Source organism: Archangium violaceum (assembly GCF_016887565.1).
Classification (GTDB): Bacteria; Myxococcota; Myxococcia; order Myxococcales; family Myxococcaceae; genus Archangium; species Archangium violaceum_B.
Map to the genome: position 1 here is coordinate 7,987,643 of NZ_CP069396.1, position 57,671 is coordinate 8,045,313.

General features: G+C 69.3%; 45 protein-coding genes (2 of these 45 running past the window's edge). 14 read left to right on the top strand and 31 right to left on the bottom strand.

Going from position 1 to position 57,671, the window contains the following annotated elements:
• Together JRI60_RS31795 and JRI60_RS31800 are read right to left on the bottom strand one after the other, a co-directional pair.
• On the bottom strand, positions 1-67 hold the 5' end (the start) of the coding sequence (locus JRI60_RS31795; protein WP_204219693.1) for an ABC transporter permease subunit. Its footprint begins 653 nt before the window's first position; 67 of the gene's 720 nt are visible here — the first part of the coding sequence; its start codon is at positions 65-67; its stop codon lies off the left edge, out of view.
• Between the two features lie 36 nt (positions 68-103).
• Positions 104-1,093, bottom strand: a complete 990-nt coding sequence (locus JRI60_RS31800) for an ATP-binding cassette domain-containing protein (protein WP_204219694.1) — start codon at positions 1,091-1,093, stop codon at positions 104-106.
• 135 nt (positions 1,094-1,228) lie between these two features.
• Between JRI60_RS31800 and JRI60_RS31805 the strand changes: the two genes are divergently transcribed.
• Both JRI60_RS31805 and JRI60_RS31810 read left to right on the top strand, forming a co-directional pair.
• Complete coding sequence (locus JRI60_RS31805) at positions 1,229-2,845, top strand: Tox-REase-5 domain-containing protein (protein WP_204219695.1); 1,617 nt, start codon at positions 1,229-1,231, stop codon at positions 2,843-2,845.
• Positions 2,846-2,859: 14 nt separating this feature from the next.
• Positions 2,860-3,603 carry an Imm52 family immunity protein gene (locus tag JRI60_RS31810; RefSeq protein WP_204219696.1) on the top strand — a complete coding sequence of 248 codons (744 nt, stop codon included), beginning with the start codon at positions 2,860-2,862 and terminating at the stop codon, positions 3,601-3,603.
• A 5-nt stretch (positions 3,604-3,608) separates the two neighbouring features.
• On the opposite strand, the gene JRI60_RS31815 is transcribed toward JRI60_RS31810, so the two are convergent.
• Entirely contained in the window at positions 3,609-4,157 is a 549-nt protein-coding gene (locus JRI60_RS31815; RefSeq protein ID WP_204219697.1) for a DUF1801 domain-containing protein, read from the bottom strand.
• Positions 4,158-4,370: 213 nt separating this feature from the next.
• Here JRI60_RS31815 and JRI60_RS31820 point away from each other — a divergent pair, with 213 nt between their 5' ends.
• Positions 4,371-5,939: a protein adenylyltransferase SelO gene (locus JRI60_RS31820; RefSeq protein WP_204219698.1), complete on the top strand. Its 1,569-nt coding sequence runs from the start codon at positions 4,371-4,373 to the stop codon at positions 5,937-5,939.
• 166 nt (positions 5,940-6,105) lie between these two features.
• Complete coding sequence (locus tag JRI60_RS31825) at positions 6,106-6,441, top strand: YciI family protein (RefSeq protein ID WP_239470862.1); 336 nt, start codon at positions 6,106-6,108, stop codon at positions 6,439-6,441.
• Positions 6,442-6,451: 10 nt separating this feature from the next.
• On the opposite strand, the gene JRI60_RS31830 is transcribed toward JRI60_RS31825, so the two are convergent.
• Genes JRI60_RS31830 through JRI60_RS31845 form a run of 4 tightly spaced genes read right to left on the bottom strand, consistent with a single transcriptional unit; the run spans position 6,452 to position 10,840 of the window.
• Positions 6,452-6,709 carry a hypothetical protein gene (locus JRI60_RS31830; protein WP_204219700.1) on the bottom strand — a complete coding sequence of 86 codons (258 nt, stop codon included), beginning with the start codon at positions 6,707-6,709 and terminating at the stop codon, positions 6,452-6,454.
• A gap of 8 nt (positions 6,710-6,717) precedes the next feature.
• Positions 6,718-7,707, bottom strand: coding sequence for an FAD binding domain-containing protein (locus tag JRI60_RS31835; protein WP_204219701.1), 990 nt, complete (start codon positions 7,705-7,707; stop codon positions 6,718-6,720).
• Positions 7,708-7,724: 17 nt separating this feature from the next.
• Positions 7,725-10,205 carry a xanthine dehydrogenase family protein molybdopterin-binding subunit gene (locus JRI60_RS31840; RefSeq protein ID WP_239469823.1) on the bottom strand — a complete coding sequence of 827 codons (2,481 nt, stop codon included), beginning with the start codon at positions 10,203-10,205 and terminating at the stop codon, positions 7,725-7,727.
• Positions 10,205-10,840, bottom strand: a complete 636-nt coding sequence (locus JRI60_RS31845) for a (2Fe-2S)-binding protein (RefSeq protein WP_204219702.1) — start codon at positions 10,838-10,840, stop codon at positions 10,205-10,207. The genes JRI60_RS31840 and JRI60_RS31845 overlap by 1 nt, the downstream gene beginning before the upstream one ends.
• A gap of 199 nt (positions 10,841-11,039) precedes the next feature.
• On the opposite strand from JRI60_RS31845, the gene JRI60_RS31850 reads away from it, so the two are divergent.
• The 5 genes from JRI60_RS31850 to JRI60_RS31870 all read left to right on the top strand — a co-directional run bounded on the left by JRI60_RS31850 (position 11,040) and on the right by JRI60_RS31870 (position 25,770).
• Positions 11,040-12,842, top strand: a complete 1,803-nt coding sequence (locus JRI60_RS31850; protein WP_204219703.1) for an FG-GAP-like repeat-containing protein — start codon at positions 11,040-11,042, stop codon at positions 12,840-12,842.
• 68 nt (positions 12,843-12,910) lie between these two features.
• Entirely contained in the window at positions 12,911-22,690 is a 9,780-nt protein-coding gene (locus JRI60_RS31855; protein ID WP_204219704.1) for a non-ribosomal peptide synthetase, read from the top strand.
• 27 nt (positions 22,691-22,717) lie between these two features.
• A complete protein-coding gene (locus JRI60_RS31860) occupies positions 22,718-23,887 on the top strand; it encodes a sensor histidine kinase (RefSeq protein WP_204219705.1) in 1,170 nt (389 codons plus the stop codon).
• Positions 23,888-23,983: 96 nt separating this feature from the next.
• On the top strand, positions 23,984-24,982 hold the full coding sequence (locus JRI60_RS31865; RefSeq protein WP_204219706.1) for an RNA ligase family protein: 999 nt from the start codon (positions 23,984-23,986) through the stop codon (positions 24,980-24,982).
• Between the two features lie 14 nt (positions 24,983-24,996).
• Positions 24,997-25,770 carry a spermidine synthase gene (locus JRI60_RS31870; RefSeq protein WP_204219707.1) on the top strand — a complete coding sequence of 258 codons (774 nt, stop codon included), beginning with the start codon at positions 24,997-24,999 and terminating at the stop codon, positions 25,768-25,770.
• A 17-nt stretch (positions 25,771-25,787) separates the two neighbouring features.
• Here JRI60_RS31870 and JRI60_RS31875 read toward each other — a convergent pair whose 3' ends face one another.
• Complete coding sequence (locus JRI60_RS31875) at positions 25,788-26,174, bottom strand: hypothetical protein (protein WP_204219708.1); 387 nt, start codon at positions 26,172-26,174, stop codon at positions 25,788-25,790.
• Positions 26,175-26,305: 131 nt separating this feature from the next.
• Positions 26,306-26,824, bottom strand: a complete 519-nt coding sequence (locus JRI60_RS31880) for a J domain-containing protein (protein WP_204219709.1) — start codon at positions 26,822-26,824, stop codon at positions 26,306-26,308.
• 160 nt (positions 26,825-26,984) lie between these two features.
• Here JRI60_RS31880 and proC point away from each other — a divergent pair, with 160 nt between their 5' ends.
• The 5 genes from proC (at position 26,985) to JRI60_RS31905 (ending at position 30,631) form a co-directional block, all read left to right on the top strand.
• Positions 26,985-27,812, top strand: a complete 828-nt coding sequence (proC, locus tag JRI60_RS31885) for a pyrroline-5-carboxylate reductase (protein WP_204219710.1) — start codon at positions 26,985-26,987, stop codon at positions 27,810-27,812.
• 22 nt (positions 27,813-27,834) lie between these two features.
• On the top strand, positions 27,835-28,362 hold the full coding sequence (locus JRI60_RS31890; protein WP_204219711.1) for a DivIVA domain-containing protein: 528 nt from the start codon (positions 27,835-27,837) through the stop codon (positions 28,360-28,362).
• Between the two features lie 3 nt (positions 28,363-28,365).
• Positions 28,366-28,665, top strand: coding sequence for a DUF167 domain-containing protein (locus tag JRI60_RS31895; RefSeq protein WP_204219712.1), 300 nt, complete (start codon positions 28,366-28,368; stop codon positions 28,663-28,665).
• 7 nt (positions 28,666-28,672) lie between these two features.
• Entirely contained in the window at positions 28,673-29,860 is a 1,188-nt protein-coding gene (locus tag JRI60_RS31900) for a peptidase MA family metallohydrolase (RefSeq protein WP_204219713.1), read from the top strand.
• A 249-nt stretch (positions 29,861-30,109) separates the two neighbouring features.
• Positions 30,110-30,631 (top strand): hypothetical protein, encoded by a 522-nt coding sequence (locus tag JRI60_RS31905; RefSeq protein ID WP_204219714.1) that lies wholly within the window; start codon positions 30,110-30,112, stop codon positions 30,629-30,631.
• A 269-nt stretch (positions 30,632-30,900) separates the two neighbouring features.
• Here JRI60_RS31905 and JRI60_RS31910 read toward each other — a convergent pair whose 3' ends face one another.
• The 22 genes from JRI60_RS31910 to rpoC form a co-directional block, all read right to left on the bottom strand.
• Complete coding sequence (locus tag JRI60_RS31910; protein ID WP_239469824.1) at positions 30,901-31,419, bottom strand: imm11 family protein; 519 nt, start codon at positions 31,417-31,419, stop codon at positions 30,901-30,903.
• Between the two features lie 56 nt (positions 31,420-31,475).
• Positions 31,476-32,828: an AHH domain-containing protein gene (locus tag JRI60_RS54675; RefSeq protein WP_204219715.1), complete on the bottom strand. Its 1,353-nt coding sequence runs from the start codon at positions 32,826-32,828 to the stop codon at positions 31,476-31,478.
• Positions 32,828-35,515 (bottom strand): DNA polymerase I, encoded by a 2,688-nt coding sequence (gene polA, locus JRI60_RS31920; RefSeq protein ID WP_204219716.1) that lies wholly within the window; start codon positions 35,513-35,515, stop codon positions 32,828-32,830. The genes JRI60_RS54675 and polA overlap by 1 nt, the downstream gene beginning before the upstream one ends.
• 92 nt (positions 35,516-35,607) lie before the next feature.
• The gene (locus tag JRI60_RS31925; RefSeq protein ID WP_204219717.1) at positions 35,608-37,857 is read right to left on the bottom strand and encodes an FHA domain-containing protein; all 2,250 of its coding nucleotides are present in this window, start codon (positions 37,855-37,857) and stop codon (positions 35,608-35,610) included.
• Positions 37,858-37,864: 7 nt separating this feature from the next.
• On the bottom strand, positions 37,865-39,640 hold the full coding sequence (locus JRI60_RS31930) for an ATPase, T2SS/T4P/T4SS family (protein ID WP_204219718.1): 1,776 nt from the start codon (positions 39,638-39,640) through the stop codon (positions 37,865-37,867).
• Positions 39,641-39,781: 141 nt separating this feature from the next.
• Positions 39,782-41,230 carry a pilus assembly protein N-terminal domain-containing protein gene (locus JRI60_RS31935; protein ID WP_204219719.1) on the bottom strand — a complete coding sequence of 483 codons (1,449 nt, stop codon included), beginning with the start codon at positions 41,228-41,230 and terminating at the stop codon, positions 39,782-39,784.
• A gap of 32 nt (positions 41,231-41,262) precedes the next feature.
• Entirely contained in the window at positions 41,263-41,799 is a 537-nt protein-coding gene (locus JRI60_RS31940) for an A24 family peptidase (protein WP_204219720.1), read from the bottom strand.
• A 109-nt stretch (positions 41,800-41,908) separates the two neighbouring features.
• Positions 41,909-42,844 carry an FHA domain-containing protein gene (locus JRI60_RS31945; RefSeq protein WP_204219721.1) on the bottom strand — a complete coding sequence of 312 codons (936 nt, stop codon included), beginning with the start codon at positions 42,842-42,844 and terminating at the stop codon, positions 41,909-41,911.
• A gap of 61 nt (positions 42,845-42,905) precedes the next feature.
• Positions 42,906-44,876, bottom strand: a complete 1,971-nt coding sequence (locus JRI60_RS31950) for a hypothetical protein (protein WP_204219722.1) — start codon at positions 44,874-44,876, stop codon at positions 42,906-42,908.
• Entirely contained in the window at positions 44,873-46,255 is a 1,383-nt protein-coding gene (locus JRI60_RS31955; RefSeq protein WP_204219723.1) for a YncE family protein, read from the bottom strand. The genes JRI60_RS31950 and JRI60_RS31955 overlap by 4 nt, the downstream gene beginning before the upstream one ends.
• Before the next feature lie 117 nt (positions 46,256-46,372).
• Positions 46,373-48,472 carry a glycine--tRNA ligase subunit beta gene (glyS, locus tag JRI60_RS31960; protein ID WP_204219724.1) on the bottom strand — a complete coding sequence of 700 codons (2,100 nt, stop codon included), beginning with the start codon at positions 48,470-48,472 and terminating at the stop codon, positions 46,373-46,375.
• Positions 48,462-49,442: a glycine--tRNA ligase subunit alpha gene (gene glyQ / locus JRI60_RS31965; RefSeq protein WP_204219725.1), complete on the bottom strand. Its 981-nt coding sequence runs from the start codon at positions 49,440-49,442 to the stop codon at positions 48,462-48,464. Before glyQ ends, glyS begins: the two co-directional genes overlap by 11 nt.
• 48 nt (positions 49,443-49,490) lie before the next feature.
• Positions 49,491-51,617 (bottom strand): serine/threonine protein kinase, encoded by a 2,127-nt coding sequence (locus tag JRI60_RS31970; protein WP_204219726.1) that lies wholly within the window; start codon positions 51,615-51,617, stop codon positions 49,491-49,493.
• Between the two features lie 48 nt (positions 51,618-51,665).
• Positions 51,666-52,685 carry a carbohydrate kinase family protein gene (locus JRI60_RS31975; RefSeq protein ID WP_204219727.1) on the bottom strand — a complete coding sequence of 340 codons (1,020 nt, stop codon included), beginning with the start codon at positions 52,683-52,685 and terminating at the stop codon, positions 51,666-51,668.
• Between the two features lie 25 nt (positions 52,686-52,710).
• A complete protein-coding gene (recO, locus tag JRI60_RS31980; protein WP_204219728.1) occupies positions 52,711-53,445 on the bottom strand; it encodes a DNA repair protein RecO in 735 nt (244 codons plus the stop codon).
• Positions 53,446-53,453: 8 nt separating this feature from the next.
• Positions 53,454-53,840, bottom strand: coding sequence for a helix-turn-helix domain-containing protein (locus JRI60_RS31985; RefSeq protein ID WP_204219729.1), 387 nt, complete (start codon positions 53,838-53,840; stop codon positions 53,454-53,456).
• A gap of 20 nt (positions 53,841-53,860) precedes the next feature.
• Positions 53,861-54,610: a social motility TPR repeat lipoprotein Tgl gene (tgl, locus tag JRI60_RS31990; RefSeq protein WP_204219730.1), complete on the bottom strand. Its 750-nt coding sequence runs from the start codon at positions 54,608-54,610 to the stop codon at positions 53,861-53,863.
• A gap of 26 nt (positions 54,611-54,636) precedes the next feature.
• On the bottom strand, positions 54,637-55,104 hold the full coding sequence (locus JRI60_RS31995) for a social motility and stimulation tgl protein (RefSeq protein ID WP_204219731.1): 468 nt from the start codon (positions 55,102-55,104) through the stop codon (positions 54,637-54,639).
• Between the two features lie 19 nt (positions 55,105-55,123).
• Entirely contained in the window at positions 55,124-55,822 is a 699-nt protein-coding gene (locus JRI60_RS32000; RefSeq protein WP_204219732.1) for a hypothetical protein, read from the bottom strand.
• Positions 55,823-55,926: 104 nt separating this feature from the next.
• A complete protein-coding gene (locus JRI60_RS32005; protein WP_204219733.1) occupies positions 55,927-56,673 on the bottom strand; it encodes a lytic transglycosylase domain-containing protein in 747 nt (248 codons plus the stop codon).
• Positions 56,673-57,017, bottom strand: coding sequence for a phasin family protein (locus JRI60_RS32010; RefSeq protein WP_204219734.1), 345 nt, complete (start codon positions 57,015-57,017; stop codon positions 56,673-56,675). Before JRI60_RS32010 ends, JRI60_RS32005 begins: the two co-directional genes overlap by 1 nt.
• A 295-nt stretch (positions 57,018-57,312) precedes the next feature.
• Positions 57,313-57,671, bottom strand: partial view of a DNA-directed RNA polymerase subunit beta' gene (gene rpoC, locus JRI60_RS32015; RefSeq protein WP_204219735.1) — the 3' portion only. The gene runs 3,853 nt beyond the window's last position; only the last 359 of its 4,212 coding nucleotides appear in the window; its start codon lies beyond the right edge, outside the window; it ends in the stop codon at positions 57,313-57,315.

Here is a 57,671-nt window from a genome sequence, read left to right on the forward strand (position 1 = left end):
TGTAGGCGACAGGCGAGTTGAAGAAACTCCTGAACTCACGCCTGGCGACCGCCAGTGTCGTTCCCATTCTCTTCCTCGTTGTGTCGAATGTCTGGGAGTCAGCTCAAGCCGCCCGCTGCGGCGCCCGAGGCTCATGGGGGCCGTGCGGCCCCTGGCCTCCGGTGAGCTTGCGGAACGTCTCTTCCAGGCTGACGTGCTGCCGCTTCACCTCGAGCAGACAGAGCCCGTTGTTCACGGCGGCCTCGAAGAGCGAGCGCCGGATGTCCTCGGCGCCGTACCGCAGCCGGAAGCCCAGCGTCCCGAGGCCCTCCCCTTCCGCCGGTTCCACGCCGGTGACGCCAGCCACGCGCTCGAGCATCGAGCGGACGGCATCCGACTGGAGCAGGGCCCCCGTGCGAGACGCGAGCACGACGGTGACCGTCCCGCCCTCACCTTCGCCGAGCCGCTCCGGCGCGTCGTCCGCGACCAGGCGCCCGTCGTTGATGATGAGCACCCGACTGCAGGTGCTCTGCACCTCGCTCAGGATGTGCGTGCTGAGGATGACCGTCTTTTCCTTCCCCAACTCCTTGATGAGGCTGCGGATCTCGACGATCTGGTTGGGGTCCAGGCCCGTCGTCGGCTCGTCCAGGATGAGCAGATCCGGATCGTGCACGATGGCCTGGGCCAGACCCACGCGCTGCCGGTAGCCCTTGGAGAGCTGGTGGATGTCCTTGCCCAGTACCGAGCGGAGGCCGCAGCGGTCCACCGCATGGCGGATCCGCTCGGCGCGCTGACCCTTGGGAATCCCTCTCACCTCGGCGACGAAGTCCAGGAAGTCCCGGACCATCATCTCCTCATAGAGGGGGTTGTTCTCGGGCAGGTACCCGATCAACCGCCGGGACGCGACCGAGTCGACGCTGACGTCGATGCCATTGACCCTCGCCGTGCCGGACGTCGGCGTCACGAAGCCGGCGAGAATCTTCATCGTGGTGGACTTGCCGGCCCCATTGGGCCCGAGGAACCCCACCACCTGTCCTCGAGGGACTTCGAAGCTGACCCCACGCAGTGCCTGGGTGGCCCCGTAGCTCTTGGTCAGACCTTCGATCCGGATCATTGGTTGAGACACGACCTCACCCCATGAAACGAATGGTTCTGTTCAAATGCCGCCTGCACTTAAAGCAGCGATCGGCGCTGTCAACGCGGCGAGTGCGGATTTATTTCTCGCCTCCGACAGGCGTGGATTTCACCCATGCTGAAATACGAACGCACCCTGAGGATCCATAGGCCATCCAACACGGCGGCGCCTCGCATCCAGAGGAGCCAACTCGGAACGCTCCTCCTGACGCTGACGGTGGCCGTGCTACTCGAAGGGTGTGCCACGGGCCATCCACGCGGGAGCCTGCTCGGCGAAGTCGGTCTCCACTCGCGGGCCACCTCGTTCCGCGGCAGCTCCGCCCCCCAGCGTGCGGCTGCCACTCCCGCGCCCGAAGAAGCGGCGGGAAGCGCTGGTGGTTTTCCCGAACAGACGGTGGACCCCTTCCAGGTAGTGCAGGAGGCCAGCGGTCTGGAGGAAGAGGCACGGCACCCAGCGGGCGCGGCTATCTACCAGGAGCAAGCGCGCCAACTCCTGGGCCGGTTGGCGAAAACGCCCGAGACGCAGAGGAGCTTCGCCCCGCGCCGGGTGCTGTTCTGGCTGCTGCGTGAGGTGCTCGAGGGTGGCGAGCGCGTGGAGTACGCCGATTTGAAGTGGCGTACCGAGCGCTTCTGGCTCCTGGTTCTGGTGCGCCCGGACGGCTACCTGGTGACCGCGCTCACCGGCACTCCCCTTCAACACATGGGTCCACTCACGCTCGCGGAGGGCGAGTGGAGGGTGGGCGCCCTCCGGGTGGGTGACTTCTACTTCTCGCGCGGTGGCGTCTTCTACCCGGTCACCGAGGCCCTCCGGCGCGCGGACAGCCCGCCCTTGGCGGAGTTGGGCCTGGGGAGAGACCCGCTCAACGCCGCACTCGATGGGGCCCAGGATGCCATGGGGGAAATGGCGGTGGCCCTGGCCCAGTCCATCCTCCACCCCATCCGCACCGTGGAGGACCTCGCACAGTTACCCAACACGGTGGCGAGCCTCATCGCATCCTCGCCCGAGTACTTCGCGCGCTACGGCGCCATGTCTCGGGAGGACCAGATACGCGAGGCCGCGCGCATCTCCACGCACGTCCTCATGATGCTCGGGGGCGCGGAGGCCACGGTGGGACGCATGGGCGGGCTGGGCGCCGAACTGCCGGTGCTGTCGCTCACGGCCGAGGGCGAGCTGGTACTGGGCAGGGTCGTGGTCGCGGGAGGCACGACGACCGCCACGGCCGGTGTGGACCTGGGCGCCCTCTCCATCCTCCACATGGCGGGTAGAGGCCAGAGAGGAACCACTGGCAGCGGGAGTCATCAGACGGGGCGGGCCACCCAGACAAGCTCGGCGCAACCACCCGGCAAGTGGACATACAAGAAGCCCACCACCGAATCCAAGGGCTCCCTGGACTATCAGGAGCAAGTAACGGGGCGACCCGCATGGTGGGTCTACATGATTGGAAAACTGGAGTTCGACGGCATCAGGGGCAAGGAGTTGCTGGAGGCGAAGGGTCCCGGCTACTGCTCCTTCTTCAACGCGGATGGCACGCCCAAATACTGGTACAGGAATTCCGGCAAGTTCGCTCAGATGATGGAGCAAGCCGAGAACCAGTCGAGGATGGCCCAACAGTTGGGACTGCCGCTGACGTGGCATATCGCCGATGCGAAGGTCGCGGAGTTCCTTCGGAGGGAATTCGCGAGTAGAGGATGGAACAACACCACCGTCCTCCATACGCCACCAGCGAGGTAGGGAGAGGATCACGCATGCAGGAGAGCTACTACGTGGGGGCGTACTGGGGCCCGCGCAAGGAGACAGCGCTGGAGTGTGCCCGGCGCGCGGAACTCTTCTTCCACATGCTGGCGCGGAGCGACCCGTCGTTCGCCCAATGGTACCGAGCGGGCCGAGGCTTCCCCCGCGAGCTGCCGGGCCACCCTGTCCATCCGGAGGTGAAGGAACTCGAGAAACTCCTCCTGCGTAGCAAGCTCCGCACGGACGTCGACAAGGAGGTCATCGAGGACATGGGCTTCCGCCAGATGGTGTGGAACGCAAAGAAGGAGGCCACCGAAATCAACCTGTATTGCGGCAAACACTCCCCGTGGGGCGGGCCCAATTCGTGCCTGCTAAAGCCGACCAGAGAGGGCGCGATACGGGAGCGACTCCTGCGCACTCCTGTACTGGCAGAGGTGCTCACCAGCATGGCCACCGCGTGGGACCCCGACTTCGCCATGGCCAGCTCGGACGAGATGGTCAGCCTCGTTCAGAAACGAAAGTGGGAGGTACGGGTGGGCTGGCTGACCTACCTGTCGCGCCGCCTGGGCACGGTGCCTCCACTGCCCGCCCCCGTGCGCATCGAGCCGGTGGGGGAGCTGGGCTGGCTCCTCGTCCTCTCACCCGAGCCCATGACGGCGAGCAACCCCGAGCATGTGGCGTTCACCGCACGTGTGCGCGAGCTGCTCGACCGAGCAGGCCTCATCGCGCGTCCGGAACCCAAGCCCACCGAAGAGTGAGCCCGCTACGCGCGCTTCTTCGCCACCGGCTTCTTCTTGGCCGCTGGCTTGCTCTTCGCGACCGGCTTGCTCTTCTTCGCGGCCGGCGCCTTCTTCTTCTCCGGCGGCCGGATCACGGACTCGTAGTGCGCGATGTACGCCTTGGCGGGCACACGGCGGATGGCCTCGCCAATCACGTCGAGCGCCACGTCCTCGAGCTTCTTGAAGCGCACGCACGACTTGCCCATGTCGAGCTTCTTGCCCGTCTTCGCCCACGCCTCGCGGAACCACTTCTCCTGCTCCGGCTGGCCGTAGACGCACATCAGGTAGACGGCCATGTGGTTCTTCTGCGAGGCCAGTGACGCGAACGGCAGCGGCTGCTTCGGATCGCAGTGGTATCCAGCGGGAAACACCTTGTGCGGGACGTAGTAGCCGATCATCCCGTACTGCATGCCCTCCTCGTAGCTCTCATCGAGGTTCTCGAGGATGACGTCGCGCACGGCGGAGAGCGCCGCGCGGCGGTCCTCCGGTAGCGAGGCGAGGTACTGGTCGACGGTGGTGGCTTTGCTCTGCATGAGCGCGAGTGTAGCGAGCGAGGAACCAGGGGCACAGTACGGACCCCTGTCGTCACGTCGGACGAGCGAGCGGCACGGCTCCCGGAGTTCGTCACGGAAGGAGAGGAGTGGAGTAAGCAGGCGTACCCCTGGTAACAAGTCGGGCCCGGGCCAGGTGTCATCCGCCCTGCTCTCTCGCTTGCATCAGTGGTTCCACCTTCGCATCCATGTCCCATGCCCCAGTTCACTTCTCAGTTCATCGACTCGACTCCCGGTGACCCGCTCTCGGACGCGCGGCCGCGCCAGGTGCACGGGGCCCTCTGGTCCAAGGTACAGCCCACGCCCGTCTCGGCCCCGCGGCTGGTCGCCTTCTCGCCAGAGGTGGTGCGACTGCTGGGACTGGACGAGGCGGCACTCCAGTCCGCCGAATGGGTGCGGGTGCTCTCGGGAAACGCGCTGTGGCCGGGCATGGTGCCGTACTCGGCCAACTACGGTGGGCATCAATTCGGCAATTGGGCGGGACAGCTGGGGGATGGTCGCGCCATCGTGCTGGGAGAGCTCCTGGCGCCCGACGGCAGGCGCTACGAGCTGCAGCTCAAGGGGGCGGGCCGGACGCCCTACTCTCGCCGCGCCGATGGACGCGCGGTGCTGCGCTCCTCGATTCGTGAGTTCCTGTGCAGCGAGGCCATGCACCACCTGGGCGTGCCCACCACTCGCGCGCTGTCGCTCGTGGCCACCGGAGACCAGGTCATCCGGGACATGTTCTACGACGGGCATCCCGAAGCCGAGCCCGGCGCCATCGTCTGCCGCGTTGCTCCGAGCTTCCTGCGCTTCGGCAACTTCGAGCTGTGCACCAGCCGGGGGGACGTGGAGCTGCTCAAGAAGCTGGCGGACTACACGGTGACGCAGTTCTTCCAGGAGCTCGGCAAGCCCTCGAAGGACACCTACGCCGCCTTCTTCGGCGAGGTGGCGCGACGCACCGCGAAGCTCATCGCGCATTGGCAGGCGGTGGGCTTCGTCCACGGCGTCATGAACACCGACAACATGTCCATCCTCGGCCTCACCATCGACTACGGCCCCTACGGGTGGATCGACGACTTCGACCCCGGATGGACGCCGAACACCACGGACGCCGAACAGCGCCGGTATCGCTATGGCAACCAGCCCGCCATCGGCCTGTGGAATGTCGAGCGGCTCGGGGTCGCGCTGATGCCACTCCTGGAAGGCGATCAGACGGTGCTCGAAGCGGGGCTGCTCGAGTACGAGCGCACGTTCGAGACGGAGCTGGCGTCCCGGTTCGCCGCCAAGCTTGGGCTGTCCTCACTCGAGGACAAAGCCGACATCGAGCTGGTGAACGGGTGCTTCGCGTGGCTCGCCGAGGAGGAGACGGACATGACCCTCTTCTTCCGCGGCCTGTCCCGCGTGGTGACCGCGCCAACGGCTCCCGTCGAGTTCCCCGCCGTGCTGCGCGAGGCCTTCTACGGGCAGGTGCCCGAGCCCCACCTGGCCAAGGGCCTCCAATGGCTGACCTCCTGGTGGCAGCGCACGAGGCGTGAAGGCACGGCCCCCGCCGAGCTGGCACGCCGGATGGACGCGGTGAATCCGAAGTACGTGCTGCGCAACTACCTCGCCCAGGAGGCGATCGATGCCGCTCACGCGGGTGACGACTCGAAGGTGCACGCGTTGCTCGACGTGATGCGGAGGCCCTTCGATGAGCAACCGGGTCGCGAGGCGTACGCGGCCAGGCGGCCCGATTGGGCGAGATCCAAGCCGGGATGCTCGGCGCTCTCTTGTAGTTCCTGAGATGACGGCCCAGTACCCTGCTTCCCTGAGCGGACAGTCCGCCAGGCGAGACGCTCGGGCGCCTCACGGATCATGGCTCCCGGCCTCTCGCCATGCGACATTCCCTTCGACCCCCAGAGAGGCCAGGCCCTGAAGGGAGCGTGTGATGGCGTTCATGTTGTTGATCATGGAGTCCGGAGAGCAGAGACGGAGCCGCCCGAAGGAAGAGGGGCGTCGCGCGATGGATCGGATGCTCCGCTTTTCCGAGGACCTCAAGGCCCGCGGTGTGCTGAAGGTCAGCGAGTCACTCCGGCCCGATACCGAAGGGGTGCGGCTCGAGGTCCGTGGCGGCAAGCGAACCTTCAGTGATGGTCCGTTCACCGAGTCCAAGGAGATCATCGGGGGCATCTTCCTCCTCGAGTGTCGGACCCGGGAGGAAGCGCTCGCGATCGCCAACGAGTGTCCCGCGATCGAGTGGGCCACCGTCGAGGTGCGCGAGACCGGCCCCTGCTACGGCGACTGAATCGCCCGAGCTACTCCAGGACCCACGACTCCTCCGCCGGGTCGTCCGAAGGGGCGCGGAAACAGACTCGCCCCTCTCCACAAGCGTGCGGGTGCACCAGGTCGTCGTCGGGCCCCACGCATTCACCCGTCGCGACGCACCAGAACGTCGCGGTCGAGACGAAGCCCACCTCCCAGGCCACCGCCGCGTCGTACCGGACGCCCGGCGTTCCCTTCGAACGCACACGCCGGCAGACGCGCGGCGGTTTCCCCTCGGTGCTCGAGTCCATGAGTCTCCTCAGGCCGCCGCCGCGGCGAGCACCGTTCGTCGGACCACGGCCTCGAGGACCGGGACCTTGTAGGCGTTCTTCGAGAGCGGCGTCGCCCCACTCACGGCGGCCCTCGCCGCCTGTCGTGCGAGCTCCTCATCCAGCTTCTTCCCCACCAGGAGCTTCTCCGCTTCCGTCGCCCGCCGCGGAGTGGGCGCGACCCAGCCCATGGCAATCGCCGCCCGCCGGATGACCTGACCATCCATCTGGAGCACCACCGCGACGTCGCAGATGGGCCAGTCGTAGCTCTCCCGCTCGCCCTGCTTGTGGTACGCCGCCTTCGTTCCCGCCGCCGGTGCCGGGATGAGCACGCGCGTCAACAACTCGTTCGGCGCGATGACCGTATCACCCTGGCGTTTCATGTCCGGTGGCAGCAGGAAGTCGGACAGGGGCACCACCCGCGACTTGCCCCCGGGGCCACTCAGCTCGACCGAGGCCCCATAGGCCACCAGCGCCGTGGCCGGCGTGGAGGCGTGCACCATCACCGTGCGCTGGTTGTCGAAGATGGCGTGATACTGGTTCTGCCCCGCGCGGACCCGCTCCACATCGTCGCCACCGGCCTGATGGAAGTGGTCGTACCGGAAGTACCAGCAGCGGGGCCGCTGGAGCAGGTTCCCGCCCAGGGTGGCGGCATTGCGGACCTGGGGGGTCGCGGCGTGCTCCGCCGCATCCGCGAGCGCCACGAAACGGCGGCGGACCTCGGACTCCCGTGACAGTCGCGCCAGCGTCACCAGGGCGCCGAGCTCCAGGCCCTGTCTGGCCTCGAAGCGCACCCCGTCCAGCCCCTTGATGGTCTTGAGGTTGACCACCCGGCGCGGGGCCACCACCCCATTCTTCATCAGGTCCAGCAGGTCCATTCCGCCGGCCTTCGCGACGACAGGCGCGCGCTCGCTCCCCTCACCCAGCAGCGAGACGGCCTGCTCCACGGACTCGGCATCCACCCATTCGAAGCTCTGCATGCGTCCTCCGGTCCGTCTCAGGCCCGCAGCGCCGCGAGCACGTTCGCGGGCGTCATCGGGAGCGTGCGGATGCGCTTGCCCGTCGCGTTGTAGAAGGCATTGGCCACCGCCGCCGCCGTCGCCACGTTGGCCGGCTCGGCGACTCCGCGCGCATCCGTCGAGGACTGCGCCCCGAGCTGCTCGAGCAGGATGACCTCGATGCTCGGCACCTCGCGTGAACCGACGATCTTGTACTGATCGACGTTGGCATTGAGATGATGGCCACTCGCGGCGTCCAGGTGTCTCTCTTCGTACAGGGCGTAGCTCACGCCTTGGATCACCCCTCCGTAGATCTGGCTCTCGGTGAGCTTGGGGTTGATGGGGCGCCCGCAGTCATGCACCGCGACCATGCGCTCCACCTTGACGATGCCCGTCTCGGTGTCGACCACGACCTCGGCGAACTGCACGCCTCCAATCCCATGCCGGCTGATGCTCATCTCATTCGTCGACACCATGTACCCTTCGTAGTCGTCACGGCGCTCGGCCCGGTGGGAGAGCTCCTGGAACCCGGCCTTCTTGACCGCCTCGCGAAATGGCATCGCCGACGCGGTCTTGCCCTTCACCATCACCTTGCCGTTGGCGAAGACGAGCTCGTCCGCGTTCGCACCGAAGATCGGGGCGAGCCGTGAGGCCAGCTCTCGGGCACAGCGCCAGGCGGCGTTCCGGGCGGCGGGAGTCAGGGAGCTGGTGACCCGGCTACCACCGGAGGCGGGCCCCGTCGGATAGCGGGAGTCACCGATATGGGAGCCAATCTCCTCGGGCCGCAAGCCGAACTCCTCCGCCACCACCTGCGCCAGGATGGTGCGAGTCCCCGTCCCGATGTCCTGCGTGCTGCTGAAGGCCTCGACGGAGCCATCCCCCGTCACCCGCACCTCGCACGCGGTGTTCCGGTGGACCAGGTAGAGCCACTGGGACTGGGCGAACCCCATCCCCCGCTTGATGGGGTCCTTGTCCGAGCCCGCGGGCCGCCGTTTGTTCCAGCCGAAGCGCTCGGCTCCCACCCGGCGTTCATGGGCGCGGGCCACGCAATCATCCGTCCCCGAGACGTCGATCTTGTCCCGGAGCGCGAGCGGATCCATTCCAATCTTCTCCGCCAGCTCGTCGATGGCCTGCTCCAGGCCGAACATGCCCTGGGCCTGACCGGGCGCCCGGAAGGCGGCACAGGGCCCCGCGTTGGTGAAGACGTCGTATTGCTCCACCTGCACGTTCGGGCAGGCGTAGAGCGTGGAGTGGGCGAAGCCAACCCCCGCGCCGCCGGCCACGCCTCCGCTGCCGTAGGCCTGGAGCTGGAGCGCCATGAGGGTGCCGTCACGCTTCGCGCCCAGCTTGAGCCGTTGAATGCTGTTGGGACGATTGCCCGCCGAGACATGCTCCTCCCGGCGATCCAGCACCATCCGCACCGGCAACCGGGCCTTGCGGGAAAGGTGGATGGCGAGCAGCCCGAAGTTGCCAATCCCATACTTCGCGCCGAAGCCGCCACCGGTGAAGTCGCTGATCACCCGAATCCTGCTCTTCGGCAGATCGAAGTGCTCGGCCGCTTCGTCCCGGACGCTTCCGATGTACTGGGTGGAGGCGTAGAGGGTGAGCCCCTCGTCCCGCCAATCCGCGACGAGCCCGTGTGGCTCCATCGGCACATGGGTCTGCACCTGGGTCCGGTACTCGGCGTCGACCACCACGTCGGACTCGCTCAGTCCCTTGGCGACGTCCCCGCGCGGGCCCATGCCTCGGGGCTTCGTGTCGGGACCTCGCACGTTGCCTTTCTGGGGAAGGCCCGGCGGTGCCCCGCCGCCTCCCGCGGTCGCCGGCTGTTCGGTGGGGCCGGGATAGACGCGAGGCGCGTTCTCCTTCATCGCCGCCTCGAGCTCGGAGACATGGGGCAGGGGCTCGTACTCCACCTTGATCAACTTCACCGCGGCCTCGGCGGCGCGAGGGCTTTCCGCCGCCACCGCCGCGATGGGCTGGCCCGCGTAGCGGATCGTGGGATAGCGATTGCCCTTCTCCGCATTGGGGTCGCGCAGCTTCGCGGCCGAGAGCAGACGCTCCATGACGTGAACGGCACGGACTCCCGGGGCGCGCTCGGCCGCCGAGGTGTCGATGGACTTGATGCGCGCATGGGGCAGCGGCGAGACGAGCCACTTGCCCCAGAGCATTCCGGGGAGCTGGACATCGAAGGTGTAGCGGGCCCTGCCGGTGACCTTCTCGATTCCGTCCAGACGCGAGACCGGCTTGCCAATGGACTGGAGCTTCGCGTTCTCGGGCAGGGGCGGTGGCTCGTCCAGAGGCACCCGCCGGGTGACCTCCTTCAGTCCCCCGCCGACAATCCCATACGGGAGTGCCTGTTGCCTCGAGGGTCCCGGGTTCGGAGGAGGCGCCTTCTGGGGTCCCCCTTCCTGTGCCTTCTGTCCCTCGGCGGGTTTGCCGGCCCCCTGGATACCGGTGGTGTCCTTGACGTCCTGCATCAGCTCTTCCCCCTTCCCTTTCCAGCCGCCGCCAGGGTCGCCTTGAAGACGTTGGGATAGGTGCCGCACCGGCACAGATGACCGCTGACCGCCTGCTTCACGTCATCGAGCGTGCACTTCGGGTTGCGCTCGACCAGCGCGGCGCAGCTCATCACCATTCCAGGCGTGCAGAACCCGCATTGCATCGCGTCGTTCTCCACGAAGGCGCGCTGAACCGGGTGGAGCTCGTCTCCCTGGGCGAGCCCCTCGATGGTGGTGACCTTCCGGCCTCGGGCGTCGAGCGCCAGCGTCATGCAGCTCGCGACGACCTCGCCGTCGAGCCAGACCGTGCAGGCCGAGCAGGCGCCGCGGTCGCAACCCACCTTCGTTCCCGTCATTCCGAGGTGGTTGCGCAGCAGCTCGGCCAGGGTCGTGGCGGGATCGACCTGGGCGGCGACGGTGCGGCCATTGATGGACAGGGACAGCGACGCAGGGCCGGGACCCAGAACCGGCGGAGAAGCCACGGCCGCCGCTTCAGCGGTGGATTGGACCAGCGTGGCGGTCAGTGCGGAAGCACCCGCGCCGGTGAAGAAGTCGCGGCGGCTGAGCCTGGGCAGCAGGGGCTTGGGGACGGAGTCATCATCGGGTGGGGCCAATGTCGGACGCTCCTCTCGCGGATGAAGCTACAAGAGCAATCTCATGACGGCCCGGCCAGGTGCGTGACGATCGAGTCTCGGCGTCAGGTTGAAGACAATGGTATGTCTCCCCGTGCATTCACCCGCCATGGCGGGGGGACATCGCGGGCGTCGGCCGAGGACGCCGCGACAGCCGTAGAAGAAAGACGTCCAAAGCACCATGCATACACGCCATGTATCGCTCCTCGTGATGCTGCTGGTGTCGTCCGCGTGCGATATCCTGCCCTTCAAGAAGCCAACCGAACCCTCGGGCCTCCCACCCGGAGCCCCGCTGAACGTGACGGCCCAGAGCGGACCGTTCTACGCCCCCACGAGCAGCTCGGCGGATGTGAAGTGGGAGGCACCGCAGGACGTGGGCACCAGCCCCATCACCGGCTACACCGTGACGGCGGAACCGGGAGGTCTCACCACCACCACCCGCGGGGAGACCTCCGTGAGTGTGGAGGGGCTCACTCCCGGCACCACCTATACCTTCACGGTGTACGCCACCAACAGCACGGGACGCGGACCGGACTCGGAGCCCTCCCAATCCCTCACGCTCCCCTCTCCTCCTGGAGTGACGACCGGAGTGACCGCGACCCTGGGAGATGGCCATGCCATCGTGCGGTGGAATGGCGCCCCGGTTCCGGCTCCCGCGTTCTGTGGCCACTTCGCGACGCTGACATGCATCAGCGCCTATACGGTGACGGCCTGGCCCGGTGGAATCTCCGTCACCGTCGAGCAGCCCAACACCCTGGACCCGATGACCTACGGCCGCCGCGCCGGCAACAGCCACGCCGTGCTCACCGGCCTGACGAAGGGAACGGCCTACTCCTTCACCGTCCAGGCCACCAACGGCGTGGGGACCGGGCCCGCTTCGCCCCCCACCCCACCCGCCGTGGCGCGGTGCTCCACCTTCTCCTCCCAGGAGCTCTTTTCCCTGACGCCCCCTCCCGCCAATACCCTGGGGTCCAGCACGCTCGCGACCGGTGACGTCAATGGCGACGAGCGTCCGGACGTGGTCGTCGCGGGCCACTCCGTGGACGTGCTGCTCAATCAGGGAAGCGGACAGCTGTCGGCCCCCATCAGCCTGGCCCAGGGAGGCTTCAAGTCGGTGGCCCTCGCGGATCTGGATGGAGACACGCTCGCGGACATCGTCACCGTGGCTGGTAACAGCGTGAGGGTCTTCCGCAACACCGGCGGCGGCACCTTCGCCGCCCCCACCTCGTACGAGGCGGGGACCCCCGCCAACCTCGGCCCCATCGCGGCCGCGGACCTGAATGGCGATGGCCGGGTGGACCTGGTGACCTCCGCCGAGCAGGCCGTGCGCGTGCTCCTCAACGCCGGAGATGGCACCTTCGCGGCCCCCACCTCCTACGCCATGAAGACAGGCCTCGGCGGGCAGCCCGCCCTGGGGGACCTGAACGCGGACGGGAAGATCGACATCGCCATCAAGGACACCCAATACGTGAGCGTGTTTCTCAACGCGGGGGACGGCACCTTCGGCAATCCCACGAGCTGGCTCGTGGGGTTCGCCTCCTACCTGCCGCGGGGACCGATCTCGCTCCACCTCGCCGACATGAATGGCGATGACCGGCTGGATCTCGTCACCTCGGAGGTCACCGTGTCCGTGTTCCTCAACCAGGGAGACGGCACCTTTGGGCCCATCCAGCGGTTCACGGCCTGGCCCTTTCCAGCTCGGGCCAGCGCCGTCGGTGACGTGAACGGTGACGGAGCACCGGACGTGGTCTTCGGAATGGAGAGCTTCTTCGGCCCTACAGCTCAGCTCACCCCCAACGTCGTGGCCGTCGTGTTCAACGACGGCCAGGGGCTGCTCGGGGAGCCCGTCCCCTTCCCCTCCCAGACGGCTCCCGACTTCCTGGCCCTCGATGACCTGGATGGCGATGGAGGGTTGGACCTCGCCGTGACCTACGCGAGCTTGAACGCCAGGGAGATCAGCCTCCTCCGCGCCTGCCCCCACTGAGGAGTACGCGGCACCACCCGCTCCGGTACACTCGGCGGCCTCTCGAATGACTGGAGCCACGCGCGTTCATGAGCAGTCCGATCGCGATCGTCGCCGCCGCCTGCCGATTGCCGGACGCCGACACACCCGAAGCCTTCTGGAACAACCTGATCGCGGAGCGCATCTCGATGCGCCCGCCCCCCGTGCACCGCTGGCCCGAGCACCCCGACGCCCGGGTCGGCTCGTTTCTCGACGATGTCCGCGGGTTCGACGCGGCGTTCTTCGGGATGAAGGGCAGTGAGGCGCAGGTCACGGATCCGCAGCAGCGGCTGCTCCTCCAGACGGCTCATGAAGCGCTCGAGAGAGCCGGCTTCGCGGGCCCGCGCCGACGCAACCGGCGCGTCGGGGTCTTCGTCGGCGTCGGTCAGTCCGACTACCAGGAGCCCATCCTCCGGCTCCTCTGGGCGGGCGTGCCCGTGCACCCCTCCGCGGCCGTGGGGAACCTGCGCAACCTCATCCCCTCTCGCGTCTCGCACGTCCTGGACCTGTCCGGGCCCTCGCTGGCCGTCGACACCGCGTGTTCGTCCTCGCTCGTCGCCCTGCACCTCGCCTGTGAGAGCCTGAACCGCGGCGAGTGTGAGCTCGCGCTGGCCGGCGGCATCACGCTCAACCTCACCCCCACCGTCTTCACCGTCCTCTCGCGCGCCGGCGCGTTGTCGCCCACCGGCCGCATCCGTCCGTTCGCTCGGGAGGCCGATGGCATCGTCCTCGGAGAAGGGCTGGGCGTCGTCGTCCTGGAGCGGCTCGAGGACGCGCTCCGGCGGCGCGCTCCCATCCTGGCCGTGGTGCGTGGAAGCGCGCTCAACAACGACGGCCGCACCTTCAACCCGATGGCCCCCAACCCCGCCCGGCAGATGGCCGTGATGCGCGAGGCCTGGCAGCGGGCCGGGCTCGAGCCGGCGAGCGCGAGCTACCTCGAAGCGCACGGAACCGGCACGCGCGTGGGGGACTCGATCGAGGCGCGCTCGGTGACGGAGGTCTTCGGGAGGGCCGGCGCGAATGAACCTCTTGGGCTCGGTTCGGTGAAGGGCAACGTCGGGCATCTCCTGAGCGCCGCCGGAATGGCCAGCCTGCTCAAGGTCGTGTCCTCGCTCCAGCACCGCATGCTCCCGGCTTCGGTGCATGCCGGCACGGCGGACCCGGAGCACGGCCTCACCTCCGCCGGCATCGCCCTGGTGGATTCCTCGCGTCCGTGGCGCGGACCCGGGCCCCTGCGCGCCGGCATCAACGGCTTCGGGTTTGGTGGCACCAACGCCCACGTCATCCTGGAAGAGCCGCCCGCTCATCCTCCCCGCTCTCGCTCCACGAGCACGCGCCCCCCGTTGTGGACGCTGTCCGCGCGGACCGACTCGGCCCTCCGCGCCACCGCTCGCCACCTCGCGTCCTGGCTCCGGGAGAACCCGGAGGTGGATCTCTCGGATGCGGCCCTGTCCGCGAGCGTCTCGCGAGATCCGGGCCCCCATCGGCTCGCGCTCGTCGGGACGGAGGCAATCCCGGAGCGGCTCGAGGCCTGGGCGGCTGGAGCCTCGGCCGAGATCCTCCACGGCATGGTTCCCGACCGTGTGGCGAGGAAGAAGGCGCGCAATGGAGCCTCGTTGGAGGGGGCCTCGGCCGAGCTCGCCGCGAGCGCGTTCGTCGAAGGTGAGGCGTTCGACCGGCTCTCCTGGGACGAGGAGCCGGAGCGCGAGCACGTCCCCGTGCCCACCTATCCCTTCGAGCCCCGGCCCTGGTGGGCGCCCGAAACGCCCCCGGCCCCAGCCCCGGCGGCACGGCGGCGGATCGAACATCCGCTCCTGGTGGACGAGCTCGAGCTCACGATGGACCGGGCCGTGCTCCTCGCGCGCATCGCGCCCGACGATCCGCTCGTCTCCGAGCACGTCGTGCATGGTGTGCACCTCCTGCCGGGCGCCGCGTGCATCGAGCTGATGCGTGCGGCGGCGCGGCACGCGCTGGGCACGGAGCCGGCGGGTCTCGCGGACGTCACGTTCGCCCGGCCCGTCCGCGTGGATGACGAAGCCCGCACGGTCCGCGTCGTGGTCGAGCGCCAGGGTGAGGCCCTCGATGTCTCCTTGTCGGACGAGGACGGCGGTGTGCTCGCGCGGGCGAAGGTGCTCCGCGCGAAGCAGGCGCCGCCCCCCGCCGCACCCGGCGGTGACGAGCCACGCACCCGAGGATTCGAGCCCTCCGAGCTGTACGAGGGGCTCCGTGAGCGGGGAATGGCACATGGGGCTTCCCTGCGCGCCGTCCGCGCCATCGAGCTGGGGGAGCGGACCGCGCGCGCGGAGCTCTCCCTGCCGGAGCAGGCACGGGAGCGCACCTTCGGCGTGCATCCAGCGCTGCTCGACTCCGCCATGCAGCCGATCGCGGCACTCCTGCTGGCCCACTCCCGTGAGCGCGAGAGCCTGTACGTGCCGGTACACGTGGAGCAGGTCGAGCTGCTGGGCCCGGTCCCCGACCGGTGCGCGGTCCTGGTGACGCTGAACGGAGATCCGCGGACGCCCGGCGATGTCGTGCTCTGCGAGGTGGAGGTCCGCGCCGGGAACGAACCCCGGCTGCGCCTTCGCGGACTGCGCCTCCGCCGTGTCACCGCCGAGGCGCTCCAGGGCACGGAGCGCGATGTCCATACGTGGATGCGTGAGGTGATCTGGCGGGAGGCGACCCCTGAGCCGTCACATCCGCCCCGGGGACGTTGGGTCATCGTGCCCGCGGTGCATCCGGCGAGCCCCCACGTCACCCGTCGCCTGCGCGAGGCGGGAGCAACGTGCGAACGTGTGGACCCGCCGGAACTGAAGGCGGCGCTCGCCCGGGGCGGAACCGAAGGCGTCGTGTTCCTGGGGCCGACGGGGACCGCGACGCCGCTCACCGACGTGGCCTCGTTCGACCGGGGCCAGCGGGACGGCGTCTTCGCGCTGCTCGAGGTCGCGAGGGTCTGGGATGCGCTCGAACGGGAGCGGCGTCCCGCGTGCCTGCTCGTGGTGACCGCTGGCGCGACGGATGGTCTGGCTCCCGAGCGCGCGACGGTGGTGGGGCTGGGGCACGCCTTGGAGGACGAGCTTCCCGGAAGCCGGTGCCGCGTCGTGGATGCCGACGTCACCGCCTCCGAGGAGGCCATCGCGGACGTGGTGCTGACCGAGGCCTCGTGCACGGCTCCCGAGTCGGACCGGGTCTTCCGGTGGCGGCGGGGGCGCCGCGAGCGCCGGACGATCGAGCCCCTCGCACAGGCCGGGCAACACATGCACGGGCCTCGTGAGAAGGGGGTGTATCTCGTCACGGGAGGTGCCGAGGGACTCGGTCACGCGGTGGCCCAACGGCTCGCGCGGGCGGGCCGCACGCTCGTCCTGGTGGGCAGGAAGCCTCTGGCGCATGCACCGGAACGGGCCGCGCGCATCGAGGCGCTGCGTGCGAACGGCGCGGCCGTCACGTACGTCGCCTGCGACGTCTCCGACCCGGATGGGGTCGCGGGGCTCATCGCGAGGATCGTGCTCGACCACGGTGCCCTCCACGGTGTGGTGCACGCGGCGGGTGTGGCTTCGCCGGGTCGTATTGGAGGGCGTGAGGACGCGGCGTTCGCACAGGTGCTCGGACCCAAGGTGCGAGGCACGTGGCTCCTCTGGCGCGAGCTCGAGCGCAGGCGCATCCGGCCCGACTTCTTCGCGCTCTTCTCGTCCCTGTCGGCGAGCTGGCCGGGGCTGGGTGGAGGGCTGGGAGACTACGTCGCGGCGAACGCGTACCTGGATGCCTTCGCCCTGGCGCGCCGCGCGGAAGCGCTGCCCTTCACGTCCGTGGCCTGGTCCGTGTGGAGTGAGACCGGAATGGGCGCTGATCCCACGCTGGTCCGCGCCATGGAGGCACGCGGGCTCCCCGCGATCCCCACTCGACAGGGCGTGGACGCGTTCCTCCGGGTCCTGGAGCTCGGCCGCGCGCACGTGATGGTCGCGCCCATCGGGCCTCGCGCGACCGTGTCGCGGCCACCTCCGGCCGTGACGCTGGCGCCCGCTCCCACCGCGGCTCCTTCCAGCGTGGTGGAGGAACTTCGCTCGCTCGTGGCGAAGGCGCTCGAAGTGGACCCGGACGAGGTCGCGACGGACCGTTCGTTCCTGGCCATGGGACTGGACTCACTGAACGCGCTGGATCTGGCGAAGATCCTCTCGGACCGCTACCGCGTCGAGTTCCCTCCCACCCTGTTCTTCGAGCAGCCCACGATCGATTCGCTCGCGGAATACCTCCGGAAGGCGAAGGGAGACGCGGCCCCGGAACGGAGGCCGGCCGACACGAGTCCCTCCACCGCGCCGCGCACCGTCGTGACCGAGGCTCCGCTCTCGCCCGTGCAGAAGGCGTTCTGGGTCCAACAGCGGCTGCATCCGGATGTCACCGCGTTCTCGTTCGTCCGGCAGACGGTTCGAGGGCGGCTCTCGTTGGACGCGCTCCAACGGGCGGTGGACGCGGTGGCACGACGCCATCCCCTGCTTCGCGCCTCGGTGGCCACCACGGCACACGGAGAGGCCGTGCAACGGATCTCCGAGACCGTGCGGGCCCGGCTCATCGACCACGGCGAGGTCGCGGACGTGGAAGCCCTCGCCGATGGCATCGTCAACACGCCATTCGAGCTCTCCCCTCCACCCCTGTGGCGCGTGGACGTGGCTCGCGACCCGGCGGCGGATACAACTCACGTGCTCATCTGCGCGCACCACCTGATCGTGGACGGCTGGAGCCTGCATGTAATCGCCGCCGATCTCTGGCGGGCGTACGCGGCCACCGTCTCGGGTCGCCCTCTCCCCGACTGGCCGGAGGCTCACGGCTTCTTCGATACGCTCGATGTCCCCAGACCGAGGCTCGATGAAGACCTCGCGTGGTGGCGCGAGCGCCTCTCGGATGCACCCGCCCCCCGGCTGCCATTCGACGGGGATCCGCTCGCTCCACCGGATCCGCCGATCCTGTCAGTGCTCCGCTGGCTCGACCTCGAACGGACGCGGGCGTTCGAGAAAGCGGCCGCCGCGGCGGACGTGTCCGTGTTCCACCTGTCGCTGGCCGTTCACGCCCGGTGCCTCGCGCGTTGGTCCGGTACGGACGAGGTCATCGTGAACGTCGCCCGAGCCCGAAGGGAATCGCGTGTTCCCGGCATCGAGCAGGTGGTGGGTTGCTTCGCGGACACGCTGCCGCTCCGCCTTCGCCTGGAGCCCGGGGAGTCGCTGGCCCTGCTCGCGAAACGTGCGCGCGAAGCCCTCCTGGAGCTGGAGCGGCACGCCTCGCCCACCTCGCTCGAGCTCGCGCGGGTGCTCCCCGGGGACGCGGGCTCGTCACGGGTCACGAGTGCCGCCAGCTACAGCTACGCGCGCATCCCGCTCTCCCCCCCTGCAGAGGTCCCCGAGTTGCTTGCCCTCGCGGGCCGGACGGCGACTCCCGCCACCCGGCTCGGACTCGCGGTGTGGGAGTTCCAAGGAGGGCTGTGCTTCGCGTGGGGCTTTCCGGAGCGCTTGTTCCGGAAGGACACCGTCGAGCGGTTCGCGGACGAGCACCTGCGCGCCCATGTCGAGGCCGGCTCCGCCCCACGGGCCGAGTCAATTCCCGAGAGGATCATCGCGCGCCTCCAGGAGTCACCGGAGCGCGTGGCCCTGCGCGAAGGCGAGCGGCTCCTCACGCGCGGCGAGCTGGACCAGCGGTCCGCCCGTGTGGCCGCCACGCTCACTGAACGCGGCATCGGCCCTGGCGCGGTGGTGGCCCTCCTGTCGGATCAGAACGCGCAGGGAATCACCGGGCTGCTCGGCATCCTGCGAACGGGGGCGGCCTGGCTGCCGCTCGATCCGGAGCACCCGCCAGCGCGGCTCCGCTTGCAGCTCGAGCGCGCCGGTACCCGGGTGTGCCTCTTCGCGAGTGGCGCCGCGAGCACCGCGTCCGAGCTGACAGGGGCGGTCACGACGCTCGCTATCGAGCACCTGGTGGAACCCGGTGCGCTCGCTCCGCCGGTGCGGGCCGGAGACGAGGCGCTCGCGTACATCATCTTCACCTCCGGCTCCACGGGCCGGCCGAAGGGTGTCCCCATCACGCATGGCTCCATGCGCGGCTACCTGGAGTGGGCGCTGCAAGCGTTCGGGTACGGCGCGGAGGACGTCCTGCTCGGGACGTCGTCGTTGTGCTTCGATGCCTCGGTCCGGCAGGTGCTCGCGCCCCTCCTGGCTGGGGCCACGCTCGTCTGTTGCCCCCGTTCCCTGGCGAGGGATCCGGAGCGGCTCCTGGAGATCGTGGATCGCGAGCGCGTCACGGTCCTGAGTACCGTGCCCTCGGTGCTGGCTCGGCTGCTCCGGTATGACCTCCGGCCGCTCGAACGGCTCCGCTGGTTGAAGGTCGGCGGCGAGGCCCTTCCACCCGGGCTCATCCGCACGCTGCACGACCGGCTCGGCCGCGCACCTCCCGTGGTGAACCTGTACGGCCCGACCGAGACCACCATCAACGCCACCTGGCACGTGGTGAAGGAGCGCCCGCCGGAGGATGTCGAGCGCATTCCCATCGGGCGTCCCATCGGCGGGGCGACGGTGCACGTCCTGGCGGAGGACGGCTCCCCCTGTGCTCCCGGAGTCCCCGGGGAGCTGCACGTGGGGGGACGCGGGCTGTCCTCGGGATACCTCGGAGAGCCGGAGCTGACCCGCCGCGCGTTCATCCCGGGTGCCGGGGGCGTCAGGCTGTACCGCACCGGAGATCGCGTGGTCGCACGCGAGGACGGGACACTCGACTTCCTCGGGCGGGTGGACGACCAGCTCAAGGTCCACGGCCACCGCATCGAGCCCGGAGAGATCGAAGCCGTGCTCGCTCGCCACCCGGCGGTCTCGCTGGCGGTGGTCCGCGCCGTCGGGAGCGCCTCCGAGCGCCGCCTCGAGGCGTGGATCCAATTCCGGGATGCGCCTCCCACGGAGGATGCGCTCCGTGACGTGCTCCGCGAGCACCTTCCCGAGGCGATGTGGCCCAGGCATTTCCACATGCTCGACTCGCTCCCGACGACGGTCACCGGAAAGGTGGATCGCGCGGCGCTCGAGGCCCTGTCCGGTGCGGCACCGGCTCGGACCATCCGTGGGGGTCCACCGCGGACGGACACCGAGCAGCGCATCGCGGAGGCCTTCGCGCGCGTCCTGTCCCGGGCCGAGATCGGCCGGGATGACGACTTCTTCGAGCTCGGCGGTGACTCGATGGCCATCCTGGAGGTGTTCACACGCCTTCAGGCCATGGACCTCCGGCTGCCCCGCCCCGCCACGCTGTACACCGCGCGAACGGTTCGCGCGCTCGCGGAGGCCATCGACGCGCATTCCGCCCGGAGTTCGCCAGAGCCGGTCGTCGCACGCGCGGCGGATGCCGAGGAGGAATGGTTCCCGCTGTCGCCCGCCCAGCGAGGGTTCCTCGTGGCCCAGGCGGGCGATCCGGAGGGGTCGGTCCACTGGGCCGCACGGCTGCTGCTGGAGGGGGAGCTCGACTCCGCTCTCTTCCGTGAGGCACTCGGACGGCTCGTGGAGCGCCACCCGATGCTGCGGACGGTGGTGGATGCGGGCCGGCGTCCGCCCGTGCAGCGCGTGCTGGAGCCGGGGGCGCCTCCGCTGATCCTCGTGGATCCCTGTACGCCCGATGCGCTCGACCGCCTCTTCACGGAGGCACGGCGCCGGCACTTCGACCCCCAGAAGGAAACACCCATCGAGTTGCACCTGTGCCGTGTCGCCGCTGACAGACACGTGCTCCTCGTCGCCGCGGACCACCTCATCGGAGACGGACTGAGCGGGTGGATGTTCGTCCGGGAGCTTCTCCAGGCGTATGACGGGCTCGCCCGAGGCGCGGAGCCGTCGCTCCCTCCGCTCCGCTCGACCTTCCGCGACTACGTCAGGCACCTGGCGGATCGGGCGGAGACCCAGGATGACGCGGCGTTCTGGCGCCGGACGTTCGCCGTTCCCTACGTGCCGCCACGCACCTGGTACAAGCCCGAGGGCGCCCTCCCCGCCCGCGACGAGGTGACGCTCTCGTCCGAGCGCGTGGAGACGCTCCGGGCCTCGGCCGCGCGCCGGGGCGGCACGCTGTTCGAGCTGGTGCTCGCCGCGTGGGCGTTCGCGTTGCGCCGCCTGACGGGGCAGGACGATCTCGTCATCGGCACGGCGGTGTCGGGCCGGGACGCGCCTTTGCCCGACGTACACCGCGTCTTCGGTCCCTTCGCCACCGCGGTCCCCCTGCGGATGCGGGACGCGGGATCGGCGCCCCAGGAGCTCCTGGAGTCCGTCCGCGGCGTGGTCGCGGACGCACGCGCTCACGCGCTCACTCCGGGGGAGATTGCCCGCGCGATTCCCGGCGGCCTCCCACTCGAGGTCGCGGCGGGCACGCGATTCTTCTTCACCTTCATGGACTTCGAGGCGTTCGGTTCCCTGGAGAGTGAGCGCCTGCGCGTCCATTGGGAGGACTCCGGCACCGAAGGGCACGTGCCACGCGGAGTGGATCTGAAGCTCGCCGCGCGTCGCCTGGGCGGAGCGCTGCGGCTCTCCTTCCACGCCGCCCCGACGGCACTGGGTCCCCAGGGGCTGGAGCGGGTTCGCGCGGATGTCCTCGACGTGCTGGAGGTGCTCGCCGGAGAGCCGGGGACGAAGGCACGCCCCCCTTCGCGTCTGGAGGTCCGGTTCGGCCCCATCGACGTGAGCTCGTTGCATGCCGCGCTGGTGGGTTACCTGCCCGCTCCGGAGGAGGCGGCCAGGGCCGTGGGGCTCGCCTTCGTTCCGAGCCTGCGCGAGGTGCTCCGGAGCCAGCTCTTCCCCGAGGGGAGCCCTCGCTGGCTCGAGCGCATCGATACGCCGCTCGGCGCCTCGGGGCTCCTGTGCCTGCCGCTGTTCGCGGACGAGCTGGGAGCCCTGGCGCCGGAGACACTCGCCGCGCGCGTGGTGGAGGCGGTGCTGCTGGCCCACCGCACGGGAGTTCGTGCGTTCTCCCTCGCGGGGATGCTCCCCGCGTACACCGGTTTTGGCCGAGAGGTGCTGCATCGGCTCGCCATGAAGGACGGCGCCCCCGAGGACCTCGCGTTCACGACCGGGCACGCCACCACCGTGGTCGCCGTGGTGCGAAGCATCCTCTCCGCGACCGCCGCGGCGGGCGTGAACCTGTCCGAAGCGGAGGTCGCCTTCGTGGGCGTGGGCTCCATCGGAGCGGCGGCGGCGGAGCTGCTCCTCCAGGTCGCCGCGCATCCTCGACGCCTCCTCCTCTGCGATCTCCCGCGGGCGGCACGCCGGATGGAGGAGGTAACCACGCGGCTCCGGGAGCAATACGGGTTCCGCGGTCCCATCGAGACCGCGTTGGCACCTGGGGCCGTCGCGGACGAGGTCTACCGCGCACGGGTCATCGTTGGGGCCGCGAGCACTCCAGGCGCGCTGGAGGTGGACCGGCTCGCGCCCGGCACCGTGCTCGTCGACGACTCCTTCCCGACGCTCGTCGACGTTCCAGCCGCGCGGGCGCGGATGCACACGCGAGGGGACGTCCTCATCGTGGGAGGCGGCCTGTTGGATTGTGGCACCGTGACACGCACGGTGGATGACACGACGCTGCCTCCGGGGCTCCGTCCGGCGCTGTCGCGCGGCATCTCGCGCGCGGGCGTGGCCAGCTGCCAGCTCGAGCCACTCCTGCGCCGGATGCATCCGGAGCTCCCTCCCGTCTCCGGGCCCGTGGACGCCGCCACCGCCTACCAGTACTGGCTGGTCGCACTGGCGTCGGGCCTCCGGGCCGCGCCGCTCCACCTCGGAGCCGAGCTCGTTCCCAACAATCTCCCGGCGGCCCTCACGGAGCGCGGCAACACGGGGTAGAATGCTGGAGGTTTTCACGAACCACGCATGGGTGAATCGCCCCACAAAGAATCGCTGACACTCCAACTGGAGGCGGCCGAGGAGCGACTCCGGGTAGTGCTCGGCCTCACGGACAGTCTTGTCTTCGAGATCGACGCCGACGGCCGCTACCTCTCGGTGCTGACCCAGTCCGACGAGCTGCTGGCCGTCCCCCGTGAGGAGATGATGGGACGCACGCTCGTCGAAGTGCTCGGCCCCGAAATCGCCGCCCCCTTCATGGAGCGCATCCAGTACGTCCTGACCACGGGACAGCCCGATCGTTTCGAGTATTCGCTGGAGATCGCGGGCACACGCCGCTGGTTCAGCGCCGACGGGATGATGGTGCCCCAACGCGCGAGCGTGGCCTTCCTGGTCCGGGACGTCACCCAGCAGAAGTCGCTCGAGCTGCGGCTGCTCCAGGCGGACCGGCTGGCGGCGCTCGGCACCATGGCCGCGGGCGTGTCACACGAGGTGAGCAGCCCCCTGAGCTACATCCGCTCCAACCTCCGCTTCATCGCGGAAGGGCTGGCGGAGCTGCGGCAGGTCCTGAGCGGCGCGGAGGGCATTCCGGACCGTCCCCGCATGGAGCGCACGCTGGAGGAGTGCGAGGAGGCGCTCACCGAGGCCCAGCAGGGCACCGAGCGCATCCACCACGTGGTGGGCGACCTGAAGACGTTCGCGCGAGGAGAGGATGCGGACTCGTTGGAGGGCCAGGTGGATGTCCGGCGGGCGCTGGAGACGTCGATCAACATGGCCATGCCGGAGCTGAAGCACCGGGCCCGGGTGCTCCGGTACCTGCAGCCGGTACCACCGGTACGCGGCAGCGAGTCGCGCCTGGGACAGGTCTTCCTCAACCTGCTGCTCAACGCCGCCCAGGCCATCTCCGAGGGCGCGCCGGACAAGAACGCCGTGGAGATCCGCCTGTGGGCCGAGGACGGCCAGGTGGTGAGTGAGATCCACGACACCGGCCAGGGCATCTCTCCCGAGAACCTGAAGCGCATCTTCGATCCGTTCTTCACCACCAAGCCTGCGGGCGTGGGGACGGGCCTGGGGCTCGCCATCTGCCAGGGCATCGTCACCGCGATGCAGGGGGAGATCTCCGTGCTGAGCACCGTGGGCAAGGGCACCTGCTTCCGCGTGGTGCTGCCCGTCGCGCCCTCCACCGAGACCGGGGACTGAACCGGGAAGCGCGTGGCCGGTCAGGTGGAGGCGCCGGCCCCCGTCAGCGCCTCGCCGGGACGAGACCCCTCTCGTCCCCCCTCAGGAGAAGCCGTCATGGAGAGGAAGCTGGTGTCCGTGCAGTGCGTCGATCATCTCGAGCCGATCGCGGGCGCCGACAACATCCTGAAGGCGCGTGTGATGGGCTGGGACGTCGTCGTCAAGAAGGGCGAGTTCACCCCGGGCGATCCCTGCGTCTTCTTCGAGATCGACAGCGTCCTGCCCTCGGGGGCACCGTGGGCGGAGTTCCTCCGGCCGCGAGGCTTCCGGGTGAAGACCGCGCGTCTGCGCGGGGTGCTGTCCCAGGGGCTCGCCCTGCCCGTCTCCATCCTCTCCGGCGAGGTTCCCCCGCGGGGCACCGACGTGCGGGAGCAGCTCGGGGTCGTGAAGTTCGAGCCGGTGCTGCCCGACACGCGGGAGATCGCCGGGCCCTTCCCGGGCCAGGTGCCCAAGACGGATGAGCTCCGCCTGCAGTCGGCGCTCGGCGTCTTGGACGAGCTCCGAGGCCTCGACTTCTACGTGACGACGAAGCTGGATGGGACGTCCGCGACCTTCTTCCGGCCGCTCGAGGGCGAGCTCGTGGCCTGCTCCCGCAACTGGGCGCTGAGGCGCGGGCCGAACCCGGTGTGGCGCATGGCCGAGCGGTACGCGCTCGACACGGTCCTCCCGCCCGGCTTCGCCGTGCAGGGCGAGCTGTGTGGCCCCGGCATCCAGAAGAACCGCCTGGGCCTCTCCGATCTCGACCTGTTCGTGTTCAGCGTCCACGACACCCGGACCGGGGTGTACCTCGACCAGACCGCGCTCGCCGCGTTCTGCGCCGAGCGGGGGCTGCGCACCGTCCCGGTCGAGCACGTCGTCACGGGCGATGCCGCACGCACGTTCGACCACGGCCTCGAGCACTACCTGAAGCTCGCCCAGGGCTTCTACACGGGCACCCGCAACCGCAAGGAGGGCATCGTGGTGCGGCCCCTCGTGGAGCGCCACTCGCCCACGCTCGGGGGCAGGCTGTCGTTCAAGGTCATCAACAACGACTTCCTGCTCAAGGACGAGGACTGAGATAGTACGGGCCCATGGAGACCGACTCGGACCGGAAGGTCATCCACGAGGCCCGTTCGCCTTTTGGAACCGTGTTCGTGGTGGACGTGGGCGACCGGCGCACGCTCCGCTTCGACAGCCCCCACGGCACGGTCCAGAGCGCCATCCTCAAGAGCGAGCCGCTCGCCGTCCCCACCAGCTACGTGCGCGTGGCCACCGCCGGGCTCGCCTTCACCCGGGGCCGCTCCCGGGCCCTGGTGGTGGGACTCGGCGGGGGCGCGTTCCCCATGCTGCTGCACCGGCTGCTTCCCCGCCTGGTGGTGGACGTGGTGGAGCTCAATCCGGTGGTCGTGGAGGTGGCCACGCGCTTCTTCGGCGTCCGCGAGGACTCCCGGCTGCGCATCATGGTGGAGGACGGGGGCCGCTTCATGGCCCGCCAGAATCCCCGGTACGATCTCATCTTCCTGGACGCGTTCTCCAACAGCGGGACGCCGGACCACCTGAAGGAAGCGCTCTTCATCGAGGACGTCCGGCGCAGGCTCGAGCCCGGGGGCGTCGCGGTGATCAACATCGCGCTCGAGGAGTCGCGGAACGTGGCGTCGCGAGTCGACACCTTCGCCAGGGCCTTCGAGGGCTGCGCGCAGCTGCGCGGCGCCTCGGACACCAACAACCTCATCCTGGTGGGCACCCTGGAGCCGCCGCCCTCCGAGCCCCAGTTCTGGCATCAGCTCTGGCGGCTCGGGCGCGAGCTGGGCTTCCCGGGGCTGGCCCAGAGCGTGGTGTCCTTCCAGCGGGCCGTGCGCGTGTAGCCCGCCCCCCCTGTGCCCTATTCGAGCACGAGCTGAACGTCCACCGTGCGCGGCTCATAGCCACAGGAGCAGCACCCCGTGCGCTCCACCGCGTTCACCTGCTCCACGACATGGACCGGCCGGTAGCCCGGCGCCTGGAGCTCGACTTCGTAGCGGCCCGCTCCGTTCTGGGCGGAGCTGCACACGGCGAAGCTCGTGTTCTTCGCGCACTCGCCCTGCCCACCCCCCATCACCACATCGGGAGCGGGCCGCCCGGGAGCGCCGCTGACACGCAGGGTGAGCGCGGGAGCACAGGGGCCGCACAGCACCCTCGAACAGTCCTCTCCCTCCCACCAGGGCAATCCACATGCCGGGAGCCAGAGGACGAACGACACGGCGACGAGGGCGAGCGGGAAGCGGTTCATGGCGTCAAGAGGGAGCAATGCACGTGCCGCCCCGGCTCCCCTCGGTGGCACTCCGCGGAGCGCCTCGCGTGTGCCTCGGAAATCCGCGCCGGCGGGGAAATTCCGAGGGCCCCGCCCTCCCCGTCCCGCGACTACCGGCCGCGCGCGGGCAGCGACGTGGCCTCGCGCAGCGGCCTGCCCGACTCCTGCGCCTCCAGCCGCTTGCGCTGACGGTGGCGGAGGATCTTCTCGTACGCCACGTTCAGCTCGCGCATCTTCGCCTCCGAGCCGCCCCGGTCCGGGTGCCGCTCCAGCGCCAGCTCACGGAAGCGCGCCCGCACCACGTCCGGCGAGTCCAACGGCGACACCCCCAGCACCCGGTACGGATCCTGATCGTCCAGCGCCGCCAGCCACTGCTCCAGCCGGTCCTTCACCGCGATGAAGCGCTCGTCCGACTCCGTCTTCTCCTTCACCGGGTGCGTGCGCATCTTCGCGTCCGCACGGAAGACGTCCGTGTAGGTGCTCGACACCCAGCGGTGGCACGAACCGCAGCGGAAGTACTTCACCCGAGGGCCCGAATGGCCGGTCATCCGCACTCCACAGTGCGTGCACTCGACCTCCACGTTCTCCAGGGTCCGCCAGTTCCAGTTCGATGCAACCGCCGCGCTCATGGGTGCCCTCGACCTCTTCGCTCAGGCGCTACAGGCCTGTTGTGGGTGTCAAGGTCCCACGATCCGATCCGCCGTCAAGAAATTGGCAACCGGACGGTAAGCTCCCACCCCCGCCCAAAGGGGCCCTCGGGTGCCCGGGTTTCACGCTAGAACCGGGGGGATGCTCGAACAGACGATCGCCTTCCTCGGCGCCGGCAACATGGCCGAAGCGCTCATCAAGGGCCTGCTGCGCTCCGGCACCGCCCGCCCCGAATCCATCATCGCCACCGGCCGCCGCGGAGACCGCATCGAGGAGCTGCAGCGCACCTACGGGGTGCGCACCACCCTGGACAACGTGGCCGCCGTGCGCGAGGCGGACGTGGTGGTGCTGTCCGTGAAGCCCCAGGTGCTGGACAAGGTGCTCGTCCAGGTGGCGCCCGCGGTGGACCCGCACAAGCTGGTCATCTCCGTGGCCGCGGGCGTGCCCATCGCCGTCATGGAGCGGCGGCTGGGCGCCGGGGCCCGCATCATCCGCACCATGCCCAACACCCCCTCCCTGGTGGGGGCCGGCGCCTGCGCCCTGGCCCGCGGCGAGCACGCCAGCGACGAGGACCTGGCCGTGGCCACCCGCATCTTCCAGGCCGTGGGCATCACCACCGTGGTGGACGAGAACCTCCTGGACGCCGTCACCGGCCTGTCCGGCAGCGGCCCCGCCTACATCTTCCTCATCATCGAGGCCCTCTCGGACGCGGGGGTGAAGGTGGGTCTGCCCCGCTACACCGCCCAGAAGCTGGCCGCCCAGACGGTGCTCGGCAGCGCCCAGCTGCTCATCGAGACGGGCATCCACCCCGGCCAGCTCAAGGACCAGGTGACGAGCCCCGGCGGCACCGCCATCGCCGGCCTGCATACCCTGGAAGCAGGCGGGCTGCGCACCACCCTCATCAACGCCGTGGAGGCCGCCACCCGCCGGGCGAAGGAGCTCGGGGAGCAGTTCCTGGAGAAGTCCTAGGGCTGGCCTATACTGAGGCCCCATGAAGATCACCCCGCTCGACATCCGGCAGAAGCGTTTCGAGACGGCCCTGCGCGGCTTCTCGCGGCGCGAGGTGGAGGCCTTCCTGGAGCTCATCGCCGGTGAGTTCGAGGAGGTGGTGAAGGAGAACATCGCCCTCAAGGAGGAGCTCAAGCGCACCCAGCTCAAGCTGGAGCAGCACGTGGAGCGCGAGCGCACCCTCCAGGAGACGATGGTCACCGCCCAGCGCATCAGCGAGGACATGAAGGCCGCCGCCAAGAAGGAGGCGGAGATCATCCTCGCGGACGCCGAGCACCAGGCGGAGAAGATCGTCCACGGCGCCCACCAGCGGCTGGTGCAGGTGGTGGAGGACATCAACGAGCTCAAGCGCCAGCGCGCCCAGTTCGAGTCCCAGGTGAAGTCCGTGGTGGAGGCGCACCAGAAGCTGCTGGAGACCTTCAGCGGGCGCACCTTCGCGGACAAGGACTACGCGCGCGTCGAGGACAACGTGGCCTACCTCACCCAGAAGAAGGCCCAGAACGGCGAGTAGCCCGTGGCCGCCTCCTGGCTCAAGGAAGTCCCCGGCGCGGTGGAGCTGGCCGTGCTGGTGCAGCCCCGGGCCTCGCGCACCCGCGTGGTGGGCGAGCACGACGGGATGCTGAAGCTCCAGCTCGCCGCCCCTCCCGTGGATGGCGAGGCCAACGCCGCCCTGCTCGAGTTCCTGGCCAGACAGCTGGGTGTACCCCGGCGGCAGGTGACGCTGGTGGCCGGTGACGCCTCGCGTCGAAAACGGGTTCGGGTCGAGGGGCTTGGCGCGGCGGAGGTCCAGGCTGTTATGTCTGGGGGCACGTGAGGCCCCCATGCGCCACCTGCTGCTGCTCCTGACGTTGTTGCTGTCCCCCCTGGCGGGAGCACAAGAGGAGTATCTCGGCCCCACCCCCCAGGCGGGCCATGCCAACGGCGGCGTGGAGCCCGCGATGGTGCCCGCGGCCCGGCCGGAGCTGGTGGTGGGCGAGCTGACCACGCCCCGCTTCCGCATCCTCTACACCGCGAGATCCGAGGGCGCCGCGCGCCAGCTGGCCACCACCATCGAGTCCGTGCGCGACACCTTCGTGGGCGTGCTCGGGCGGGACTGGCCGGGGGTGACGGAGCTGCGCGTGGGGGTGAACCGCGAGGAGTTCGAGGCGCTGGCACTGCCCGGGGGCGCGCCTCCGGGCTGGGCGGTGGCGCTGGCCTACCCGGAGCACCGCATCGTCCTGCTCAACGCGCTGACGATGGCGGGGCCCGAGGGCCAGGTGACGCTGCGCCATGAGATGGCCCACGTGGCGCTGGGACAGCTCGGCAAGCGCTGGCCGCGCTGGTTCCAGGAGGGCTTCGCGCAGAACGTCACCGGAGAGAACTTCTCCATGACGCACTACTCGGCCCTCTTCCACGCGGTGACGCAGGAGAAGGTGTTCCACTTCGAGCACCTCTCCGAGGACTGGCCGGACCTGCCCTCGGACGTGGAGCTCGCCTATGCGCAGAGCGCCGCCTTCGTGGCGTGGCTGGCGGCGCGGCACGGGCCCGAGGGCATGGGCCGGCTGGTGGACGAGGTGTCCACGGGACAGCCCTTCGAGCAGGCCTTCGGCAAGGCCTTCCACGCCTCGCTCCTGGTGGAGGAGCTGGACTGGCGGGAAGGACTGGCGGCGCGCTACGGCTGGCTGCCGCTGACGACGAGCACCTCGCTGGTGTGGCTGGGGGCCACGGGGCTGGTGCTGGCGGCCTACGTGCGCCGGCGCAAGCAGAAGGCGGAGAATCTGGCCGAGATGGAGGAGCAGGAGGCCGCCGAGGACGCGGCGATGCGCGCGGCCTTCGAGGCGGAGCTCGCCCAGCAGCGGCAGCAGCAGGAGCTGGTCCCTCTCTCGCCGCCCCCCGCGGACGAGGGCACCCCGGAGACGGCGGACACGGCCGCGACCACCGAGTGGTACGAGTCGTCCGCGTCGCACGGCCCGGAATTCGAGGACGATGAGGAAGGTCCGCCTCGTCCGTCCAAGCCGACGGTGCATTGAGCTCCTCTCATCCGTCGAGGGACGAGGGTCACTCCCTACCCTTGCGGTGGGAAAAGACCTGCCCACTCACGCGACCGCGCGACCCATCCAGCGCCGCTTCGTCGCCTCCTTCGAAAAAACTACAGCCCGCTCGTGGCTCGCCCTTCGAGGGGGGCGAGCCAAACGGCTGATTTCATTGTCCCTCCGGAACGCGCGAGCGCTGGCAACTGCCTTGCTTAAGACGGCGCCACGAGAGCGGAGGACAGTGGAATGGCGGAGAACGCACGGCGAGCAGCAGGGGTAGCGAGGGTGTTCGCGGGACAGCCCGAGCGGCTCGCGGCGGCATGGCGCAGGGTGCGCTTCGCCGAGGCCCGGAAGAACGGGACACCCCCGCATAACCAATTGGACAGCGTGGTGGAGCCCTTCATCCGCGAGGTGGGCCGGAGCCTGGAAGGCAAGGAGGGCAGCCCGTGGAGTCGGACGCGCGCCGTGCTGCGGCTGACGCCGAGGCGAGGGACGCGCGCGCTGCACGAGGAGTTCGCCGCGTTGCGCCGCTGCCTGGTGGATGCGGTGGAGACGCTGGGTGGAGGAGACGCGGAGCGGGCGTTGGTGAACCGCGCGCTGGATGAGGCGGTGGACTCGGCGGTGACGATGATGGAGCGCATGGCCAATCCGCTCGCGCCGAAGCCGCGGGTGCCCTTCGCGGGGCTGGTGGTCCAATTCTTCGAGCGCTCGGAGGGGGCAAAGGAGAAGAAGCCCGCCCCGAGCGATGGACGTGTGGCGGTGCATTGAGTTGAGGGGGGTGCCGACCCGTCCGGCTTGATGCCTCCAGTCTTGGGAGGCGTCCGAGGGCCGGCGGTTGAAGGGGGCGCGCTGACGGGCGAAATGGGGGGCCCGAGGCGCGAAAAGGGGGCGAGTTCCCGCCCGGGGGGGCGGTGAGCCGCGAGGAATGGCCGCTGGAGGCCGCGTGATCGGGGGTTCACGCGCCTCGACGGCCGGACGGGTCGGCGTTGTTTTCCGTGGGCGGACGTGCACGTCGGTGCGCGTCCGCCCATGTCTTTTCAGGCCTCCCTGAACCGGGTGCCGGTGATGCCAGCGTCATCCATGGCCAGCTTGATGCGCTCGGTGACGATGATGGCGCCCGTCCATCCCCAGGGACGGCAGATGTTGGCGTCGCCGAGTCTGGCCGGATCTACCTTCAACCCGTAGACCTTCTGGTATTTGCCGACCAATTCCGGCTCGCCATCCTCGGGCGTCCAATACGCCACCTCCTCGCACCGGGCGTCGTCGATGCACCGGATGACTTGCAAGACATTGAGGATGAAATAGGGCTCTGACCTTCCCTCCACCTGGGCAGGAATGAACTGGACCTCCTTTTCGAGCTCCAGGCTCTGGAAGAGGGAGACGACACGCTCGGTCACCACGGGCGTAGCAAGCTCGGTCAGGCTGAAATCAAGCGGGATGCCGAGATGGGAAATCCCGAGAATGGGCCTTCCCGCCAGATGGATGGCTTTCCCTTTGTCGAACAGCCAGGGATCCACTCCTTGCCCATGCTCGTCGATGTCCTTCTGCTTCAACACCCAACGACCTGGGACACTCATTTCGTCCCACAATTCGAAGTAACGAGGAGGAGAACTCATGGCCTTCTCGTGGCAAGTTTGTTGAGTTTCGAACCGGACGTACAGACTTCACCAGCAATCATATCGAGAGCCTTCGTCAGCCTACTTCGACAGTCGACCAAGAGCCTGCAGTCCCCCAGCGATGCGCGGAGACGACTGAACACCGCTTCATGATAGTCCTTGGGATGTGGCCCCACGTGGCCAACGAGATAGACGATGTTCGCTGGATCATCGAAGCTCATTCCAGCTCGGTCAAACAGGTCCTTGAACCGTGGAGTCCAAGGACCGCCAGAGGCGTCGGAGATGTCGTTCTTGTCGGTGGCGAGGTGATGCGCCTTGGCGTCACCCTTGTTCGAGGCGTCCCGGCAATCTCCGGTCGTCCGGGCCGAAGCAGCCACCGAGGCCAGTGCGGATGCCGTCGTATTGGCTGACACGCCCATGAGCACCACCGTGCCGTCCGCCACGCTCACCTGAGCGCGTGCCCCGGCCCCGAAGGTGAAACCGCCTCCCCCTCCCCCTCTCCCGAAGGCGAAGCGTGGAGGCGAAAGGCGCGCCCATAGCCCGCCCCTGGGCACCTCCGGCAATCCCTTGGCCAACTTCGCCCCCGCCACCGTCACCAGCACCCGCAGCCCCACTCCCCCTATTGCCTTTCCAAAGCGCTCGGCCACTGCCTCCAGTTGCTCCTGCGTCTTCGCCGCCTCCGCCTCCCGGTACAGATTCAGGCAAGCCACCCCTACGGTGTGCAGCTCCACCGCGCTGTATGTCATCAGCAGCCCGAGCGTCACCGCCGCGGCCAAGGCCTTGGAGAACACAGGCTCGGGCGCAGCCCACGCCGCCATGTACAGCATCATGGACACGGCCATGGAGTACGCGACGGTGGGCGAGGTGAGCAGTTCCATGGCCGCCTCGCGCACTCCTTCGTCCATGTAGCGAGGCGAGAGCTTGAGCGCCTGGAACCACCGGCTGTTCTCCAGCGATGCCGCCAGCGGCAGGGAGGACGGACCCTGGAGCTCCACGAAGGCCGCGCGCACACGCCGCTCCAGGTCCGAGGGCGGAGCATCTGACAGGGGCCCGAGGAACATGCCCGCCCTCACCACGCCTACCGGTGCTCCCGCCAGTGAGGGTGGCATCGACCGTGGCCCCACCACCTGGAACCCAATCTCCAGGGCTTCCACGAACGCTCGTGCCTCCTCCACGGAGAACCGTGTCAGGGCCGGCTCCGGCCCGAGTTGCCTGAAGGTGAGCACCAACCTGCGGCCCTCCTCGGGACCGGGGTATTGGCGCACCGTCACGGTTTCAGGTGGAGCACCTCGGGCCGAGAGCGGCACCAGCAACAGCAGGCTCAAAACAAGGACGACGCGCGAAAACATCAGTGCGCGTCAGCCCATGTCTTTCCCGCCCCCACTTCCACCTTGAGGGGCACCTTGAGCTTCATCACGGCGGACATGCATCGCCGCGACAGCTCCTTCACCGCCTCCACCTCCGCATCCGGGGCCTCGAAGAGGAGCTCGTCGTGCACCTGCAGCAGCATCCGCGTGCGCAGGCGCTGCTTCTCCAACTCCTTGTCCACCGCCAGCATGGCCTCCTTGATGAGGTCCGCCGCCGTGCCCTGGATGGGCATGTTGATGGCGGCGCGCTCGGCGGCCTGCACCACCTGGCGGTTCTTCGCGTTCAGGTCGCCCATCGGCCGGCGCCGGCCGAAGAGCGTCTCCACGTAGCCCTTCTCCTTGGCCACCTTCACAGTCTCGTCCAGGTAGCGCTTGATGCCCGCGTAACGCGTGAAGTAGCGCTCGATGATGTCGCGCGCCTCCTCCACCGGGATGTTGAGGCGCGTGGACAGTCCGTGCGGGCTCAGTCCGTACGCGATGCCGAAGTTGACCGTCTTCGCCACCCGCCGCTGATCCCTCGTCACCTGGTCCTGCGCCACCCCGAAGATCTCCGCCGCCGTGCGGCTGTGGATGTCTTCATCCCGGGCGAAGGCGTCGATGAGCACCGGGTCCTCCGCGATGTGCGCCAGCAGCCGCAGCTCGATCTGGCTGTAGTCCGCGGAGACCAGCTGGTGGCCCTCCTCCGCGATGAAGGCACGGCGGATCTCCATGCCCAGCTCGGTGCGGATGGGGATGTTCTGCAGGTTCGGATCCGACGAGGACAGCCGCCCGGTGGCCGTCGCCGCCTGGTGGTAGGTCGTGTGGATGCGCCCATCTGGCGCCACCAGGTCCGGCAGCGTGTCCAGGTACGTGCTCTTGAGCTTGGACAGCGAGCGGTACTCGATGATGGCTCGCGGCAGCGGGTGCACCTCCGCCAGCTTCTCCAGCACCTCCTGGTCCGTGGAGGGCCCCGTCTTGCCCCGCTTCAGGACGGGCAGCTCCAGCTTCTTGTAGAGCACCTCCGCCAGCTGCGGATTGGAGCCCACGTTGAACTCGGTGCCCGCCAGCTGGTGGATCTCCTTCACCTTCTGCTCACACTCGGCGCCCACCTTCTCGGAGATCTCCCGGAGCACCTTCACGTCCAGCTTCACCCCGCGCTCCTCCATGCGCGCCAGCAGCGGCACCAGCGGCATCTCCAGCTCGCACGCGAGCTTCGCCAGCTTCAGCCCTTCCAGCTCATCCCACAGTCCAGGGGCCATTCGCCGCGCCACGTCCGCCCGGGCCGCGTAGGCCACCGAGACCTCCTGGGGCGAGAACTCCTTCAACGCCCGCGCCTTGCGACCACTCGTGACCGGCAGCTCGGGCAGATCCACCTGGAGCCGCTCGCGGGACAGGATCTCCAACCCGTGGTCACGCCGCGAGGCATCCAGCAGGTAGCTGAGCAGCTCGACGTCGTCCTCCCCTCCCCGAAGCTCAATGCCCTCGCGGTGGAGCAGCAGCGAGAGGGCCTTGAGGTCGTGCCCTCCCTTCGCCACCTTCGCGTCCTCCAGCACCCCCTGGAGGGCCGCCTTGAACTCCGCGGGCCGCACCTGCTCCACTCCCAGTCCCTCGTGGCCCAGCGGCACGTAGCGCGTGGTGCCGTCCTCCAGCGCCACCCCCAGCCCCACCAACGTCGCGGCGAAGGGCAGGCCCTCGTAGGCGGGGATGAGCGTCACCGCGCTCCCCTCGCGAATCTTGGCGGCCAGCGCCTCGAGTCCCGCCTTCGTGATGACGATCTCCGTCTCCAGCGTCAGCTTCGCGGGCTCCTGGGTCGGCGCCTTCGCCGGCAGCTCCCGCAGCAGCGCGGAGAACTCCAGCTCCGTGAAGAGCTGGCGCAGCTGCTCCTCGTGCACCGGCCGGCGCTTCAGCTCCTCGATGGACACACCCAGCTCGAGGTCCGTGCGGAACGTCACCAGGTCGCGCGCGCGCAGCAGGCTCTCGCGGTGCGCGGCGATGGCGTCGCGCATCTTCGGCTTCTTCACCTCGGGGAGCCGCTCCAGCAGCGCGTCCACGCCGCCGAACTGGGTCAGCAGCTCCACCGCCGTCTTCGGGCCGATGCCCGGCACCTTCGGCACGTTGTCCACCGCGTCGCCGATGAGCGCCAGGTAGTCGCGCATCTGCCGGGGCTCGATGCCCAGCCGCTCCTTCACCTCGGCGGGGTCCGTGTAGCGCTCGTTCTGCGGATCATAGAGGTGCACGTCGTCATCGACGATCTGTACGAAGTCCTTGTCCCCCGTGACCACCAGGACGCAGAAGCCCTCGGCCTTGGCGCGCTTGCTCAAGGTGCCGATGACGTCGTCCGCCTCCCAGCCAGCCACCTCCAGCACGGGCAGGTTGAGTCCCTCCACCACCCGGCGGATGTAGGGGAACTGCTGGCTCAGGTCCGGCGGCGTCTCCGCGCGGTTCGCCTTGTAGTTGGGGTCGATCTTCTGACGCTCGGCGCGGCTCTCCTTGTCGAAGGCGAGCGCGACGTGGGTGGGGTTCAGCTCCTTGAGCGCCTTGAGGACCTGACGGGTGAATCCCAGGGTGGCGTTGGTGGGCACACCCTGGCGGTTCGTCAGGGGGGGAATCGCGTGATAGGCGCGGAAGATGAAGCTGGAGGCGTCGATCAGGACGAGGCGGGGCGTGCCGCTCGGAGGGCTCGGAACCATAGACCCCCGGCCTTAACCGACCCCCCAGCCCCCTGTCCATGCCGGGCCGCGCTCCGGGAGCAACCGTCAACGCTCCCGGAGGGCCCGGGTGTTCAGCAACCGTTCTCCGTCTTCAGGGCCTTCACCTTCTCATCGAGCCCATCGCCCGGGACGGCGAAGTCCAGCACGGCGTCCAGATCCTCACAGGCCTCGGCCGACTTGAGGGCCTTGAGGCCTCGCGTGGAGCAGCGGCCCACCTGCGAGTTCAGGTCCGTGTTGCCCGCATAGAAGCGGAAGCCCAGCTTCCAGATGCGGCAGGCGCGCCGTCCGTCGCCACGGTCATCCCAGTACTTGCCCCGGATGATGGCCTTGGACGCCATGTCCTGCTGGATGTTCCTCCGGTACGAGGACGGCTTGCTCTCCACCATGTCGCCCATCAGCCGCTTGTCCACGTCCAGCGCCTCCAGCAGCGGATCCGCGGCCTTCTCCACGTCCTCGAGCTGCAGCAGTCCCTGGCCGATCTTGAAGAGCTGATCCACGTTGGACACGTCCGCCAGCAACTTGTCCGTCTCCCCGTGGTGCTGGGCCAGCTCGTAGTTGGAGCGCAGCTTCTGCAGCGTGGCGAGCGCCTCGGTCCCGCGTCCGCCCCAGTAGTCCATCATCGCGGCGACCATGAACTTGTGCGGCAGGCGCTGCTTGAAGGTGTCCTCCACCTGCTTGCGCACGTCCGTCGGCTTGTCGTCCTCCATGAAGATGTCCGACACGGGGCAGCGCCAGGGCGCGGCGTTGGGATCCAACCGGCGCCGGGCGACGAGGAAGTCCAGGTACATCTTGTCCTTCGGCCGCCACTCGGTGCGACCCAGCCGCTTGCCCTTGTCGAGCACCAGGGTGAAGCCGATGGGCGGCTCCAGCTCCTCGCGGGACATCTTCTGGCAGGCGAAGCCCATGTAGCGCTCGCACCGGGGCACCGCGGCGCTCCACTGGCCGTCGCGCAGGTACGTCTTGCAGTCGTCCCCGGCGCGCTTCATCACCTGGGCCGCCGCCTCCAGCACCTTCGGCTTCGCCCGGCGGAAGTAGGAGCTCTCCTTGGTGATCTTCTTGAAGGAGTCCAGCGCCTCCTCTTCCTTCTGACGCATGAGCGCCTTCTCGCCCTGCGCGAAGTACTCGGACGCCTCCTTCTCCATCTTGATGCGGCGCATGAGGCTGTTGGCCTCGGCGTTGATGGGATCGATGTCCAGCGCCTTCGAGCACGAGTCCTCGGCCTTCACCCAGTCCGGCTCGCTGCCCATCTCCGTGGAGCAGTAGGAGCGGCACTTGCTGAGCAGCTCCTGCACCTGCTCCACCGGGCTCATGGGAGGCGGACCCTTCTTCGCCACCGCGGCCTCCTTCGAGGCCGCGCCGCCACCGCCCAGGGTGGTCTTGGTGATCGCCACCACCAGGAAGAGGCCCACCACGCCAGCGGCCACCACCAGCAGCTTCTTTCGCGAGGCCGCCAGGGGTGCCGCCACCGGGGCCTCCGCGCCGCCCGCCCCACGCCGGGTGGGCACCTCCCGTCCACCCCGCCGCGCCGGCAGGTTGGAGGCGCCACCGCCACCCTCGAGCACCATCTCCACCATGCCGAAGGTGATGACGTCTCCCGGCTGCAACACCACCTGCTGGGTGCCCGCCGGCTCGCCATTGACCAGCGTGCCGTTGGCGCTGCCCAGATCGCGCAGCACCACGCCCTCGGGCGTGGCCTCGACCTCGGCGTGCCTGCGGCTCAACGAGTCGTCCTCGATCAGCACCGCGGCGGGCGCCTGGCGGCCCACCAGCAGCTTGCCCTTCACGGGGAACTTCTGGTTGGCCCAGGGGCCGGTGAGGCCCTTGAGCACCGGGGGCCCACCGTCCTCCGCTCCCTCCGCGGGGGCGGGCCGGGGACGCTTCGCCAGCGCCGAGGGGCCTCCCGCGCCCGGGGCGGACCGCTTGACGGCGGGCATGGCCCGGGTGGCGCGCGGGCTCTCCTCGCCCAGCGCCTCGGACTCCTCACCCGCCGGCTTCGCCGCCCGGCGAGGCCCGGAGCTCGCGGCCGAACGCGCGGACGCCTTGAGCCGCAGCTCGTAGTCGCCCAGCAGCACCACGGCCTTGGGCGTCAGCGGCGTCATGCCGGTGATGCGCTGGCCATCCACGAAGGTGCCGTTGGCGCTGCCCACGTCCTCCACCATCACCTTGCCGCCCTCCACCACGAAGCGGGCGTGGCGGCGCGATACTCCGCCCTCGGCAAGGACCAGGTCATTGGTGCCTTCCTGGCGGCCGATCTTCAGCTCACCGGAAAGCTCGTGCTCGCTCTCGTTGCCGTCGGGGTGACGGACGACCAGGGTAGGCATGGTGACGTCAGTCCTCGCGGAAGATGCTCATGTTGACGGGGATGCCCTTGCGCTGCAGGTCATCGTAGAACTTCGGCACGAAGCCGCTGGCCACGAAGCGCCCGCGCACCTTCCCGTCGTCCGAGAAGCCTTCCTGCTTGTAATAGAAGATGTCCTGGAGGGTGACGATGTCCACCTCCATGCCGGCGATCTCGGTGATGTAGCAGATCTTCCGCGTCCCATCCGAGAAGCGCGTCTGCTGCACGATGAGGTGCACCGCGCTGGCGATCTGCTCGCGGATGGCCTTCACCGGCAGCTCCATGCCGCTCATCAGCACCATCGTCTCCAGCCGGGCGATGGCGTCGCGCGGCGTGTTGGCGTGCAGCGTGGTGAGCGAGCCGTCGTGGCCCGTGTTCATCGCCTGGAGCATGTCCAGCGTCTCGCCCGCGCGGCACTCGCCCACCACGATGCGGTCCGGCCGCATGCGCAGGCAGTTCTTCACCAGATCGCGAATGGCGATGGCGCCCTTGCCTTCCAGGTTGGGCGGGCGGCTCTCCAGCTGCACCCAGTGCTCCTGCGGCAGCTGAAGCTCCGCCGCGTCCTCCACCGTGACGATGCGCTCGTCCTCGGGGATGAAGGAGCTGATGATGTTGAGCGTCGTCGTCTTCCCCGAGCCCGTACCGCCGGAGATGACGATGTTCTTGCGCGCCCGCACGCACATCTCCAGGAACTCGGCCATCTGCGCGGTGACGGTCTTGTACTTGATGAGATCCTGGATCTTCAGCGAGTCCTTCTTGAACTTGCGGATGGTGATGCAGGGTCCCTTGAGCGCCAGCGGCGGGATGATGGCGTTGACGCGGCTGCCGTCCTTGAGGCGCGCGTCCACCAGCGGGCTGGACTCGTCGATGCGCCGGCCGATGGGCGCGACGATCCGCTCGATGACGCCGAGCACCGCCTGGTTCGAGCTGAACGTCTTCTCGGACAGGACCAGCTTGCCCTTGCGCTCGATGTAGATCTGGTTGGCGTGGTTCACCATGATCTCGCTGATCTCATCCGACGCGAGGAACGCCTCGAGGGGCCCCAGGCCCAGCGCCTCGTTGATGACGTCGGTGAGCAGCTCCTCCCGGTCCACCTCTCCCGGGAGCTCTCCGTCCGCCTCCATCTGGTCGATGATGTCGCGGATGGCCTTCTCGGTGCGCCGCCACAGCTCCTCGTCGCCGAGCCGGTCCATGTCCATGCGGCGCAGGTCGAGGTACTCGATGAGGCGGTCGTGGATCTCCTTCTGGAGCCGGGTATAGGCCTCCAGCCGGGGGTCCACGCGCTTCCTGTTCTTCGCCAGCGCCGAGGCCAGCGAGGCCGGCATGCGCGCGTTGGCCGCCGGCTGGGGCTCGGGCTCCGGCTCGTCGTAGGCCGGCTCCTCCTCGGCGTACTGGCCCTCTCCACCGTCGTCGTAGCCCTGCTCCTCCTCGTAGTACTCCTCCTCGGGAGGGGCCGTGCGCGTCATGCTCTGCTCGGCCAGCGGCTCGACGTTGATGATGTAGTCGCCGATGAAGATCTGATCCGAGGGCTTCACCACCTGCGGACCGGCGATCTTCTTGCCGTTCACGAAGGTGCCGTTCGTGGACTTCATGTCCACGACGATGAGCTTGCCGTCCTTGGAGACGATCTTCGAGTGGTACTTGGAGACGTTGCCCTTGGCGAGGACGATGTCATTTCCGGCGAGGCGGCCGATGGTGATCTCGTTCTTCTCGAACTCGATCTGCTCGGTACCTCCGCCCTTCTCCTCGAGCGTGACGAGAAACATGGCGTGGATGCTACCAAGCGCTCCCGTCCTCTCAAAGAGGACGCGACGCGATGAGCCACGCCGCCCTTCGAAAAGGGCGAGGCCGGCGCCCATCCCCAGAGGGGACGAGGCCGGCCTCGAGCAACCGAGCAGCCGTGCGGCTCAGTCGAAGATGTTGAAGTTCACCTCGGAGCGGGCCTGCTTGTAGCGGCTCTTCACGTCCTCGATGATCGTCCGGATCTTGTCCGAGTCCGGGTTGACGATGCGGGGCGTCACGAAGATGACCAGCTCGCGCTTGGTGGAGTCGAAGGCCCGGCTCTTGAAGAGCTCGCCGATGATGGGGATGTGGCCCAGGCCCGGCAGCTTGGAGACGGCCTTCTGCTCGTCGTGGCTGAACACGCCCGACAGGACGATCGTCTCGCCGTGGCGCACGGTGACGTTCGTCTTCACCTTGCGGGTGCGGAAGCCGGGGACGGCCGACGAGCCGCCGAAGGACACGGACACCGAGGTGTCCAGCTCGCTCGCCTCGGCCTCGATCTCCGTCTGGATGTTGCCGTTGCGGTCCGCCGTGGGGCGCAGGTTGAGGATGACGCCGTACTGCTTGTACTCCACGGTGAACTGGTTCTGGGTGATGAGCGGGATGGGCACCTCGCCACCGGCCAGGAACTCGGCCTTCTCACCGCTGGCGCACACCAGCTTGGGCTGGGCGAGCAGCCGGCCGTAGCCGTCGTTGCCCTGGAAGCCGACGGAGAACTCCGAGCCACCGTTGATGGCCAGCAGGCCGCGGCCCGAGCCGAACGAGGCCGGGAACAGCTCCTGGGTGATGTTGGCCGTGGCCGTCACGGTGCCGGTGATGTCCGTGGGGTACTTGATGCCGTAGCGGTCACGCGAGTTGCGGCGGATCTCGACGAACTGCACCTCGGAGAGGATCATCCGCTTGATGCCGACGACGAGCAGGTTCTCCACCTTCTCGCCCACCGCCTTGGTGATGAGCTCGGCCTTCTGCAGGTCCTGCTGGCTCTCCACCGAGCCCTCCAGGAAGATGGTGGCGCCCACCACGTTCACCTGCACGTTGCGCAGGCCCGCCTTCTGGAAGGCCGCCGTGAGGTTCTGCGCCACCAGCTTCTTGGCGTTGGGCGCCACCTTCACGAAGCTCTTCACGTTCGGGTAGAGCGACACCACCTGATCGATGCGCTCCGCGTCGCCCGTGGTGTAGGCCTGACCGTCCAGGTAGATGCGGTCTCCCACCATGCGCACGGACACGCCCTCGATCTCCCCGAGCAGCTTCTTGATCTCGGAGATGACCTCGTTGGGGTCCTGCTTGCGCACGGTGACCAGGTAGCTGACGCGCTGACCGGAGCTCTTCCAGATGAGCAGCGTCGTCTTGCCCTCGGACTGGCCGATGAGCAGCACCTGGCTGTTGCCGATGATCTTCACCTCGATGATGTTGGGATCACCCACGGCGATGCGGGTGGTACCCGGCACGGGGAGCACCTTCTGGGTGCCCACCCCGAGGCTGATGGTGCTGCCCTCCTGGGCCCGCGCGGAGCCCGCCGCGAACAGGGCCAGCAGGGCGCCGAGCGCGGCCACCTGCGTGAAGCGTCCAAGCATCGTGAGAGTTCCCTCTTCGCGTCGCATCCGAGCTACCCCAGTCTGTCGTGCTGCCACCACATGGCCCAGAAAGTTCCCAACGCGATCGCCACCCCATAGGGGATGTGGCGTCGCGGTCCGCCCACCGCGCCCTCATGCATCAGTCGGACGCGCACGGCCCAGCGCCGCAGCACGTCTCCCAGCGTCTCCCACACGGCGCCTTCCCACAGCAGCGTCACCACCGCCTGCACCGCGCCCACCAACGAGATGAACGCCGCCGCGGCCATCACCGCGGGGAAGCCCAGCACCGCTCCCACCCCCGCCATCAACTTCACGTCTCCCCACCCCATCCTGCCGCGCAGCGCCCCCGGTACCAGCAGCAGCGCCAGCCCCGCCCCGGACACCACCCCACTCACCAGCCCCGTCTCCAGATCCCCCACCCCCTCGGCCCACAGACGCACGCCCAACGCCACCGCCACCAGGGGATAGGTGACGACGTCGAGGATCTGGCGGCGCATCACGTCCGTGGCCACCGAGACCACCAGCGCCACTCCCAGCACGGTCCAGAGCGCGATGTGGAAGGGAGTCATCAGGAACCCGCCCTCGCCGAGAGGAGGACGGGTCTGAGGAATAAATCAGGGAGGGCCGCTCTCCGTCAATTGGCGAACAGCCCAAACCCCTGACGCGACGGCACCGCCCTCACTGATAGGAGAGCCGCACCCGCTCGCTGCAGATGAAGTACTCGTCGCCGTCCTCGACCTTGCGGCGCTTGATGCGCTGCTTGTTGAACCAGGTGCCGTTGGACGAGCCCAGGTCCTCGATGAAGAAGTCGTCGCCCTCGCGGACGATGACGGCGTGCTCGCGCGACACCTTGCCGGAGTTGATGACGAGGTCGCAGTGCTTGCCACGGCCGATCACGAACCGCTCCTTGGTGATCACCTGGGGCTCGGCGCTGTCCATGGCGAGGATGAGGGCGCCACCGGCGGACTCCTCGTCCATCGGCTCCTCGTCCAGGGGCTCGTCCTCGGGCAGGGGCTCGTCCTCGTCGGCGCCCATCTGCTCGTCTTGATCCTCCTGGGCCAGGTCCATGTCGCCCGCGTCGTCGGCGTCGTCCAGCGAGTCCTCGTCGAGCTCCTCGCGAGGCTCGTTGCTCTTGCCCTTGATGAGGCGCTCGAGCTCGGCGGCCGTCTCCAGGACGCGCTCGGCCACCTCGCGGCGGGCGGGATCATTGTCCAGGGAGTTGGCGGGCGGGCGCTCCTCGGCGCGAGCGGAAACACGCTGGGGCGCCGGAGCGGGCTGGGGCGTCTCGTCACGCGGGGCGGGAGGCCCCTTGTTGGAGGAAGCGCCCCCGTTGACGGGCTGCAGCACGGGCGGAGCGGACTTGCTGGCGCCCGAGGCCGACGCGGCTCGCGGGGCTGGCGCGGCGGCACCGGCACCGGAGGGCACGGCGGCCACCTCCGGCCGGCCCGAGCGCGCCACCTCGATGAAGCCGTTGAGGCGCGCGAACATGAACAACGCCTGGTTGATGAGCGCGTCGCGATCCGAGCCCATCTGCTGGGCCATGTCTTCGTAGGTCTCCCACAGGTGGTCGGCGATACCGACCTTGCGGGCGGGGCGGGAGTTCTGGTCGATCATCAGTCTTGACTCGCTATTCCACGAAACCCGGACGATATCAGAGCCGTTCAGGGACGCGAAATCACCGATAGGGGTACACCCCGGTGCTGTTGGTGACGTCCACGAAGATGGCCTCGAGGTTCACCTGGAGGATGCCATCCGCCGAGGGATAGGCGATGTAGGCGTAGGAGGTATCCCCCACGGTCGCCTGGACCACGGGCCCCGGCAGCCGGAACGTCTGCAAGGCCGGGATGCTGAGGTCCACCTGGATGCCGAACGGGAAGTAGTTGGACAGGGTGTTCACCACGTAACGTTCGTCGCGCACGATGCCCTCGGTGAGCCTGGCGACGGTGATGCGCACATCCACGCCCTCGGTCTGGCCCGCGTAGCCGTCCGGGTGGAAGTAGTAGGGGCCGGTGCGCGTGTAGGTCTCGGAGACGCCCAGGCGCTGGAGGAAGGCCGTGCTGTCGGAGAGGACGAGCGGCTGGTTGCCCGCCGCCCGGACCTGGAAGCGCGTGAAGTTGGCGCATTCAGGAGGGATGGCACCGGCGGGCACCAGGACGGCATTGGCCCCGGCGGACGCTGGCGGCTGCACCGAGCCCACCACCACGTCCGTGGCGCAAGGCTGCTGGCCCGTGGTCTCCGGGGTCAGGACGATGATGTCCCCCGGCCGCACCTGCTGTCCGCCCTGCGTCCAAGCAGCGGGGGGCAGCTCGAAGACCGCCGAGCCCGGGGTGTACGGCACGGAGTTCATTCCGGGCAGGACGCCCTGGTAGACGAGCGTGTACGTGTTGTTGCGGGTGACACCATTCGTCAGGCCCCCGCTCTCGGCATCGACGACGACGGCGGACGACCCGGTCTGGCTGGTGCCCACGCTGTTGACGAAGGAGACCGTGGCGCTCGGGGCCGTAGCGATCACGTCGAACGGGCGCAGCAACGCCGCGTCGAAGAAGAGGATCTCCCCGTCCGAGAGCGGAACGATGCCCAGCAGGGCCTGGGTCACGACGGAGCGGGTGCCGCTCTGCAGCAGGATCTGCGTGTTCGGGGAGAGCGACAGGCCCATGGGCAACCCGGCGTTGCCGGTGATGGGCAGCATGGGGAAGCCGGTGATGTCCTTGGACACGGTGCCCGTGGCGGAATCCACCGCCAGCACTCCCGAGCACTGGGACTGACCGCCACAGCTGGACGCGTCGAGGACGCCGAAGATGCGCTCGCCCGCCTGGAGGGTCCTCTCGGGCGTGGCGCTGCCCTCCGGCAACACGTACGTCACCTGCGGGTGGGTGGCGAGTTGGAGCACCTGGGCACCACCGAAGTTCAGCTCCAGGTCCGCCCCGGCCCCGGCGTCCAGGTTCAGCTTGTAGCTCTTGCCGAGCACGCCGGCCGCGCCGCGCGTGGCCACGGCGAGCTCCCTGGGATTGGGCATGACGAGGATGGAGCTCACGGCCAGATTGGGCAGCGCCCTGAGCAGCGTGGGCGCGGCTATCACGGCGCCCGCGAGCAGTGCCTCGGGCCCCGGCAACCGCAGCTGCCACAGCTGGGCCCCGGTGGTCTCCTGGGTGGCGTAATAGAGCGTGCTCAGACCTTCCGCGTCGGGCCCCCGAGCCGCGAAGGCCGTCACCGGACCCGTCGACGACTTGCTCAGCTCGGGGGTCGACAGCCGCCGCACCTCGCGCAGGATGCTGGGGTCCGCGCCCACCACGGAGATCTCCGTGGAACCGTTGCTGCGCGCATACACGTAGGGACCCGCCACCTCGGCGCCCGCGTCGTCATAGCGCACGTCCCGCGTGAGGGCCTCGGGCCGCTTGAGCACCGGGATGGAGAGCGGCTCGATCGGGTTGGGGGCCCGGGCATACTGCCGGTCCTCGAGGTCCCGCGCGAGCTCGAGCACGCGCAGCTCGTTGTTGCCCGACGAGGTGACGAACACCCGCTCGCCCACCAGGGCCAGATCGTAGGTGCCCACCAGCCCCGCGTACGGAAGGGCCGTGTCCTCCTCGGTGCAGGCCGAAAGCAGCGCCCCCAGTCCCACCATCAACGACACGATGACGCGCTTCACTGCTGTACCTCCTGACACGTGGTGGACCCTACCAGGTCCTGCCGGGTCCCGAGCCGGGCCACCAGCCGGGCCAGCTGCGGGTTGGCGAGATCCGGGATGTCGATCACCGACACACGCCCATCCCCGAAGTTGCTGGTGAAGATGCGCGCCGCATTGCCCTGCTGCTGCACGGCGAGCCCGAACGGCTGGGGCGTCTCCGTGGCATCCTCGTTGCCCACCTGCACCTGGGCCACCACCTGGCCCACGTCCGGGTCGAAGATGGCCACCACGCCAGCCGCGCTACAGGACACCACCACCAGCTCGCTGCGGGTCGCTCCGCGGGGCACCAGCCGCACCTCGGTGGGACCGCTCGGCAGCGGCACCGAGCCCACCACGGTGAGCCGGGGCGTGTCCGACGTCGACTCGATTCCCTGCACGTCCACCAGCAGCAGCGAGTCCGGCGCGCGCACGGCCACGTACAGCCGCTGGGGCCTCGAGGCCACCCGCTCGGTCAGCGCGAGACCGCGCGCATCCAGCGCGGCGAAGCCCACGTCCAGCCCGGGGTCGATGAGCCGGCTCGTGTCCGTCCTGTCCAGCACGCGCACGAGGAACCGCTGGGACAGGGACGTGACACCGCCGGTGAACCGGCCGGTGACGAACACGTATCGCTCATCCAGCACCACCGAGTTACCGCCCATGGGGAGATCGGGGGTGGAGAGGGTGACGAAGTTGTCCGACGAGACGCTCGGTGCGTCACCGGACAGGCGCACCACGTAGGACCGGAAGGCCTCGAACGACTCTTCCGGCGCGTCCGCCGGGTCCAGGTGCGTGACCCACAAGTCTCCCCCGGTATCGACGGCGACCCCGAAGGGCGCGGGCGCGCGGGGAACGTCGTTCGCGCTCCCCGGCACATCATCCAGGGACACCCTTCCCTCGGCGCAGCCGTCGCCAGAGCACAACCGCGTGGGCTCCGGGACATCCACGTAGTAGACGTTGTTGCCGTCCGAGCGGGTGGGGACGAAGAGCCGGGGCGCGTTGCCGTCGGTGCGCTCCCAGAGGGCCATCTCGCCCGCGTAGCTCGGGATGGTGCGGATGGACTCCGGCGCGACGTTCAGCTGGGTGATGTCCACCGCGGCGCCACTCGCCGAGCCGAGGGCCGGCAGGCGGTTGGTGTCATCGGCGCCCACACGGTCCAGGTCGACCGCCATGAGCGTGCCGTCATCGAAGCACCGGTCGAAGTTGGCGCTCGCGACGTAGAGGACGCCGTTGGTGGAACCGGGGACGCTCCGGTACACGAGACCGGCCGGGTAGACGAAGCGGTCCGTCGGCGGGGGCCGCGGCGCGGTGGACGAGCACGCGGCGGCGACGAGCAGCGCGAGACTGAGGAGAAGGGGGCGCATGTAAGGGGGGCGGAGTGTAGAAACCGCTCCAACGCCGGGCAACTACAAAGGACCCCGGCTATTCCATACCCACCAACATACGTCCCCCACTCTGGTGACCAGCCCACCAGGCGGAGCTCAGGCCTCCGACTGGATCTTCGAGAAGTCCGCCACCTGATTGAACAGCGTGCCGATCTCCGTGAGGAGCCGGATGCGGTTCTCGCGCAGCTCGCGCTCCTCGGCCATCACCATCACCTTGTCGAAGAAGGTGTCCACGGTGGGCTTGAGGCTGGTGATCTCCTTGAGGGCCCCGGAGAAGTCATCGGCCTTGACCCGGTCGGCCACGCGGTTGCGTGCCTGGAGGTAGGCCGAATGGAGCTGGCGCTCGGCGTCGTCGGTGAGGCGGTTGGAGTCCACCTCGCCGCGGGCCACGTCCTTGCCCTGCTTCTCGACGATGTTGACCACGCGCTTGAAGGCCACCGCCAGGGGCGCGAAGTCCGCCTGCCCCACGAGCGGAGCGAGCGCCTGGAGCCGCTTGTGCGCGGCCACGAGGTCCTCGTACCCGGCGGACAGCACCGCCTCCACCACGTCCGTGCGGTACTGCTCCGTCCACAGCGCCTTGAGGCGGCCGCGGAAGAACTCGAGCACCTGCTCGCGAGGCGCGGGCTCGCCGGCCTTGCGCTTGACGTTGGCGATCTTCGGCCCGAGTTGCTCCAGCGCCGCGTCCACCGCCTGGGGCAGGGAGAAGCGGTAGCCGCGCTCCAGGACGATGCGGATGACGGACAGGCACGCGCGCCGCAGGGCGAACGGGTCCGCCGCGCCGCTGGGGCCCTTGCCGATGGCGAAGATGCCGCTGAGCGTGTCCAGGCGGTCCGCCAGGCCGATGAGGGCCCCGGGATCCTGCGTGGGCAGCGAGTCCTCGGCGGTGCGAGGCAGGTAGTGCTCGAAGATGGCCAGGGCCACGGCCTCGGGCTCACCGCCGGCACGGGCGTACTCGCGGCCCATGACGCCCTGGAGCTCGGGGAACTCGCCCACCATGCCGGTGACGAGGTCCGCCTTGGCCAGGGTGGCGGCGCGCTCGATGGTGGACTGGAGACTCCCCTTCCCCGTCCACCCGGCGAGCTTCACCGCCAGCGAGCGGAAACGCGCCACCTTCTCGGCGTAGCTGCCGAGCTGCCCCTGCCACACCACGCGCGCCAGCTTCTCCGTGCGGGCCTCGAGCGGCGTCTTGCGATCCTCGTCGAAGAAGAAGCGCCCGTCGGCCAGACGCGAGCGCAGCACGCGCTGGTAGCCGCGCAGGGACACGTTCACGTCGCGCACCGGCGTGTTGGACACGGCGATGAAGCGCGGCATCAGCTTCCCGTTGGCGTCCACCACGGAGAAGTAGCGCTGGTGGCTCTTCATCTCCTGCACCAGCACCTCGGGGGGCAGGTCCAGGTGGCGCTCCTCGAAGCTGCCCACCACCGGGTTGGGCAGCTCCACCAGGTTGGTCACCTGGTCCACGAGGGAGTCGTCCTCCATGAGCTTGCCACCGGCCTGCTGGGCCGCCGCGCGCACCCGCTCCAGCACCTGGGCGCGCCGCTTGGAGAAGTCCGGCACCACGTTCGCCTTCTCCAGGGCCGCCTCGTAGTCCGAGGGCTTGGAGATCTCGATGGCCGCGGGCGACAGGAAGCGGTGGCCGTACGTCGTCCGGCCGCTCTTCACGTCGCCGAGCACCACCGGCAGCACCTCGCCACCCAGCAGCGCCACCACCCACTGCACGGGCCGCGCGAAGGCCTGGTCCACGTCACCCCAGCGCATCGTCTTGCGGAAGTTGATGCCGTGCACCGCCGTGTGGAGGATGTCCTTGAAGATGTCCGCCGCCGGACGGCCCTTCTCCTCCACCTTGGCACCCAGGTACTCGCCCTTGGGCGTCTGCACGCGCAGCAGCTGATCCACCGACAGCTTCTGGCTCTCGGCGAACTTCTCCGCCGCCTTGGTGGGCTTGCCGTCCTTGTCGAAGGCCGCCTTCGCGCTCGGGCCGAGCACCTCGCGGGTGATGTCCTCGCCCCGCTCCGCGATGTCCTTCACCCACACCGCCAGCCGCCGCGGGGTGCCGTAGGTGCGCACCTCGCCGTGCTTGAGCCGCGCCTCGGCCGCGCGCTCGGTGATGACGCGCTTGAGGTCCTCCAGCGCCGGGAGGATGAACGAGGCGGGGATCTCCTCGGCGCCGACCTCCAGGAGCAGATCACTTGCCACGGGCCACCTCCGCCTCGGCGGGCTTGTTGAGGATCACGGTCTTCCAGTAGTCGCTGGCGGGCTTGCCCTCGAGCACCGGGGGCTGCTCGCCCACCGTCCAGGCCGTCTTGAGCAGCGGGTAGCCCAACTTCTCGCGCATCTTCAGGTAGCCCTCGGCGCACAGGCGGGCGTTGTCACGCACGCGCTTGATGAAGTTGGCGCGCTCCGTCACCGAGATGGCTCCGCGCGCGTCCAGCAGGTTGAACGCGTGCGAGCACTTGAGCGCGTAGTCGTACGCGGGCAGCGGCAGCTCGCGCTCGATGAGGCGCTTGCACTCCTTCTCGTAGGAGTCGAACAGACCGAACAGCATCTGCGCGTCCGACTCCTGCAGCGCGTACCGGCTCATCTCCACTTCGTTGGCGTGGAAGACCTCGCGGTACTTCACGCCCTTGACCCACTCGATGTCGAAGATGTTCTCGACGTTCTGCAGGTACATGGCGATGCGCTCGAGGCCGTACGTCAGCTCCGCCGACACGGGCCGGCACTCGAAACCACCGCACTGCTGGAAGTAGGTGAACTGGGTGACCTCCATCCCGTCACACCACACCTCCCAGCCCAGGCCCCAGGCGCCCAGGGTGGGCGACTCCCAGTCGTCCTCGACGAAGCGGATGTCGTGCTCGAGCGGATCGATCCCGAAGGCGCGGATGGAGTCCAGGTAGAGCTGCTGGACGTTCTTGGGCGCCGGCTTGAGGATGACCTGGAACTGATGGTGCTGGAACAGCCGGTTGGGGTTCTCACCGAAACGACCGTCGGCGGGACGCCGCGAGGGCTGCACGTAGGCCACGTTCCAGGGCTCGGGGCCCAGGGCGCGGAGGAAGGTGGACGGGTGCATGGTGCCCGCGCCCACCTCGAGATCATAGGGCTGGGCGATGATGCAACCCTGCTTGGCCCAGTGGTTCTGGAGCGTGAGGATCAGATCCTGGAAGTACATGGCGCCGCGGACCGTAGTGACGGGGTCCGGGAGCGTCAAGGACGGCCGTCAGGGTTCTTCCCACAAGGGCAGATCGCCGACACGGACGGTCATCTCCGTGTGCTCACCCGGCTTGATGGGGGCCGACAGCAGGCGGCTGGCGCCGTCCGGATCCACCACGCGCAGACGGTAGGTGGCCACCGGCAGCGGCACCTTGCGCAGAGGGGTGGTGCCCAGCCGATTGTCCCCCTCGAACACCGCGGAGCGAGGCACGGTGTAGAGCGTGAGGAAACCGAGCTCCGCCTTCGCCGCGCCCCGAGCCGTGCTCGTGTCGAGGAGCACGGGCTCGCCGTCGGTCGGTGGCTCTGGGGCGGGCTTCGCCTCGGCCACGGGCTTCGACTTCGAACCGGCCGCCGGCTTCGGCTCCGTCCCGGGCTTGGGAGCGGTGGTGGCCGGGTTGCGCGTCTTCCGGGTGTCGGCCCTGGACTTCGACGGGGGCTCGGCCGCGGCAACGGCTTCCGGCTCCGGCTCGGGTCGCGGCTCGGGCTCCTGGACGGGAGCGGGCTCCTGCTGGGCCAGCGCGGGCTGCTCGGCGGCCTCGGGCGGAGCGGTCACCGGCAAGGGCTCCGCCGGGGGCGGCCCGTTCGGCAACTCCTCCCCCTTCAGCTCCTTCAGCGCGGCGGCGTAGAGGGGCGTCAGCAGGGCCCGCGTCGGCGGGTAGTAGATGGCACCGCCGATGGCCGCCAGCAGGAGCAGCAGGAAGATCCGTCCTCCCCAACCCGACCCCTCGCGAGGCGCTTCCGGCCGCGGCACGGGGGCCCGGGCAGGCAGGGTGCGCGGCTCCGAATCCTCGGAGGCGTCCGCGCCACCCGGAGCGCGCACCACGGGCTGCCTGCGGACGGGCCGGGTCTTCGCGAGCTCGTCATCCTCCTCCTCATCCGGCTCGGGAGCCGCGGCCTGGGGACGGGAGAACGAACCCGACCGGGGGGGCGGCGTGCGCTGGGGAGCAGGCGCGGCGGTGGGCGTGGACGTGGACGTGGGCCGGCGCTGCGCGGGCTTGGGGCCGGACGACAGCGCGGGCTTCGGCGCCGGAGTCACCTGCCCCGAGGTCGGCTTCGCGGCGCGCGGCGGGCTGGTCGGATTGGCGGAACGGCTGGGGAGGACGGGCGCCGCGAACTGCCCGGTCGGAGGATCTCCCTCGTTGGCGCTCTCCAGGAGCTCGCGCGTCTTCTGGATCTTGTCCGCGAAGAGCTGCCGCATCACCGCGGCCAGCTGCTCCTCGTGGAAGAGCTCCGCGCCGCAAGCGGCCTCGATGGCGCGGGCCATCTCCCGGCCCGAGGCGAAGCGCTCCGCCGGCTCACGCGCCAGCGCGCGCATCACCACCTGGGCCAGCGCCTCGGGGACGCGCGGGTTGATGCTCGACGGGGAGGTCACCTCCGCGTCGGCGATCTTCATCATCACCTCGGCCTCGTGGGCTCCGGAGAAGAGCCGGCGCCCGCACAGCATCTCGTGCAGGATGACGCCCATGCAGAAGAGATCGCTGCGGCCGTCGAGCTGCTCGGAGCCCCGCACCTGCTCGGGAGACATGTAGCCGGTGGTGCCCTTCACCATGCCCACCTGCGTCCGGCCGAGCCGCCCCTTCGCCTTGGCGATGCCGAAGTCGATCACCTTCACGTTGCCGTCGAAGGTGACCATGATGTTCTTCGGGGACACGTCGCGGTGCACCACCGGCCGGGGCTTGCCCGAGGGGTCGGTGTAGCTGTGCGCGTAGTGCAGCCCGAGGCACGCATCGCGCACCGCGCGGGCCGAGAAGCCCAGGGGCAGCGGGCGCTGCTGCTTGCTGGAGGCGACGAGGACCTGCTCCAGGTTCTGCCCGGCCAGGAACTCCATGGCCAGGTACAGCTCGCCGTCCTGATCTCCCAGGTCGAACACCTGACCGATGTTGGCGTGGGCGAGCGAGGCGGTGATGCGCGCCTCGTCCAGGAACATCTTGACGAACTGGTCGTCCTTCTGGACGTCCGGGAGGATCTGCTTCAGCGCGACGAATTTGCGGAACCCGCCCGGTCCCGCCGTGAAGGCGAGAAAGAGCTCCGCCATCCCTCCCATGGAGAGACGGGTGACGATCTCGTACTTACCGATGCGGCGACCGCGATCGTAGTCGAGACCCGCGCTGCCTTGGGGCCCCTGGTTGGCCATCGGGCGCGCATTCTAGCCGGGGGAGCGCGCCGGGTCGACAAGAGCGACTCAGCGAAAAGGGGCTTCCGTTCGTAGCCACGGAGGCAACAGGGGGGCCACCTCGTCCCGGAAGGGCAGGCCCGCCACCGCGCCGACGTGCTCCACCACCCGGGAGCCCACGACGCACCCGAACGTGGCCAGGGCCTCCAGGTCCTCGCGGGTGGCCCGCGCCAGCGCCGGGGCATCCGCGTACCGCCGGCTCAGTCCGAGCAGGAAGGCCGACGTGAAGCCATCCCCCGCCCCGGTGGTGTCCACCACGCGCGCCCGGGGCGCCGGCACCCGCACCACCTCGTCCCGCCAGAGGAAGACGGCGCCCGCCTCGCCCCGCGTCACCACGGGCAGCTTCACCCCCTGCCCCGCCAGGTACCGCAGCGCCTCCTCCGGGTCCGTCCGTCCGGTGGCGAAGGCCACCTCCTCCTCGGAGAGCTTCACCACCGTGCACCCAGGCAGCAGGTGCCGGAGCAGCTCGCGCAGCACCTCCGGGTCCTCCCACGCGTGGAGGCGGAGGTTGGGATCGCAGCTCACGATGCGCCCCGCCCCGCGCGCCACCTCCAGGGTGCGCAGCATGGCCGCCCGGGCCTCGGGCAGCTTCAGCGAGTTCGTGCCGCAGTGCACCACCCTCGCCTGCTCGAGAAAGGCCGGATCCACGTCCCGCTCGCTCAGCAGGAACTCGGCCGAGCGCGTGCGGAAGTAGGTGAAGCTGCGCTCGCCCCGCGCGTCGATCGAAACGAAGACGAGCCCCGTCCGCCCCTCGGCCGTCTGGCGCATATGGCTGACGTCCACGCCCTCGGCGGCGAGGCGCTCGCGCAGGAAGTGGCCGAACTCGTCCTCGCCCACCACGCCGACATACCCGGAGCGTCCGCCCAGCCGCGCCACGCCCACCGAGACGTTGGCCAGGGAGCCCCCGATGCAGGGCTTCCACGCCGTCACGTCGCGCACGCGCTGGCCGGGCTCCGCCGGGACGAAGTCCACCAGGGACTCGCCCACGCACACCACGTCGAGTGGCGACGCCCCCTCCTGCCTGGCCATGTGCTGCCTCCTGGAAAACCGCCCGTCAGTCCAGACCGACCTGGGCCATGAAGTCCACGCTCTTGAGGCGGCGGCCGAGGTGGTGGGAGATGAAGACGTTGAGCACGCCGCGCGCACGGGCCCGCAGCTCCGGCGGCAGCGGCGTGCGCTGGCCCTCCTGCAGCGCCCGGAGCCCGGACAGCAGCTGGGGCGGAACGGCCACCGCGTCACGCGCCCGGCCCGAGCAGGCCTCGCACACCGCGCCGCCGTGGGCCTGGTCGAAGCGCGGCCGCTCGCCCGGCGAGCCGCCACACAGCGCGCACGAGTCGAAGCGCGGCATGAGCCCGGCGTGGGCCAGCGCGGACAGCTCGAAGGCCAGCAGCGAGGTGGGGCCGGCCTCGTTCGCGTCCAGCTTGCGCAGGTAGTCTTCCAGCAGTTCGAAGAGCTCGGCGTTCGGCTCGTGGTCGCGCGTCAGCTCGCGGCACAGCTCCACCGCGTAGAGGGCACGGGCGATGAGGTGCAGATCCGCGCGGGCCCCGTAGTAGCCGGCCACGATGTCGGCCGAGTCCAGGCGCACCGTGGAGCCGCGCGTCTCCACCAGCTGCACGCGCAGCCGCATGTAGGGCTCCAGCGCGCCGGCGAAGCGCCGCTTGCTCTTGCGGGCCCCGGCCGCGAAGGCCGTCAGCTTGCCGTGTTCGCGCGTGAGGAGCGTGACCAGCCGGTCGGCTTCCCCGTAGTCCACCGTGGAGAGGACCAGCGCCTCGTCGACGAAACGCTCCATGGTTCCAATCAACGCGGGAGGGGGCCGGGGAGCTTCCCGGTCATGACGAGGGCCACGTATGCCCCCACGCCCAGCACGCCCAGCACCACGCAGAGGATGATCCACGCCCGGCGCCGCCGCTCGCGCTCGAGCACCACCGGACTCGGCTCGGGGGCCGCCTTGTCCACCTCCTCGTAGCGCAGCACGGCCTCCTCCGGCGCCAGCCCGATGACGGTGGCGTAGGCCCGGATGTAGTTGAGGACGAAGACGCGCGCGGGCAGACGCTCCATCTGCCCCTCCTCCAGCGCCGCGATGAGGCTGGGGGAGATCTTCGTCACCTGCGACACCTCGTCGCGGGACAGGCCGCGCAGCTCACGCTGCTGGGACAGATATTTGCCGAATTCGACGTGGTCCACGGCGGTGGGACTCTCTCCGGTTACAGGGCCTCGAGGAGTCGACGGCAGTCGTCCTTGAGCACCTGGCTCTTCGCCTTGGCCTCGCAGAAGGTGAAGCTCTGCCGCGCCTCCTCCACCTTCCCCTGCTTCACCTGACAGGCGCCCTCGCGCAGGTAGGCGTCCGCCACGTCCGGGCAGGCCTCACGATAACGCCCGAACGAGCGACACGCCTCGGAAACATTGCCCGTCTCCTCGTGGATGATTCCCAGGTTCTTGTAGCCCAGGCAGAAGCCGGGGTTGGTCGTCACCGCGGCCCGGATGCTCTGCAGCGCACGCTCCGTCTCGCCCTTCTTGTAGAGCGCCCACCCCATGTTGCCCTGGGCGATGTAGGGGGTGGGATAGAGCATGTCGTTGAGGGACTCCTCGTACAGCTTGATGGCCTCGTCGTAGCGCGACTGGGAGAGGTAGACGTTGGCCAGGTTCGTCTTGGCCTCGGAGAAGGCCGGGCGCAGCTCCAGCGCCTTCTTGTAGTGCTGGATGGCCTCCTCGGGCCGGTTGAAGGCCAGGTGCAGGAGGATGGCCGTGGCGTTGTGCGCCTCCGGGTAGTCCGGATCCAACGAGAGCGCCTTCTGCATCTCCTTGTAGGCCTCCTGCACGTTCCCGAGCTGCTGGGCCTGCAGGCCGAGCTCGTAGTGGATCTCGGCGCCCTGCCGCTCCTTCTCGGAGGGGACGTGCTTGCAGCCCATCAGGACGAGCGCGAGGAGCCAGGCGGGAGAGAGGCGGCGGAACATGGTGGCGAGTCTCGTGGGGTGGAGGGTCAGAAGGAGGACAGCAGCCGGCCCAGGTTCGTCGAGGCGTTTCGCTTCTCCTCGGCGCGGCTCCTGGAGGCACCCGGGACCAGCTTGGGGTCCTTGTAGAAGACGGGCAATGTTTTCAGCAGCTCGTCCTGGTGCGCCGCGGGCAGGCCACGGAAGTTGGCGTTGTCCATCATGAAGCCCATGGACTCCACGAAGCCGAGCGCCGCGGCCTCGTCCTGCTGGTAGTCCTCCTGGCTCGCGGCGCGCCGGCCGGGCACGTACACCGCGCAGTCCTGGGCCTCGGACAGGTACAGGTAGATGAAGACGGCGAAGCCACCCGAGCCGCGCAGCCCCAGCACGAAGGCCTGCGCCGGGCCCGCCGGCTTGCCGGGGATGGCCAGGTGCGGCGAGTTGATGGACTGGTACAGCGACAGGACCTGCTCGCGGTTGGCCGGCAGGCCTCGGAACCTCTCGTCGATGGAGAACACGTTGGGCGCGACCCCCGCGCTACCGCGTGGTGAGGGTGAACTCCTCGGATACGTCCTCCGCGTCCGCCGCGGTGCGCTGGAAGCGGATGAGCGGGTTGTCGATCATCACGTTGCCCCCGCCCTCGTTGCCCTCGCCGATGATGACCTTGAAGACGTGCTGGGCAGATTGGCTCCTGCGCGAGCTGCCCGCCACTTTATGGGCCATGAGCAGCACCGTGTTCTTCCCCGGCAGCAGGCTCCGGGTGATCTCCGTGATGACCTGGTCCTCGTTGTTGCGCAGCTTCCGCACCCACCGGGAGTTGATGTACAGGTCGATGTCGTACTCCGTCATACCCGGGACGGACTGCTCCGTGGCGAGCCAGTAGCGGCGGGTGATGCGAGCCGGGGCGGCAGGGGAAGCCGGAGCCGGGGTGGCCGCGGGCGCGATGGCCGGAGCGGGCGCGGGGGCCGGAGCGGGCGCGGTAGCCGGGGCCGCTGGAGACGGAGCCGGAGTGGCCGCCGGAGCGGGCGTGGACGGAGGGGCGTTCACCAGCTTGACGGCGTAGCCGGGCGCCTCGATGTGGACGTCCCCCTTCTCGTCGATGCGGACGGAGGTGGGCTTCTCGAACTTCTGGTTCGTCACGCCGTCGATGCGGACGCCGTTGAGGAACACCGAGCCGGCGAGGGCCGAGGCGGGAAGCAGGGCCGTGAGGGCGAGAGCGAGGGTGGATCGGCGCATGGGGGGACTCCTCCGGTTCAGAGCGATAGCGCACCCGCCAGGGGTGGACAAGCGCGCGCACGGGAGACCGGAGGGGCGGCCGTGAAATTCAGCCGCCCGCTTCCTCAGGGAGCCGCCTTCTGCTCGGGGCTCTTCTCCAGACCCTCTCGCTGGGCCAGAGCCCAATCTCCGCCCAACCCCTCCCCTTCCCGGAAGCGCCTGAAATCACGGCGGACGGCGCGGGGATAGCGGCGGAAGGTGTCCAGCTCACCGGCCTTCTTGGCCTGCCAGATGCGGGTGGGGCCGGCGTTGTAGGCCATGAGCGCCAGGTCCAGGTCGCCGAAGCGGTCGTTGAGCTCCCGCAGGTAGCGGATGCCCAGACGCACTCCGAGCGCCGGATCCGCGGCCACCTCCTCGCGAGACAGGCGCAGCCCCTGCTTCTCGGCGAGGAAGTGCAGCGTGCTGGGCTTGATCTGCATCAGCCCGCGCGCGCCCTTGTCGGAGATGGCCTCCTCGGTGAAGTCCGACTCCACGTCGATGATGGCGAGGATCAGCAGCGGGTCATACCCCGCCTGGCCGGACTCCTCGGCGATGGCGTGGACGATCTGCTGACGGAGGGTGAGACCCAGCTCCGGGGCCCGCTTGGTCAGCACCGCGTCGATCAGCGCCGCGTCGGGGGAAGCCGCCTCGAAGCGCGAGGGCTCGACCGCGAGCGGCACGTCGGGCGGGGCGAACAGGGGCACCGCCCGGGCGGACAGCACCAGGGCCAGACCCGCTACCAGGGGGAGCTTTCCACACCCGGAACCGAGCGCGTGCAGCCAGCGGAACAACCCCTCCCCGCGCCGCCCTGACGGGCCGGAGGAGGACCCCATCACTTGCGCTGCCCCAGCGCTTCGATGCGTTCGGCCAGTCGGATCAGCCGCGCCTCGATGTCCTGCATCTCGTCCCGCCGCGGAATCTTGAAGTGCACCAGGGCGCGCCGGACACCCTCTTCCACGTTGTGCTCGAGGTCCTTGCGCTGGCCCGCCAACCGCTCCGTGAGGAGCCGCGCCTGGCGGATCATCTCCTCGGGGCTCCAACCGGCCAGCCCGGCCACGCGCTGCACGGTGCGAGCGGCCTCCTCCTCGGCGGTGGACACGGCCAGCAAGGCCTGGCTCCACACCCGCTCGAACGTCTCCGCCAGCGGATGCTTCTGCGGGGTCTCCTGCTTGTCCATGAAACACTCTCCAGCACGGCCACCCGGACCTGGGGCCCGAACGGCGGGGGTTGGGACTACCGAGGTAATCACGCCCCCTAGTCGAAGGAAACGCCCTCCACGCTCGCCCGCCTGCTCCTGCGTCCACTGCTAGATGCTCGCCCGGAAGACTTCGGGTCGAGCTCCAAGGTCCTCCCCGGATAGTTTACCGCCACACCACCCGTCAAGCTGTGAAGCCGTAAAGAACTGAAAAAAGAAAAACCGCCACCCCGGAAGCCGGAGTGGCGGTGTGGGACATCAGGACCCGGGGTGCGGACTAGGCAGCGCCGCTGGTCTCGGTCCGGCTGCCGGTGGGAGCCGGGGGCGGAGCGACGTCCTCGCCGTGGGTGGCGGCCAGGGCGGCCTCCATCTCGGAGATTTCGTCGGCCGGGCTCTCCACCTCGATGTCGAGGTACTTGTAGTTGGGCAGACCCGTACCGGCGGGGATGAGGCGGCCCATGATGACGTTCTCCTTGAGGCCGCGCAGGTAGTCCACCTTGCCGTTGATGGCGGCCTCGGTGAGCACCTTGGTGGTCTCCTGGAAGGAGGACGCCGAGATGAACGACTCGGTGGACAGAGACGCCTTGGTGATGCCGAGGAGCAGCGGCTCGCCGACGGCGGGACGCTGGGCCTTGG

What these genes read in the sequence shown, in the direction of transcription:
- JRI60_RS31800 (WP_204219694.1), bottom strand. Translation starts at nt 1,093, where the DNA reads ATGATCCGGATCGAAGGTCTGACCAAGAGCTACGGGGCCACCCAGGCA.
- JRI60_RS31805 (WP_204219695.1), top strand. Translation starts at nt 1,229, where the DNA reads ATGCTGAAATACGAACGCACCCTGAGGATCCATAGGCCATCCAACACG.
- JRI60_RS31810 (WP_204219696.1), top strand. Translation starts at nt 2,860, where the DNA reads ATGCAGGAGAGCTACTACGTGGGGGCGTACTGGGGCCCGCGCAAGGAG.
- JRI60_RS31815 (WP_204219697.1), bottom strand. Translation starts at nt 4,157, where the DNA reads ATGCAGAGCAAAGCCACCACCGTCGACCAGTACCTCGCCTCGCTACCG.
- JRI60_RS31820 (WP_204219698.1), top strand. Translation starts at nt 4,371, where the DNA reads ATGCCCCAGTTCACTTCTCAGTTCATCGACTCGACTCCCGGTGACCCG.
- JRI60_RS31825 (WP_239470862.1), top strand. Translation starts at nt 6,106, where the DNA reads ATGGAGTCCGGAGAGCAGAGACGGAGCCGCCCGAAGGAAGAGGGGCGT.
- JRI60_RS31830 (WP_204219700.1), bottom strand. Translation starts at nt 6,709, where the DNA reads ATGGACTCGAGCACCGAGGGGAAACCGCCGCGCGTCTGCCGGCGTGTG.
- JRI60_RS31835 (WP_204219701.1), bottom strand. Translation starts at nt 7,707, where the DNA reads ATGCAGAGCTTCGAATGGGTGGATGCCGAGTCCGTGGAGCAGGCCGTC.
- JRI60_RS31840 (WP_239469823.1), bottom strand. Translation starts at nt 10,205, where the DNA reads ATGCAGGACGTCAAGGACACCACCGGTATCCAGGGGGCCGGCAAACCC.
- JRI60_RS31850 (WP_204219703.1), top strand. Translation starts at nt 11,040, where the DNA reads ATGCATACACGCCATGTATCGCTCCTCGTGATGCTGCTGGTGTCGTCC.
- JRI60_RS31855 (WP_204219704.1), top strand. Translation starts at nt 12,911, where the DNA reads ATGAGCAGTCCGATCGCGATCGTCGCCGCCGCCTGCCGATTGCCGGAC.
- JRI60_RS31860 (WP_204219705.1), top strand. Translation starts at nt 22,718, where the DNA reads ATGGGTGAATCGCCCCACAAAGAATCGCTGACACTCCAACTGGAGGCG.
- JRI60_RS31865 (WP_204219706.1), top strand. Translation starts at nt 23,984, where the DNA reads ATGGAGAGGAAGCTGGTGTCCGTGCAGTGCGTCGATCATCTCGAGCCG.
- JRI60_RS31870 (WP_204219707.1), top strand. Translation starts at nt 24,997, where the DNA reads ATGGAGACCGACTCGGACCGGAAGGTCATCCACGAGGCCCGTTCGCCT.
- JRI60_RS31875 (WP_204219708.1), bottom strand. Translation starts at nt 26,174, where the DNA reads ATGAACCGCTTCCCGCTCGCCCTCGTCGCCGTGTCGTTCGTCCTCTGG.
- JRI60_RS31880 (WP_204219709.1), bottom strand. Translation starts at nt 26,824, where the DNA reads ATGAGCGCGGCGGTTGCATCGAACTGGAACTGGCGGACCCTGGAGAAC.
- proC (WP_204219710.1), top strand. Translation starts at nt 26,985, where the DNA reads ATGCTCGAACAGACGATCGCCTTCCTCGGCGCCGGCAACATGGCCGAA.
- JRI60_RS31890 (WP_204219711.1), top strand. Translation starts at nt 27,835, where the DNA reads ATGAAGATCACCCCGCTCGACATCCGGCAGAAGCGTTTCGAGACGGCC.
- JRI60_RS31900 (WP_204219713.1), top strand. Translation starts at nt 28,673, where the DNA reads ATGCGCCACCTGCTGCTGCTCCTGACGTTGTTGCTGTCCCCCCTGGCG.
- JRI60_RS31905 (WP_204219714.1), top strand. Translation starts at nt 30,110, where the DNA reads ATGGCGGAGAACGCACGGCGAGCAGCAGGGGTAGCGAGGGTGTTCGCG.
- JRI60_RS54675 (WP_204219715.1), bottom strand. Translation starts at nt 32,828, where the DNA reads ATGTTTTCGCGCGTCGTCCTTGTTTTGAGCCTGCTGTTGCTGGTGCCG.
- polA (WP_204219716.1), bottom strand. Translation starts at nt 35,515, where the DNA reads ATGGTTCCGAGCCCTCCGAGCGGCACGCCCCGCCTCGTCCTGATCGAC.
- JRI60_RS31925 (WP_204219717.1), bottom strand. Translation starts at nt 37,857, where the DNA reads ATGCCTACCCTGGTCGTCCGTCACCCCGACGGCAACGAGAGCGAGCAC.
- JRI60_RS31930 (WP_204219718.1), bottom strand. Translation starts at nt 39,640, where the DNA reads ATGTTTCTCGTCACGCTCGAGGAGAAGGGCGGAGGTACCGAGCAGATC.
- JRI60_RS31935 (WP_204219719.1), bottom strand. Translation starts at nt 41,230, where the DNA reads ATGCTTGGACGCTTCACGCAGGTGGCCGCGCTCGGCGCCCTGCTGGCC.
- JRI60_RS31940 (WP_204219720.1), bottom strand. Translation starts at nt 41,799, where the DNA reads ATGACTCCCTTCCACATCGCGCTCTGGACCGTGCTGGGAGTGGCGCTG.
- JRI60_RS31945 (WP_204219721.1), bottom strand. Translation starts at nt 42,844, where the DNA reads ATGATCGACCAGAACTCCCGCCCCGCCCGCAAGGTCGGTATCGCCGAC.
- JRI60_RS31955 (WP_204219723.1), bottom strand. Translation starts at nt 46,255, where the DNA reads ATGCGCCCCCTTCTCCTCAGTCTCGCGCTGCTCGTCGCCGCCGCGTGC.
- glyQ (WP_204219725.1), bottom strand. Translation starts at nt 49,442, where the DNA reads ATGTACTTCCAGGATCTGATCCTCACGCTCCAGAACCACTGGGCCAAG.
- JRI60_RS31970 (WP_204219726.1), bottom strand. Translation starts at nt 51,617, where the DNA reads ATGGCCAACCAGGGGCCCCAAGGCAGCGCGGGTCTCGACTACGATCGC.
- JRI60_RS31975 (WP_204219727.1), bottom strand. Translation starts at nt 52,685, where the DNA reads ATGGCCAGGCAGGAGGGGGCGTCGCCACTCGACGTGGTGTGCGTGGGC.
- recO (WP_204219728.1), bottom strand. Translation starts at nt 53,445, where the DNA reads ATGGAGCGTTTCGTCGACGAGGCGCTGGTCCTCTCCACGGTGGACTAC.
- tgl (WP_204219730.1), bottom strand. Translation starts at nt 54,610, where the DNA reads ATGTTCCGCCGCCTCTCTCCCGCCTGGCTCCTCGCGCTCGTCCTGATG.
- JRI60_RS32000 (WP_204219732.1), bottom strand. Translation starts at nt 55,822, where the DNA reads ATGCGCCGATCCACCCTCGCTCTCGCCCTCACGGCCCTGCTTCCCGCC.
- JRI60_RS32005 (WP_204219733.1), bottom strand. Translation starts at nt 56,673, where the DNA reads ATGGGGTCCTCCTCCGGCCCGTCAGGGCGGCGCGGGGAGGGGTTGTTC.
- JRI60_RS32010 (WP_204219734.1), bottom strand. Translation starts at nt 57,017, where the DNA reads ATGGACAAGCAGGAGACCCCGCAGAAGCATCCGCTGGCGGAGACGTTC.